Below are 57,671 nucleotides of genomic sequence, written 5' to 3' on the forward strand. Positions count from 1 at the left end.
CGAACCGCTAAGGGCGCGATACCATTGACGACTTCATTGATGGTGCCATCACCGCCTGCTGCTACGATCAAATCAAAGCCGGCTTGCCCTGCTCTGCTGGCTTCATCCCGCGCTGAGTATGGCGCTGCGGTGGTTGCAAAGGCGCTGGCTTCAAAGCCTGCTGATTCTAACACATCTAAAATATCCGCTAAATGCTTACGGATCAATTCTTTGCCAGATGTCGGGTTATAGATCACTCTTGCTCTTTTCATGGCTCGCCTCTTATCGTTTTGCTAATTCTTCTTGCAACAATTTATTGACGATACCTGGGTTGGCTTGTCCCTTCGTGGCTTTCATGATTTGTCCCACTAAGAAACCAACGGCACGGTCTTTCCCATTTTTGAAATCATCGACAGATTGCTGGTTTTGATCCAGAACATCATTGATCATTGGCAGCAATTGTGCTGGGTCAGATAGTTGGATCAATCCTTTGGCTTTGACTACCTCTTTCGCATCGCCACCATTGGTGATCAATTCTTTAAAGACTTTCTTCGCGATCTTCGAACTAATGGTGCCATCTTCGATCAAGCGAATCATCCCTGCTAAATTATCCGGAGTTAGTTTGGTATCTGGCAATTCGATTTTTTCGCTGTTTAGGTAAGCAGATACTTCACCCATCAACCAGTTAGACGCCTGTTTCGGATCAGCACCAGCATCGATCGCTGCTTCAAAGAAATCAGACATTTCTTTCGTGAGGGTCAAGACCATCGCATCATACTCTGGCAAACCTAATTCAGAAATATAACGAGCCCGGCGTTTTTGCGGCATTTCAGGCAAGCCTTGACGCACCCGTTCGATCCATTCATCGTCGATCACAAAGCGGGGAATATCTGGTTCTGGGAAATAGCGGTAATCTGATGAACCTTCTTTGACACGCATCAACAATGTTTTGCTGGTGGTTTCATCAAATCGACGGGTTTCCTGTTGGATTTCGCCACCAGAAAGCAGCACTTTCGCTTGACGTTTTTCTTCAAAGGCAAGACCTTTTTTGACAAAAGACATCGAGTTCAAGTTTTTCAATTCTGTTTTGGTACCGAAAGCTTCTTGTCCGTAAGGGCGCAAAGAAATATTGGCGTCGCAACGCATAGATCCTTCTTCCATCTTGACATCAGACACTTCTGTAAACAAAACGATTGAGCGCAATGCTTCTAAATAGGCATAGGCTTCTTCAGGGGAGCGCATATCTGCTTCTGATACGATCTCGATCAACGGCGTACCTTGACGGTTCAAATCGACATACGAATAGCCGCCTTTGCCATGCATATTTTTCCCAGCATCTTCTTCCAAATGGACCCGTTCGATACGGATTTTTTTCTTTTTGCCTTCGACTTCGATCTCGATCCAACCATCGTGCCCAATGGGTTGATCAAATTGAGAGATTTGATACGCTTTGGGATTATCAGGATAAAAATAGTTTTTGCGGTCAAAATGCGTTTCTTTTGAGATTTCACAATTCAACGCCAATGCCGCTTTCATCCCAAATTCAATGGCAGCTTTATTCATCACAGGCAAGACTCCTGGATAGCCCCAGTCAATGACATTGGTATTGCTATTTGGCTCCGCACCAAAATGAGCAGGCGCTGGAGAGAAAATTTTTGATTCTGTTTTTAATTCAACGTGGACTTCAAGCCCAATGACTGTTTCGAAGTTCATGCTTTGCCCCCTCCTAAAATCACTGGTTGTTTCTTATGGAAATCAGTGGCTTGTTCAAATGCATAGGCCGCTTTATACATCGTAGCTTCATCAAAGTGTTTGCCGATGATCTGCAAACCAACTGGCAACCCTTCAGAGAAACCAGCAGGTACTGACATGCCTGGCAAGCCTGCTAAGTTCACAGGGATCGTTAAAATATCATTCATATACATGGTGATTGGGTCATTGATGTTTTCACCAATGCCAAATGCCACAGTTGGAGATGCTGGACCAATGATCAAATCATATTGATTAAACACTTGATCGAAATCTTGTTTGATCAAAGTCCGTACTTGACCTGCTTTTTTAAAGTAGGCATCGTAGTATCCTGCACTTAATGAGAAGGTCCCTAACATGATCCGGCGTTTGACTTCTTCACCAAAGCCTTCGCTTCTTGAGTTGACATAGACATCTTCTAAATTCGTTATATGTTCAGAACGGAATCCATAACGAATCCCATCAAAGCGCTGTAAGTTGGAACTTGCTTCAGAAGAGGCAATGATATAGTAGACTGCCACGCCATATTTTGAATGAGGCAGACTCACTTCTTCGACTGTTGCGCCTAAAGCACGGAATGTGTCGGCAGCTTTCAAGACTGCGTCACGAACTCCTGGTTGGATGCCTTCTCCCATGTATTCTTTCGGTAAAGCTACTTTCATTCCTTTGATGTCCCCAGTTAATCCTGCAGCAAAGTCAGGAACAGATACACCTGCTGAAGTACTGTCTTTGGCGTCAAAGCCGCTGATCGCATTCAAGACAAGGGCATTGTCTTTGACGGTCCTAGTCATTGGGCCGATTTGATCCAATGAAGAAGCAAAGGCAATCAAGCCATAACGAGAGACGCGGCCATAGGTAGGCTTTAGTCCTACGATGCCGTTGAAAGCTGCTGGTTGGCGGATCGAACCACCCGTATCACTACCTAAAGAAACTGGGACTTGGCCAGCAGCAACCGCTGCAGCAGAGCCGCCTGAAGAGCCGCCAGGAACTTTGGTTTGATCCCATGCATTCTTCGTTTTCTTGAAATAAGAGGTTTCGGTACTTGCCCCCATGGCAAATTCATCCATGTTCAATTTGCCGACAGGAATCAAATCTGCTTGGTAGACTTTATCCATGACAGTTGCATCATAAATAGGATCAAAATTACCTAAAATTTTAGATGCGGCAGTCGTGCGCAAGTCTTTCGTGACGATGTTGTCTTTGATCCCAATCGGAATACCAGATAAGACATTGCTTTCAGTAATGCCTTTGCGATCGATTGCTTGTGCTAAGTCCTGTGCTTTTTCTTCGTTCAAAGCCAAGAAAGACTCGATCTGCGGTTCTGTTTCTTTGATCCGCGCAAAGGTTTCGGCTGTTAGATCTGTTGCTGTGATTTCCTTAGAAACCAATAAAGAATGTAATTCTTCTATACTCTTGTTAAATAGTTCAGTCATTAGGCACCGGCCTCCCCGTTGTCGATAATTGCAGGCACTTTGATGAAGCCATCTTCTGATTCTGGTACATTCTTCATCAATTCATCCCGATCCCATCCGCCAATCGTCACATCTTCTCTCATGACATTGATCGTATCCGCAACATTTGACGTAAATGGTACGCCTTGTGTATCGACTTCTTCAAGCGTTTCTACCATATCGATTATTTTTCCTAGCTGAGAGGTAAACTCGTGTAATTCATCTTCTGAGAATGAAAGTTTTGCTAGTTTGGCAACATGTTTGACTTGTTCTTCACTGATCGCCATAAAATCCTCCTCTTTCTTGCATACGTAACATACGTTTTGCGTTTTTCCAATGTATTGTATCACTTTTTTCATGATTCATGAAATAGAAATTGAAAATTATCATAGTTAATTGAAAACAAAACTAGCAATCGCTGTCGTCTCTGATTCTCTAGAAAGGAACGCTTGCTGCCCTGTGATCGAGCCAATCTGAACCTCGATCACACCCGGCACTTCACTGAAAACCGTTTCGACTTGTTTGCCGACATATTGTGTGAAGCTGGTAACTTCTGTCTTGCTGTAATAATTTGAATCGATGGTGATCACTAATTTTTGCACTTGATCATCTACGTAATAGACTTTCCCACTGACACCGGTCAAGTCAGGAAAGAAGGAAATGATCGCCTCTCTAAAGGTGATAAATTTGCTGTTCAATCCATCATCAGTCGCTGCATTTGACGTGCCGGAAGCAACAGGTAAGATCAGATGCGTTTCATTGACCGGCTCAAATTGATCGATCGTGGTCCCACCTTCAGTACTGACGGTCTGATAAATATAATTGCCGCCAGCGGTGTCATTTTTGGCACTTTGTTCAAATAACCCGATAACGATTGTTACCGTGGCTAGTCCATCGATTTGCCGTACATGGGTCAAGACTGTTTGAATCGTTTTTCGTGCGTTCGCCATCATCGTGTCTCTGGAAATCGTCATCGTTTCTTCACTGCCATAGTAGACACTATTGAAAGCAAACCCTAAACTGATGCCGGCCAATGTTTTGCCGTCTTCTTTCAGAAAATCATGCTCCAGTAATTGTTGAAAAATGATTGGTTCCTCTTGATTCGCGGGGTTCAATCCGAGACTGTCTTCGTCATCGGTGGCACGTTTCAACCAGTTTTTGATGGTATCTGCCGTTAGATATTGCCCTTCTTGAAAATAATGCTGATCAACGGAAAAGGTGTCATACGACAAACGGAGCAGTCCATTGTCAAAATTGGTTTGATTGAAACCATTATTCAGCTTTTCAGCGTTCAATTGACGCGCAGCACTTGTTTGGTATTTGCCATCTGTCATCACGGCTTGATAGACTTGATTGTTTAGCCTGCCGGTGGTGATATTGCCCCCGGTCGTCACATCGCCTTGGTCGATAGTGGTGATGCCTTTTTCTAGATTTCCGCAACCGCTGAGGCAAATCAAAACTGCCGCTATAAAAAGTGCATTACGTTTCATTCACCTGACTCCCTTCAATAGCAGTAACCATTTGTGCTTCTTCCCACACAGTCACCCCTAAATCCTGGGCTTTTGTCAATTTGCTGCCGGCCTCTTCACCAGCAACGACGATATCGGTTTTCTTTGAAACGCTGCCTGTCACTTTCCCCCCCAGCTGCTCAATCTTTTCTTTGGCTTCTTCGCGGGTAAAGTGTGAAAGCTTGCCTGTTAAGACAACGGTTTTGTCTTTGAAAGGTGACGTAACAGCAGAAAGATCTGCTTGCCGAATCCCATGATAGGCGAAATTCACGCCGCCTTTTTCAAACTCATCCAACAATTCATGGACTTCCTGATTGGCAAAATAAGCGACCACGCTCTCGGCAATCGTCGTGCCGATCGATTCTAGTGCGATGATTTCTGCTTCTTGCGCTTTTTGGAGGCTGCGGAGATCTCCGAAATGGGCAGCGAGGATTTTTGCTGCTTTGGCGCCGACATGGCGAATACCTAATCCAAATATCAGACGTTCCACCGAGTTGTTTTTGCTTGCTTGAATCGACTGCAATAAGTTGGCGGCCGATTTTTCTTTGATTTTATCTAAGGTCAGCAACTGTTCTTCGGTCAAGTAATATAAACCCGCCGCATCATTGATCAGCCCTTTATCAAACATTTGTGCCAATACCCTAGGGCCTAACCCATCGATGTTCATGGCATTACGGGAAACAAAGTGGCTCAGCCCTTCTTTGAGTTGGGCTGGACATTTTGGATTGATACACCGCAGGGCGACTTCTTCATCTAAGTGGATCAATTCACTGTCACAGATTGGACAATGGGTCGGTATCGGATAAGGTTGGCTGTCATCACTGCGTTTTTCTGTCAATACTTTTGACACTTCAGGAATAATATCTCCAGCTTTATAGATGATCACTGTATCCTTTAAACGGATATCTTTCATCTGGATAAAATCAACATTGTGCAGACTCGCTCGGCTGACTGTCGTTCCTGCGACTCGGACAGGGGTCATCACAGCAGTTGGTGTAACGACACCTGTCCGTCCAACTGTCCATTCAATGGTCTCAATCATGGTTTCCGCTTCTTCTGGAGGAAATTTGTAAGCAGCTGCCCAGCGAGGCGCTTTAACGGTAAACCCTAGTTGATCTTGGTCGGCAAATTGGTTGACTTTGATCACGACACCATCGATCTCATACGGCAATTGACTGCGTTTTTCATGAAACTCTTCAATATACGCCCACACTTCGTCAATTGAATGACATAAGCGGCGCTCGTGATTGGTCCGAAAGCCCAGTTGATCCAATTCATGGAGTGCACCAAACTGATCATGGGCTTCGATTGGGCCAAAATCAGCTAGTGTATATAAGAAAGTACTTAAATTCCGTTGGGCAGCGATACGGGTATCTAGCTGCCGTAAGCTGCCGGCTGCGGCATTTCTAGGATTGGCAAAGATTTCTAACCCGTCTTCTTCTCGTTGCGTGTTTAGCTTCAAAAAAGAAGCTTTGGGCATATAACACTCGCCGCGAACTTCCAATGACATTGATTCCTTCAAACGCAAAGGGATCGATTTGATCGTTTTGAGATTTTCGGTGATATTTTCGCCCACTGTACCATCCCCGCGGGTTGCACCACGCACAAAACGGCCATTTTCATATTTAAGGGAGATCGACAAACCATCGATTTTCAATTCACAGACATAGTCTACTGCTCTGCCTAGCGCTTTTTGGACACGGGCATCAAAGGCTATGATCTCTTCTTTGTCAAACACATCATTCAAACTATATAAGGGAATATCATGAGTCACTTTTTCAAAACCTGGCAGAATCACGCCTCCCACCCGCTGTGTAGGCGAGTCTTCTGTGACAAGTTGCGGACATTCTGTTTCTAAAGCCACAAGTTCAGCATATAACTGATCATAGATATAATCTTCCACTGCAGGCTGATCTTTGACATAGTACGCATACGCATATTGGTTTAATTCGGTGCGCAGTGCTTCAGCGCGTTCTTGTTGTTCTTTTGTCGGACTATCCATGAGCAAGACCTCCTATTTTTCAATTTTTTCGATGGGGGCAAAGGCGGCCAATAATCGTTTGACCCCTTGTTGCGGGAAGGCAACATCTAACTCGGTATCTTGCGCGCTGCCTGACGTCCGAACGACGGTACCGACACCCCATTTTTTATGATTGACTTTCTCTCCCACCTGCCATTGATTGCCGGCTGCGGTGGTGGTTTGTTTGGAATTGACTGTTGTTTGACGCGGCTGTGTATAGCCAGGCTTGAATACTTTCGGCTGAAATGGTGCAGCCTTTGGTTGCTGTCTTTCCCCTAAAGACTGTATTAAGTCTTTTTCGATTTCTTCAATGAATCTTGATGGACGATTGTACTGTGTCCTACCGTAGAGGGTACGAGAAAAAGCGTTGGTCATAAATAATTCCTGTTCCGCCCGGGTGATTCCTACATAGGCTAAACGACGTTCTTCCTCCAACTCACTCTCTTCCATCAAGGCGCGTGACAGTGGGAAGACATTTTCTTCTAGGCCAATCAAAAAGACCACAGGGAATTCTAGTCCTTTGGCAGCATGGAGGGTCATCAATGTGACTTGGCTGCTTTCTTCTTCATAACTGTCCACATCAGATAAGAGGGCTAAGTCATTCAAGAAGACCGTCAGTTTTTCATCAGGCGCATCCGCATCATCTTCATTCTGACTTTCAAAACGTTTATCGAATTCTTGTGTCACGGATAAAAACTCTTCTAAGTTTTCTAAACGCGCTTGGGCTTCTAGTGTATTTTGGTTCTCTAGTTCTTGACGATAGCCAGTTTTGTCTAAAATCTCTTTGGTCAATTCTGTGATTGACAGATAAGGGATCATTTGCGCAAACCCATCCATCATCAGCCCAAAACTGCCGATTTCTTTTCCGGCTTTTCCAGAGATGTTGGCAAGATCGACATTGATCGCCGCTTCTAGTAGCGACCATTCATGCATAGTCGCAAACGCTCGAAGTTTTTCCACAGATGTGGCACCGATACTGCGCTTGGGTACATTGATGATTCGTTCTAAGCTGATCGAATCACTAGGATTGGCAATCGCAGACAGATAGGCAAGAATATCCCGGATCTCTTTGCGGTCATAGAACTTTCTGCCACCGACCATGGTATAGGGCACGTTGGCTTTCAGCAACATTTCTTCAATGATCCGTGATTGCGCATTGGTGCGGTACAAAATGGCAAAGTCGCCGAACTTGCGGCTTTTTTCCGCAATTTGCTTTTGCATTTCACTGACGATAAAGCGGGCTTCGTCTCGTTCACTATCGCCGCGATAATAGGTGATTTTTTCGCCGGAAGTATTTTCTGTCCACAATTTCTTGTCTGGTCGATTGCGATTATTGCGAATCACTTGATTGGCTGCTGATAAAATCGTTTGTGTAGAACGATAATTTTGTTCCAATAAGATGGTCGTGGCATCGGGGTAATCTTTTTCGAAATCCAAGATATTTTGCATATTTGCCCCGCGCCAACCATAGATACTTTGGTCCGCATCGCCGACAACACACAAATTTTTGAAACGGGCGGCCAATAAATTCACTAGTGTATATTGGGCATGGTTGGTATCTTGATATTCGTCGACATGGATATAGTGGAATTTCCGTTGATAAAACTGCAAAGCATCTTCGTTTTCTTGGAGCAAGCGAATCGTGTTCATGATCAAGTCATCAAAGTCCATGCACTGATTGTTGCGGAGTTCTTTTTGATAGCGTACGTAGCAGCGACCAACGATCTGTTCGAACAAGCTGCCTTCAAGGGCATTATAGGCTTCTGGCGTCTGCAATTCATTCTTTGCGTGGGAGATCGCACCCAAAATAGCACGAGGATCATATTTTTTGGGATCAATATTCAGTTCTTTCAAAATACGTTTCATCAAAGTATTTTGTTCAGAGGAATCCACAATGGTGAAACTTTTGGCATAGCCGATTCGGTCGACATCCCTGCGCAAAATGCGGACACACATTGAGTGGAAGGTGGATACCCAGACATCTTCTCCTCCGCTGCCTAGTAAGTTGGTGACCCGTTCCTTCATTTCTTTGGCGGCTTTATTGGTAAACGTAATGGCCAAAATATTCCATGGATTTACATCTTTTTCTTCAATCAAATAAGCGATACGGTGTGTCAAAACACGGGTTTTGCCACTACCAGCCCCCGCCATCAATAGCAGCGGTCCCTCCGTATGCATAACGGCTTCTTTTTGCCGCGGATTCATTCGTGCCAATAATTCATTTTTGGATGACATGTTTTTAAACATCCTTTCTTTCTCAATCTCTTCAATTATAGCATTATCCATAGTATCGGAAAACCGAACGCGTCGAAAAAAACTATTGTTATCTAAGTCAGTTGGGTTTAACATGGAAAGGAAAGCGAGGAATAAGATGAAATACTTACATACACACGCAATCGACACGACACGATTGCTATTTATCGTCAAAGGGATCCTCGTTGGTGCAGTGGCTGGTGTGATCGTCAGTTTGTTCCGGCTATCGATCGAAACGGTGAGCGCTTTGGTGGTATCCGTCTATCACTATCTAGATGCGCACCCGCATTTGCTTCCTCTCTGGTTGGCGGTATCCCTTGCAACAGGGGTGCTGATTGCATTGCTCGTACGCTGGGAGCCGCAGATCAAAGGCAGCGGGATCCCACAAGTCGAAGGTCTACTTGCAGGTGAACTTTCCTACAATTGGTTTTCAGTCTTATGGAAAAAATTTATCGGGGGTATTTTGAGTGTTGGCTCCGGCCTTTTCTTAGGGCGGGAAGGACCGTCGATCCAATTGGGTGCAGCCGTTGGGCAAGGGATCAGCGCTTGGTTCAAAGGTCCTTCTTATGAAGAAAAAATATTGATTTCCAGTGGCGCAAGTGCTGGCTTGTCAGCAGCCTTCAATGCGCCGATTGCGGGATTATTGTTTGTTTTAGAAGAGATCCATCATTCCTTTTCACCTTTGGTTTGGTTGACTGCGTTAACTTCTGCCCTCACGGCAAATTTTGTTTCTTTGCACTTTTTTGGCTTGCAACCAGTCTTGTATCAAGGAACCGTGAGTGATTTACCCTTACCTTATTATGGTACATTGGTGGTCTTAGGGCTGATATTAGGGGGATTGGGCCGTTTATATCAGCTGAATCTTTTGTCATTACCCAAATTGTTTGGAAAACTGCCGCTCTCATCAAACTGGTACAGCCTCGTACCTTTTGTGCTGATCATACCAATTGGGCTATTTTTTCCCCTTTACTTAGGTGGCGGCAACCAGATCATCCTCCAGTTAAGCCGTCTCCATCAACCACTACTGCTGTTGATCGGTTTGTTTGTGCTGCGCTATTTATTTTCAATGGTTTCTTATGGTGCCGGATTGCCAGGTGGGATTTTCTTGCCTATTTTGACCCTTGGCGGAATTTTAGGTGCGATCTATGGTACGATCTTGCATACCTGGTTTGGGTTAGACACCATCTACATCAAAAATTTCGTGATCGTTGCCATGGCGGGCTACTTCACAGCCATAGGGAAGGCCCCACTTACTGCGATTATTCTGGTAACAGAAATGGTTGGCTCAATCAATCATCTGATGCCTTTGGGCTTGGTCAGCTTGACAGCTTACGTGGTTGTTGACTTGTTGGGTGGGCATCCCATTTACGAAACTTTATTGGAACGTCTTCAGCCCAAACAAATGGCCTCGATCAAAGGGAAGACCCACGTCATTGAATTGCCAGTAACGGTTGAAAGCATGTATCACGGCTGTGCCGTAAAAGACCTGAACTGGCCGGAACATACATTGCTGATTCGCATTCGGCGCGGCGCCTATACGTTGATCCCCAAAGGCGATACGATTCTTCAAGCAGGTGATCTGCTCATGGTTCTGACCGACTCCCTTGAATCCAATCAATGGATCAAAGCACAAGCATTGCTGCTCAATCAAAATCAAATCTAGCAAAAAAGGAAAAGATTCCCTGTCAGGGCATCTTCTCCTTTTTTTATTCTGATGGTCATTGGAAATACTTAGCAACCAGTTTTTGATTGACATAGATGGATACTTGGCCATCATTGACTGGGAATAAGCCTTTGCCTGTATCATCAAGAACAACCTCAGCTTGATTGTTGCCTAAAATGTCAACAAACGTTTCGCCCCCATGAATGGCGCTGATCGTCATTTCTTTTTCTGCCCCTTGTGCATTGGTCATGACCACCGCTAGACCAGAAAGTTCATGTTCATAATCTCCTGTCAAGACCCACCCAATCGCGCTGGGATCATCAAAGTAATCGACTTGATTGCCAAAAGCCAATTTTTCTCGTAGTTTCAGCATATGGATCAATGCATCACCGACCGGGCCGACATCTTGCTCAGGAATACCGAACAGATCGCCCCAGAAAACCACCGGTGTGCCCGCTTTGCGCAATAAAATCAAAGAATAGGCATGGACTTTGAACCAGCCATCTACCCATGATTCTAAACTTTGTCCGACTTGGGTATCGTGATTATCAACGAAAGTTACAGCATAGTCTTCTCTTGAATCAATCAATGTATTGGCAAAAATTTGACGCATATCATATTCACCATTAGAATGTGCGGCTTCATATAGATTGTAGTGCAGTGGTACATCAAACAAGTTGATCAGATTGCCAGAGGAGTCGAGATACTCTTCAAGTTTAGGCAAGTCCCCCGACCAATACTCTCCTACCACGAATAAAGGCTCACCTTTTTCTCCACGACGGTTCAGCAACCAATCGGCATAATAATTGAACTCAATATGCTTCACTGCATCCAAACGAAACCCATCAACATCCGTCAATGACAAATACCACTTGCCCCATTTGTCTAGCTGCTCCACTGTTTCAGGATTCTCCATATCAAGGTCGCATCCCATCAGATAGTCGTAGTTCCCCATCTCATCATCAACTTCTTGCTCCCACCCTTTATCCCCGATATTGAATAAAGCGTGATCTTTGGTTCGGTCATCATAATCGACACCTGAAAAGTTTTTCCACGTCCAAATGTAATCATTATAGGTACCTTTTCGACCAGGAAATGTAAACTTGGTCCAGGCTTCGATCTCTTCTTCACCACTGATTTGTTCATTTCGATTGTTCCAATCATACTTGACAGCTGGGACGACTTCCTTCTCATCTCCGCCGATCAAATGATTAAAGACAATATCCGCATAAACCTCCAGCCCATGTTCTTTTAGTGACTGAATAGCGGCTAAATATTCATCTTTGGTCCCATATTTAGTCGGTATTGACCCCTTCTGGTCAAATTCGCCTAAATCATAGTAATCATACACACCATATCCGACATCTTTAGAACCAGCAGTTCCTTTATATGCAGGAGGAAGCCAAATTGCTGTGAAACCATAATCTTTTAATTCTTGACTCATTTCTTTTAATTTACGCCAATGTTGGCTATCGGCCGGCAGATCCCATTCAAAACCTTGTAAAATAATTTTATTCGTCATTAATATCCCCCCTTCATTCAATTAAGCCAAATAAATAGCCAAACTGTCAAATATTAAACGATGATGAGAAACAAATTGACTGGAAATATGGCGTTATTTGACCGTTTTCTTATATTGACGCTTACATTTTGAATGGTTTTTACTGTTTATGATTGATTTTGATTGTTTGCTGTGTTACTATGACTTGTGAAGAGGTGATGAAAATGCTTACAGAAGAACGCCATCAAGCGATTTTGGCTCGTTTAGAGCTTGATGAGATCGTCAAAGTCAGCGACTTATTGCAACAGCTGGAAGCGTCAGAGTCGACGATCCGCAGAGATCTGCAAGATTTGGAGGACAAAGGATTTTTGGTTCGGATCCACGGTGGTGCCAAAAAAAGTCAGCAACTGGGTTTTGAACCGAATATGACAGAAAAAACCGCCAAGTTCCAGTCCGAAAAACAATTGATTGCCAAACAAGCAGCGAGTGTGATCAAAGATGGCGAAGTCATTTACTTAGACGCTGGCACTACGACGCTAGAAATGATTCCTTTCTTAAAAACGATCCATGCCTTGAAAGTGGTCACCAATTCTGTTAAGCATGCTTCACTGTTGATCGATCACAGTATCGACACCTTGATTTTAGGTGGTACGATCAAAATTGCTACAAATGCGGTTTTAGGAATCACAGCCAGTGAACAACTGCGGAAATTGCGCTTCAACCGATGCTTTATGGGGATGAATGGCGGTCATACTGAAGCTGGTTTTACGACACCTGATCCTGAAGAAGCAATGATCAAACAGATTGCTATTGAACAAAGTCAACAAGCCTATGTGCTGCTTGATCATTCTAAATTCCAACAAACGACATTTGCACAAGTGGCCACGATCGAAGCAGCTACGATCATCACCGATTATTGCCCGAAAAATTATTTGACGAAATTCCGAGCAAAAACAACATTAATGGAGGTATTCGCATGATTTACACGGTAACACTTAATCCGTCGATCGATTTTATTGTACATGTCGATCACTTAGCGATTGGTGCCCTAAACAAAATGACGCAAGATTTCAAATTACCTGGTGGCAAAGGCATCAACGTTTCTCGTATTTTAAAACGAATCGACGTAGATTCAACCGCACTTGGTTTTGTCGGTGGTTTTACTGGCACCTTCATCAGCGACTGGTTAATGAAAGAAGCAATCGATCAACAATTTACGTCTGTAACTGATGATACCCGCATCAATATCAAACTAAAATCTGGAGAAGAAACTGAGATCAATGGATTAGGTCCAGCCATTTCAGAAAGTGAAATGGCAGATCTAAAAGCCAAATTCAGCCAGCTAAAACCCGACGATATCGTGATTTTATCCGGCAGCAAACCTGCAGGACTTGCTGCTGACTTTTATGAAGATTTGATTGAACTCGTTCAAAATGCCGGCGCTGATTTTGTGATCGACACAACTGGGGCTGAGCTTTTTGCCGCTTTGCCTGCACACCCACTGTTGATTAAACCCAATAATCATGAATTGGCAGAGTTATATCAAACATCATTTTCAAGTATCGAGGATATTTTGCCTTATGGCCAAAAAATGCTGCAAGATGGCGCAAAAAATGTCATCGTTTCATTAGGCGGCGATGGTGCATTATTGTTTAGCGGTGAAAAAATCTATCGCACGAATGTACTAAAACGACCATTGAAAAATTCAGTAGGTGCTGGAGATTCAATGATCGCAGGATTTATTGGGCGCTATGCAGAAACGCGGGATGTCGTTGAAGCATTTAAATGGGGTGTCGCTTGCGGCAGTGCAACAGCTTTTTCAGATGACTTAGCCCAAGCGGATTTCATTCATGAATTGTTGCCAGAAGTTGAAGTCAAAGAGATATTTATCTAGGAGGATGGAAAAATGAAAATCAATGAATTGCTGCTTAAAGATGCCATGATCATGGATTTGCAAGCTGTTGACAAAAAAGGTGCCATTGACGAAATGGTGGCAAAATTATACGCGGTTGGTCGTATTTCTGATGAGAACGTTTATAAAGACGGCATTTTGGCTCGTGAAGCCCAAACTTCAACTGGTTTAGGTGACGGTATCGCCATGCCTCACGCCAAAAATAGTGCAGTCAAAGAAGCAACCGTTTTGTTTGCCAAAAGCCAACATGGTGTTGATTATGAAGCACTAGATGGTCAGCCCACATATTTATTCTTTATGATCGCAGCACCCGAAGGCGCCAACGATACCCATTTACAAGCATTGGCTGGTCTATCTCGTCTTTTGATCAATCCAGCATTTGTTGACAAATTAAAAACTGCAACAACACCTGAAGAAGTCCAACAACTTTTCGCTGCAGCAGAAGCACAGCAAGAAGCTGATGCCCTTGCTGAGGAACAAGCAGCCAGTGTTGCAGCAGAAACAACGAGCGAACGTCCATACTTAGTCGCTGTTACAGCGTGTCCAACTGGGATCGCCCATACGTATATGGCTGAAGATGCATTGAAGAAAAAAGCCAAAGAATTAGGTATTGATATCAAGGTTGAAACCAATGGATCAGAAGGAATCAAAAACCGATTGACTGAAGCAGATATTGCCCGAGCAGCTGGTGTCATTGTAGCGGCTGATAAAAAAGTCGAAATGGACCGTTTTGACGGTAAACACTTGGTCAATCGTCCAGTCAGTGATGGGATTCGCAAAACAGAACAATTGATCAATGAAGCATTAAGCGGCAAAGCGCCGGTTTTCCATGGAACGGGTCAAGCTTCAGCAAGTGATGAAGATGGTTCCGCTGATGGCTCTATCGGCCAACGGATCTACAAAGACTTGATGAACGGTGTCTCTCATATGCTGCCTTTCGTTATCGCTGGCGGGATCATGATCGCGATTTCCTTTATGATCGATCAATTTATCGGTGTGCCTCAAGATTCTTTAAGTCAGTTGGGTAGTTATAACCAATCAGCTGCTTGGTTCAATCAAATCGGTAGTGCGGCGTTTGGTTTCATGCTTCCTGTCTTAGCTGGGTTTATCGCTTCTAGTATCAGTGATCGTCCAGGTCTGATCGTTGGGTTTGCTGCAGGTGCGTTAGCAAGCAGTGGCGGCGCTGGTTTCTTAGGTGCGTTGATTGGTGGTTTCTTAGCAGGTTATGTGATCAAGTTCTTGCGTTCATTGTTCAAAGGATTGCCAAAATCATTAGATGGGATCAAAACGATTCTCTTCTACCCTGTCTTCGGTCTATTGATCACTGGTTTCTTGATGTTGCTGATCAATGTACCAATGAAAGCCATCAATGATGGATTGAACACTTTCTTAACAGGTTTAAGCGGCACAAACGCAGCTTTATTAGGTGCTTTGTTGGCTGCGATGATGGCTGCTGACTTAGGCGGACCGATCAACAAAGCAGCGTATGTATTTGGTACTGCAACATTGGCGACAACTGTCGCTGAGGGCGGCAGCGTAGTGATGGCTTCTGTCATGGCTGGCGGTATGGTGCCACCATTAGCGATCTTCGTAGCAACCTTGTTGTTCAAAAACAAATTTACCAAAGACCAAAAAGAAGCAGGTTTGACCAATATCGTCATGGGACTGTCTTTTGTCACAGAAGGTGCGATTCCTTTTGCCGCAGCTGATCCCCTTCGTGCGATCCCAAGTTTCATCATCGGATCGGCACTGACAGGTGCCTTGGTCGGCGCATTTAATATCCAATTAATGGCGCCACACGGCGGAATCTTTGTGGTATTGCTCTTGTCAAAACCTTTGCTATTTTTATTGTTTATATTGATTGGTGCGATCATTTCAGGTATTATCTTCGGCCTATTGAAGAAAGAACCTGAAGAGATTGCCTAACCATCAAAAAGCAGATCACGATGCCCGTGATCTGCTTTTTTCTTATTTTGCCATGAACTGCTGCTGCGCGAGTTTTTGGACACTCATAAAATACACTTGCAGTTTCTTGCCGTCTTTCTTCAATGTAACCCTGGTATATTTACTGTTGCGATGTACATAACCAAAACGGATATCCGGAATTGCTTCTTTTAAAGCGTCAATTGGCAGCGTATCAAGTGCCTCTGGCGGCAAATAAAATTGCAAGCATACAGCATAATCTTTAAACGCATCAGCGGAAAAAGATATATCTAGATGATTGCGAATATAAAACACGTAAGCCGCGATGCCATCATCCAAAGTCAGCTCTGGTTGAAGGACCACATAGTCCATCATACGCAAACGTTCGCGATCGATCCAAGGAAAATAAGCTTGCGCATTCAAGTAGCCTTTGACGCGCTTTTCTTGGTAATTTTGTTGGACTAAATCGAAACTACGGGTGACAAAATGGGTCGCTCTGCGTTTGGTCGTCGGCTGCAATTGATCATTTTGGTATTGGATCGTTTGGATGATCTGCGGCCCAAAGGCATACTCGATAAAAGGTTCCCGCAACACCCCCACACCATTGTCCCAAGCCAATTGATCGATGCCTGTTTGATCGCGAAACAATCTCTGATAAGTTAAGTTCACCTCGAGATCCCATTGATCAGGTTCACGATATAACTCCACCATGATCACATCATGTGCTAAAGTGGTGATTTTTTCGACTTGCTGGGTATCTTTGATGATGATGCTTGGCATGATTTGCTCATAGTAAGCAGAAAAATACATGCGCCAGCAGGATGTCAGTGTGTAGCCAGTATAAAACACATCGTAGCCTGCAAATTGATTACAGTCGATCACCACCGCTTGATTCATATTTTTCCGTTTAGGTAAAAGCGCGATCTCATTTTGGCTTTGAAACTGTTGACGTTTCTCGATATTCTCGACATTATGGGCTAGAAATTCGTCATAGGCGCGTAAATAAGCAAACAACCCATTGTTAGACATCGTGGTATCAAAATAGTCTTGGATGACCCCTCTAAAACTGTCAAAAACACGTTTCGTCAACAAGTGCCGTTGCAACACAGCATCCTCAATAATATGGATACTCGACTCATTTTCACCATCTGTGACGATCAGTTCGAAACTGGCTTGATGTTTTCCTTTCTGCAACAGCTCTTTGACGGTATCGAAGTCATAGGGTTGTTTCAGTTGCTGATCGATATAAAACTCGACCGGTTGATAACACAAACGTACCAGTACCAACCAATTGTCGATGTGCTGTTGTAAAGCCGCTTCATCCAAAGGCGCCGACTGGATAAGCCCGTACATCTTCTCTGTCTTGATCAATTTTTTTCACCTCGATCCATCCCTTTTATTTAATTATAGTAAAGCCTGTGGTGAATGAACACTATTTCGCTTAATTTAGATGAAATCCAGCATGATTCGTGATACACTAGAGTCCCTTGGAGGTGAACAATATGGGCTTAAAATTCCAACGAGAAGATTCTCTAGACAAAATGTTTGATGATTTTGCCTTTCTTCCCGACAATGACAAAGACAACAAAAAACAAGAACTTGATATTGAACGTTTTCTGAAAGATGATGATGAGAAGAAAACGAAAAATGTTCAGACAGAAACCAATAAAAAGACTAAATAAAAAAAGAAAAGCCATCAAATTTAAAATGGCTTTTCTTTTTTTATTTGATGGCTTCTTCGATTGCTTGCCACGCTTCTTCTTTTCCTTGCTTTGTAACAGCTGAAAATAGAATAAAGGTATCGTTGGCATCGAAAGATAGGGCTTTTTTGACCATACTTTCATGTTTGTTCCATTTGCTGCGGGGAATCTTGTCCGCTTTGGTGGCCACAACGATCACAGGGATCTCATAGTATTTCAAAAAGTCATACATCTGAATGTCCTCTTGTGAAGGTGCGTGACGCAAATCAACAAGGGAAACAACTGCCCGCAATTGCTGGCGTTCTGCTAGATATGTTTCGATCATCTTCCCCCACTTGGCACGCTCTGTTTTTGATACTTTTGCATATCCATAGCCAGGAACGTCGACAAAATGCAATGCTTGCTCGATCAAGTAAAAATTCAAGGTCTGGGTTTTTCCTGGCTTGGAGGATGTCCGGGCCAAATTTTTACGATCGATCAAGGTATTGATAAAAGAGGATTTACCGACATTTGAACGACCCGCTAAGGCGATTTCTGGTAAGTTGGTGTCTGGGTACTGCGCTGGTGCGACAGCACTAATGACGATTTCAGCTTGATGTACTTTCATCCACTCACTCCTTTCATGACTCTTTATTTTACTCAAAAAAAAGCCGGATAGCAATAAGACTATCCGACGACGTCTAAATTAGACTGCTTTTTTTGTTTCTTCATTATAAATGATCGTAGGTTCACCCTGCTCCTTGGCCGCATCTTCTGTAATGATCACTTTTTCGATCGATTCATCAGAAGGGACATTGAACATCACGTCCATCATAATATTCTCTATAATAGAGCGTAAACCACGGGCCCCTGTATTGCGTTCAATGGCTTGGTCAGCAATCGAACGCAATGCTTCAGGTTCGAATGCCAATTCAGTATCATCTAACGCCAACAGTTTTTGGTATTGTTTGACCAATGCATTCTTCGGTTCTGTCAAAATATGCACCAAATCATCTGTGGTTAGTTTTTCTAACGCTGCCATTACAGGTAAGCGTCCAATAAATTCAGGAATCAACCCAAACTTCAATAAGTCTTCGGGAATGATTTGCTGCATCACGCTTTCCCCTTCAGAGAAACGTTTGTTGTTGGTACCAAAGCCAATCGTTTTTTCGCCTAAGCGATTCTTGACGATTGTTTCAATGCCGTCAAATGCCCCACCAACGATAAACAAAATATTCGTCGTATCGATTTGGATCATTTCTTGATGCGGATGCTTACGGCCACCTTGAGGCGGTACACTCGCAGTTGTGCCTTCTAAAATTTTCAACAGCGCTTGTTGCACACCTTCACCAGAAACATCGCGGGTAATCGATACGTTCTCGCTCTTACGGGCGATTTTATCGATCTCATCAATATAAATGATGCCTTTTTCAGCCATCTCTACATTGTAGTCAGCCGCTTGCAATAGTTTCAACAAAATATTTTCAACGTCTTCACCGACATAACCTGCTTCGGTTAAACTTGTGGCATCTGCGATCGCGAAAGGTACATTTAATGATCTTGCCAATGTCTGCGCTAAGAACGTTTTCCCAGAACCAGTTGGTCCGATCAGACAGATATTGCTTTTTTGCAATTCAACATCTTCTGCTGACGTTTCAGCGTTGACCCGTTTGTAATGGTTATAAACAGCCACAGCCAGCGTCCGTTTGGCACGGTCTTGACCTATGACATATTCATTCAGGACATTCAACAATTCCTGTGGTTTAGGCACTTCAGTAAACTCACGGATTGCTTCTTCATAAAACTCTTCATCGATAATATCTTTACAAAGATCGATACATTCATTACAAATATAGACGCCAGGTCCAGCGACGATCTTTTTGACTTCTTCTTGTGTTTTGCCGCAAAAAGAACAACGAACAGCTTCATTCCCATTTGTGTTATCGTACATACTGTTCACCCCTTGAAAATTTTCCAACCTATATGAAAGGAGTGGAATTTTGATGACCAAATTTACAGTCTTCATCAATCATATCATATCTTTTTTGAAAGAAAAAGTTCTTTTTACTTTCTATACGTCTTTCTTATCATTTGTTAGTAAAATGTTTAAACTTCGACAAGACGACCAATAAAAAACGGCAAACACCTAAAGATGTTCGCCGCTTAAATTTTAGAAATTACGCTTCTTTGGCAGTTCCAGTCACAACTTCAACTGCTTTTTTCATTGTAATATCATGTTTCAACATATCTTCTGTTAAGACACGTTTGATTTGATCAACAGGCATGTTATATGCTTCAGACAATTCTTTGATTTCATTTTCAATGTCTTCATCTGTTGCTTCTAATCCTTCTGCTTTCGCAATGGCTTCAACGACAAGATTTGTTTTGACGCGTGTTTCTGCTTCGCCTTCAAATTGTGTATGCAAGTCAGCTTCAGTAGAACCAGTTAATTGATAGTACATTTCAGGTGAAATGCCTTGTTGTTGCATGTTGTTCAAGAATTCATCCATTGAACGGTGTACTTCATCATGGACCATTGAATGTGGCAATTCAAGAATTTCAGCATTTTCAACTGCTTGACGGATTGCTGCTTCGTCTTTTGCATCTTCTGCTGCTTTTTCTTTGGTTTCAGTTAATTCAGTACGGTATTTTTCTTTCAATTCAGCCAATGATTCAACGCTGTCATCGATATCTTTTGCAAATTCATCATCTAATTCTGGCAATTCTTTGGCTTTCACTTCATGAACGGTTACTTTGAAGACTGCTTCTTTACCAGCTAAATCTTCTGCTTGATAGTCTTCAGGGAAAGTGACAGTTACGTCTTTGCTTTCGCCAGCTTTTGTACCAACAAGTTGTTCTTCAAAGCCAGGAATGAATGAATTAGAACCTAATTCTAATGAATAGTTTTCGCCTTTGCCGCCTTCAAATGTTTCTTCGCCTAAGAAACCTTCGAAATCGATCACGACAGTGTCGCCATTCTCTGCTGCTTCGTCTTCTTTGATGACCAATTCAGCTTGCGCTTCTTGTTCACGTTTGATGCGTGCATCCACATCTTCATCCGTTACTTCACGGTCTTGTTTTTCAACTGTTAAATCTTTGTAGTCGCCTAATTTCACTTCTGGTTTCACTGTGACTTCAGCTTTGATCGTCCAATCTTCACCTTTTTCCATGCTGACAACATCGATTTTAGGTTGTGATACAGGATCGATCCCTGCTTCTTTGACAGCTGCTTCGTACGCTTCTGGCAAGACAGCGTTCAATGCATCTTCATACAACGCTTCTTCGCCGTACATCCGGTTGAAGACTTGACGTGATACTTTCCCTTTACGGAAACCTGGTACGTTCAAGTTGCCTTTCACTTTGTTGAATGCAGTTGTTAAGCCTTTTTGGATTTCAGCTTGTGCAATCGTAAATGTTAAAGCACCATCATTCGTGCCTGTTTTTTCCCAATTTGCAGTCATTTATTTCCCTCCGAATATAAATTATGTTTGACATATGAAATAGTTTCATGCATACCTTTAAATAGTACACTAACGTTGTTTAATTGTAAACATTTTACAATGAAAGTTGCAAATTTTTCTTTCTAGAATCGTGTTTCCTGCAAGATGGCCCGCAGTCGTTCTTTGCGAAGGCGGATGCTATTTTTTTGTTTTGCAGAAGGGTCATTGTTCGCTGCCCCACGGTAATCGGCAATATAACTATCGATCCAAGCATCTACTTGTCCTTCAAGGGGCAAAAATGGGTAGCTGATTGCTAAATGATCTGTGATCTCAGCGCGGACACTTTCAGCCAAGATTGGATCCTCTTGGGCGATCGTGTCATTGATCCGTGCCATGATGCGCTGATAAACCGGCATTTCTGGCAGTACGCGCAATAGATGAGGATTGAATTGTTGCCGATCGCCCATGTAATCAACGACCGTAAATGCTTCGTCAACATCTAAACGGACCAACTCTTCTATCAAGCGCGGCAACAGATAGACATTTCTCAATCGCGGCAGCAAATCCCTGACCAAATCGATCAACTGCTGACTAGTCATCCCTTGCACGAAACTTTGCCATTCTCGATAATTCACAGGTTGACGTAAATTATCGATGTGCAATAATTGCTCTTTTTTGGCTAAGTGATCTTCCATACCGAGAATCTGTTGCACTTCCTCTACCTTATCGATCTCAAAGCGCATCTGCTGCAATAGCGCTTCTGACACCTGCTGCCTTTGTCCTAAGGCCAGCCATCTGTGGGCCTTCAAGTATTGCCCATCCAATACATATAAATGTCCGATCTGTAAAAACCCATTCGGATCAAGCAGATAATCCGTCAAATAATCGTCGGCGGTTTCCAATGCTTTAGCAAAATCTTTCAACTGCTGTAAACAGTCCACCAACCATTGATTGACAGCGAAGGTATGATCCAACGCATATAGTTCACGGTATAGGCGATACGCTTGCAAAAATTCTTTCCCTTGATAGGCTTTTTCCGCTGCGATTCTCAGTCTTTTTTCTGGACTTGGGAAATCGATTGTTTCTCCCATAGTTAACACCTCAATTTTTTGATTGGTCTTTGACACATCCGGCCACAGTCAGCCCATTACACGTCTTGCTGCACTTGCACCTGTTTATTGAAGGCTTTGATCAGATTGATCGTCACGACACTGGTATCCGCGAAATAATCTGCTGCATGCTGTTTCCTTTTGCTGAAAATACTTGGTAGGTACCCTAAGTAAAACAACCAATAGAATTGCAAGACATACCGTCCACATAATTCCCTGATCAAGACCGTTTGCCAGTTTAACTGTGTGTCTTCAAATGAAATCACTCGAATACCGAAGATCATTTTGCCAATCGTTTGGCCATGATTGCATTTCGTCAGCAGCACAAAATACGCGAGATAGATTGCCAATGATACCAATTGATAAAGGCCAAAAGGATGCGCACCAATCGCCAGGCCTTGTAAACGATAGACACTGCCGATGGTCATCTCGGTCACAGAATGGATCAATATCAAATCGATAGTGAAGGCAAAGAGGCGGATCCAAAAACCAGCAAAAAAGTAATCAGGAAAGTCATGGATCACGGGTGGTTGCGCGGCTTGACGCTCAGGCGCCTCAACATGTTGCCAAGCGTGTTGATTGGCTTCGATTTCTTCTTTGGTATAGGCTTCTTTTTCAAAAGAGGATAACACTTGCTGATAAAAATCATCTGGATGCGCTGGTTGCTCCTTGTTTGGTGTTGGTTTAGGCTGCGGCGGCACTTGTTTTTCTTGATCCAACTTACTCACCTCCGTAGTAATATAACGGTTTTGGTGCATCACTTGTCCCTAAGCTTTCCACGACTTCTAAGATCCGATCCGTATTGGAGGCATGCAGCCCTTGAAACTCGGCCAGCTTTGAGCCAAGCCATGTGGCAGCAAAGCCAGTATTGTCGACATCATACGTAAAAATTTCTGCCTGTTCCAAGTTTAAATCGTGTTGCATCGCTGCTAGCGCATCTTCCGGAAACCCAATCTCATCGACCAAACCAACTTCTAAAGCTTGTTGGCCGTCGTAAATACGGCCATCCGCAATTTGACGGACAGCTTCTTCAGTCATCCCCCGACCTTCAGCAACGATCGCTACAAAACGACCATACGCGTTGTCGACAAAGGTTTGCAACACTTCTTTGTCTGCTTCAGTCACTTCTCTTGAAGCAGAACCGGCATCTTTGAGTGCGCCACTTTTATAGGTGCTGTCCTCGATACCGAGCTTTTCAAACAAGCCAGCGTAATTGATGCCAGACATGATGACGCCTATTGATCCAGTGACTGTTTCTTCGGTGGCAAAAATCTTGTCTGCACCTGCGGAAATATAATAACCACCGCTAGCAGCCATATTTTTCATCGAGACATACATAGGTATTCCTTGTTCCTTGATCTTCGCCAATTCCCGCGCAATCTCTGCACTTTCATAGACACCGCCTCCTGGCGTATTGACTTCAAATAAAATACCGCTGATCGTAGGATCTTGCTGGATCATCCGCAATTCTTCTAGAAAAAGTTGATGATCATACGTCTCTGAAGTGAATAAGCCCCCACTAGACGTATTGGCGATTGTGCCTTCCAACGTCAAGCGTACGATCCGCTGGTCTTCATCTCCTGATACCACAGGTGTTTCTGCGATTGTATTACTGCCATAAAACAATGCATTCAATCCTTGCAAGGATGACGTATCTTCGGTGGTATCTCTTGTTGTCAACAATGTAAAGACCCCCGAACAAATAAATAACCCCGCCGCAATCACTACGGCAATCCATCTTCTTTTATTCATTTTTCCCTCCTATTTGATTCTTATCGATCCATGATCAATAAAGATTTTGAATGACGATGACAGCTTCAGCAGCACCGCTGCTCTCGAATTTCGCACTTTTTTCCGCTAATACATAGCCGCCAAAAAATTCCTTTGTTAACTCATCTTGTACTTGAAAAGGTTGTGCAGACGCTACTGATACCGCACCAGGCGAAATTTCTTGTAAACTGTCCCAACCTGTATCCAAGAAAATCTTCGTATCGTCCGTGACCTGGTCATTGGCTGCTAAAGTCGCCACCAATTCTTTCAATTCAGAAAATTTCATACAACTTACTTGTTCTGCCATTTGGATTCCTCACTTTCTTTCCATTCAATTGTAGCGAAATTGCAAAAGAAAGGATAGCCATTCGCGTAAATTTCATCGGATTCTTTTGTTTCAAGATAAGCTACAGCCTAAATGTTCCTTAATCACTGTGTGTTTAATTTTAATACCATCTATACCAATATTCTTTATTTTTGATTTCTATTGACAGAACAACCTCTAAATAGTATTATATTGCTTGTATTTCTATAAAATAGTTTCAAGGAGGATAGATAGACCAATAAGGATAGCGCCTGATCTGGCAACAGATGACGAGGAAAGAGCTTATCGAAATTTTCGGCGGATGGCTCTAGGGACTGCACTCTACAAGCAAACACAAATCACATTGAAAAATGTCCACAAACCGTTTGCTGCGCAGATAGAAATACATAATCGACAGAAAAAAATTTTGAAAGTAGGATTGTCATTATGTGTGGAATTGTAGGAATTGTTGGAAAGTCAAATGCAGAGCAGATTATTTTGAACGGATTGGAACGATTGGAATATCGCGGATATGATTCGGCGGGGCTATACGTTGCAGATCGTACCTCTGATCACTTGATCAAGGCACAAGGAAGAATCAAAAACTTGGAAGCCAAAGTGACACCAGAGGTAACAGGAACGATCGGTATCGGACACACACGCTGGGCAACCCATGGTATCCCATCAGAACGCAATGCCCATCCCCATACTTCTGGAAACGAAGAATTGGTTTTGGTCCACAATGGTGTGATCGAAAACTTTGAAGAATTACACGAAACTTATGTGGCAGATCATCATTTTGCCGGCCAAACAGATACAGAAATCGTCGTCCACTTGATCGAAGTCTTGAAAGCGCAAAGTGGCAGCACGACCAAAGAAGCATTCAAACAAGCGTTGACTTTGATTCGCGGCTCATATGCCTTCGCTTTAGTTGACAAGAAAGACCCTGATACGATTTACGTTGCGAAAAATAAAAGTCCTCTGTTGATCGGCCTTGGCGATGGATTCAATGTGATCTGCAGCGATGCCTTAGCGATGCTCGATCAAACAACGCACTTTGTTGAGATTGAAGACGGTGAAATGGTCACGGTCAAAGCAGATGAAATCGTGATCGAAGATTTGAAAGGCAACTTGGTTTACCGTGAATCATATGAAGCACAATTAGATTTGACTGATATCGAAAAAGGGACTTACCCTTACTACATGCTGAAAGAGATCGATGACCAACCGACTGTGATGCGCCGTCTTGTGCAAGAATATCAAGGCACAAACGGAGATGTGACCATCGATAGCCAATTAAAAGCAGAAATGATCGCTAGTGATCGTATCTACATCATCGCTTGCGGTACCAGCAACCACGCTGGCTGGGCGGCAAAAGCCATTCTTGAAACGTTGACTGAGATCCCTGTTGAAGTTCATTTGTCTAGTGAATTCGGCTACAATACGCCATTGCTTTCAGCAAAACCTTTCTTTATCTTCTTGACCCAAAGCGGCGAAACTGCCGATAGTCGTCAAGTATTGGTCAAGATCAATGCATTAGGCTTGCCTAGTCTAACGATCACCAATGTAGCAGGCTCCACCTTATCTCGGGAAGCCAAACACACCTTATTGCTGCATGCTGGCCCTGAGATTGCGGTAGCTTCAACGAAAGCTTATACCGCACAAATCGCAGTGATGACCTTATTGGCTAAAGCGATTGGCGACGAAAAAAATGTCCCTGCAGCTATCGACTTTGATGTCTTTCATGAATTAAGTATTGTTGCATCTACGATGGAAACACTCGTGGATGAAAAAGCAGTGATCAGTCAGTTTGCTGAAGACTTCTTGGCAACAAGCCGCAATGCTTTTTATATTGGCCGAGGCAACGATTATTATGTATCGATGGAGGCAGCTTTAAAACTAAAAGAAATCTCATATATCCAAGCAGAAGGTTTCGCTGCTGGCGAATTAAAACACGGCACCATCGCTTTGATCGAAGAAGGCACCCCGGTGATTGGAATCATCTCAGAAGCTGTTACAGGTTCTCATACTCGAGGCAACTTGAAAGAAGTTGAATCCCGTGGCGCACACACGTTGGTCATTGCGAGCCAAGAACTGGCAAAACCTACAGATCAAATCATCATCCCGACTGTCCACCCATTAGTGACCAGTTTAGTGTCCGTGATTCCAACACAACTGCTAGCTTATTTCGCGACACTACAACGTGGCTTTGATGTGGATAAACCTCGTAACTTAGCAAAATCTGTTACAGTTGAATAAGTTTTTTAAAAGATGATATCCATAATATGATCAAAAGAAAACAAGCAACATTACCCGTCAAATGGGCAATTGTTGCTTGTTTTTTTGATGTGTTTTCTAAAAGTTTTTTTTGCATCACACTTTTTAGATAGCACCTCTATTCAGACTGATACGAACAGATGATACCAAAATGAATGAAACGGTTGCCCCGTTTCACAAAAAAACCAACGAATCATCGTTGGTTTTAGGTATTTTCTATTCTGCACCGATTTCTTCACGAACAACTGCGGCAATTTTGTCCACATAGTAATCGACTTTTTCAATCGTTGGCGCTTCTGCCATGACACGCAACAACGGCTCTGTTCCTGAAGGGCGAACCAAAATCCGGCCTTCTCCGTTCATTTCGGCTTCTGCTTCAGCCACGATCTTGGCGATAGCCGGTACATCCATCGCGCCATTTTTATCTGTGACGCGAATATTGACCAATTTCTGTGGATAGATCGTCACTTCGCCAGCAAGTTCAGATAGTTTTTTGCCAGTTTGCTTCATAATATTCAATAATTGGATCCCAGACAGCAAGCCGTCCCCAGTTGTATTGAAGTCTAAGAAGATCATATGACCTGACTGTTCTCCGCCAAAGTTATAATCGTTTTTACGCATTTCTTCCACAACATAACGGTCGCCAACTTGTGTGATCACGTCTTTCAAGCCAATTGCTTCAACAGCTTTATGGAAACCTAGGTTGCTCATCACAGTTGTCACGATCGTCCCTTGGTTCAGCCGTTTTTGTTCTGCTAAGTATTTGGCACAAATATACATGATTTTGTCCCCATCGACAATGTTTCCTAGCTCATCAACTGCGATCACACGGTCGCCGTCGCCGTCAAAAGCCAAACCAGCATCTGCGCCTTTTTCAACGACAAATGCCGCCAATTTTTCAGGATGAGTTGAACCAACACCGTCATTGATATTCAAGCCGTCGGGCGATGTCCCCATCGTATAAAAATCGGTTTCCAGATCGGCAAACAACCGATTGACACTCGTTGCCGTGGCGCCATTGGCTGCATCGACACAAACTGTGATCCCTTCTAGATCCCCTGGAATTGTTTGTCGTAAAAATTGCGAATATTTGAGTAATCCTTCAGGAAATTCATCGACCGTACCCAAGCCTTCTGCAGAGGGTCTTGGCAAGGTATCTTCTGGTGCATCAAGTAAGGCTTCGATCTCAGCTTCTTGTTCATCCACCAACTTGAACCCATCGTTTCCGAAAAATTTGATACCGTTATCTAAAGCTGGATTATGCGAAGCCGAAATCATTACGCCGGCGCTCGCTTTTTGAATTTTCGTTAAATAAGCCACCCCTGGCGTTGAGATCACGCCTAATTGAAATACTTCGATCCCTACAGATAAAAGACCTGCTATCAAAGCATTTTCCAACATTTGCCCTGAGATCCGGGTATCTCTACCTACTAAAACCCGTGGCTGGCGATCATCTGTTTCATGCTGACTTAATACATAGCCGCCGTAACGACCTAGTTTAAAAGCTAATTCAGGTGTCAATTCCTTATTGGCTTCTCCGCGCACACCATCTGTACCAAAATATTTTCCCATTTTAAAAACCTCTCTTATTCTTACTCATTTCAATTTGTTGAATCAGTTTCACTTTCAGTTGACCCCTCAACACTTTCTTGACTGCTCTCCTGATCAGCGCTTATTGCACTGTCAGTCGCTGTCGTTGCAGGGGCCGTATCACCTGTCGCATCAGAACCTGATTCACTGCTTTCGTCTACTGTTTGGGCAACCGGCGTGATCTGGATCGTCACCTCTGTCGGATTGACAGTCGTACCGTCAGGTGCCGGTATCTGCACTGTTTGCTCAGTGGTGGATGTAATGCCGCTGATATCAACAGGGACACCGATTTGCGCCGTCTGATCCAGTATTTCTTGCGGACCTGTCAGTGCAGCACTGATCGTGCTCATGCGATATATATAATGTGAAATGCCAGCTGGCAAAGTGCCCTGTTGCGTAACGAACAACTCGACATCCTTGGTTGGTACTTCCATCGTGATCGCGACATCGACCGTATCTGGATCAGCAACGATCGCCAATGGATTTTTATTGATATCCCATGCTTCGATCACGGCGGATACAGTGCCCGAGTCGTTCGGGATGTCATCAGGATCAATGACTGCCACGACTCGATCGATATCTGCGGCTGTTTGTTCCCCAGTGGTGATCGTCACTTCTTGAGGCGAAGCCACCATTGTGTCAATGGCATACCCGCTGCTGTCATCTTCAGTAGACACAACAGGTTCCACCGTAAAGGTTTTGGTGACTTTCTTTTCGATCGTGACGGTGACTGTCTTCGGTTCGATTTCAGCTGACACACTGGAGCTGATGTTCTGTACTTCTAATGGAACTTCATGGGTGCCAATAGCCAAATCAGACAAATCCGCAACCACCCGAAAACTCCGAGTTTCTTCATTTTTTTCTGCATTCAATTGAACCCGATTGCGGCTGCTCAAAGTCACATTGACTGTGGTTTCAAACCCTTGGATAAAATAATCGTCCGTATCATATACCGTCTGAATCGGCACTGCTTCGATTTCTTCTTGATAAGTATTAGCTGCGCCAGAAAGATCAACTTGCAAGGTGGATCCACTAGCGATAAAGAATAAAACCAAACTAAAGAACAGCGCTAGTATACCATAAAATATATTCTGACGGCGATCCTTCTTCATCATTTTCTTCCCCCTTTGTTGACCCCTTCAAGGAAAGATTGCAGCACATTACGCTTGCCGCTTTTGACTTCAGGTACCAATTCACGATTCAATATCGCTAAATATTCTTGGCGCGACAATTCAGTCATCATTCGATTGTTCAAGGTGATACTGACATCCCCCGTTTCTTCAGAAACGATCAATGTCAAGGCATCACTCACTTCTGAGATGCCCACGGCTGCACGGTGGCGGGTCCCAAATTCTTTAGGAATCAATGGGCTTTCAGAAAGAGGCAAGTACGCACTGGCTACGGCTATTTTGTCTTCTCTGATAATCACTGCACCATCATGCAATGGGGTATTGGGAATAAAGATGTTGATCAATAATTCTCCGGTCACATCCGCATCTAGTGCAATACCTGTTTCGATATATTCTTCCAAACCTGTCGTCCGTTCGATCGTGATCAAAGCACCAATCTTGCGTTTCGCCATGTATTGCACGGCTTTGTCTAAGGATTGCACCAAGACTTCATCTTGATGTTTTTCATTTTTAGATGTTTTGAATAACGAACTACGGCCCAAATGTTCAAGCCCTCGCCGAATCTCCGGTTGAAAAATGACGATGGCTGCAATCACACCATAAATGATGACTTGGTCCATCAACCAGGATAATGTTTTGAGTCCGATGATCCCAGCTAAAAACCGCAAAACAATAAACAATCCGACCCCTTTGAACAACTGGATCGCTTTGGTTCCTCGCACGAGCTGAATCAGCTTATAAACTAAATACCATACTACGATGACATCTAGAAGATTAACAAAAAACGAGAGTGAAAATATATCAAAAGAGAGCAGATTGCTCCAATAATCTAAATTAAAAAAATCAGTGAAATTTATCGACATAAACAGCCTTCCTTTATTCTTAAGACTTCAAACAATAGTATAACATAGGTCTTATTCAAAGATTCAAAAAAAAACAAAATTATGAAAAAGTTTCAAAAACCATGAAAACCTTTGTTTTCAGTCTACCATGTTTTTCTTAGTAAAGGAGATGAAAAGGCTTGTTAGCAGTAAATCATTTCAAAACGCCGCCTAAACGAAAACAATCAGAGAAATGAAAAGAACAGACTCTTTCGCATTTTTCTGATTGTTTGTTTCACTTATTTTATGGTTGTTTCCGACGGGCTGCTCTCGCTGCGCGTCTTGCTTCTTTGGCCGCTGCCTCTTCTGGTGTCAGCGTTCGCGCTTTGCGCTCTTTTTTGCCTTCGACGGTACGCGCTGATGCGGTCGATTCAAGGTCGGATTTGTGGATTGAGGCTTCAAGGTTCGCTGGTTCTAATTTTGCACGAATTTTATCTTCCACCCCAGCGATTCGGGCATACCGATAGAAGCGCGTGCGGGCATCATTGACGGTTTTGGCAAACAAACCTTCACTGGCTGTGGCATTCGCATTTCTTAAAGATGCAAAGCGGATTTGCGTGTCCATAAACGCAGGCATGAGATTAAAATCTGGTTTTTTGAAATCTAATGTCATTGGGGTTTTTCCAGCTTCTGCCAGCAAAGGATTATATCGATACAACGACCAGTAGCCTGAAGCCACAGCTTCTTTGGCTTCTTTCAATGATTGGCGCATACCGCCTGCTAAGCCATGGGTGATACATGGTGTATACGCGATGATCAAGGATGGTCCAGGGAAGCGTTCCGCTTCTTCAAAGGCTTTGATGGTTTGCATTTGATTGGCACCGGAAGCGATCTGTGCAACATATACATGGCCGTATGTCATGGCCATCATGCCCAGATCTTTTTTGGCTGCATATTTGCCGTTGGCCGCAAATTTAGCAATTGCTGAAGCCGGTGTGGCCTTCGACACTTGGCCGCCTGTATTGGAGTAGACTTCATTATCTAAAACCAAAATATTGACGTCGGCGCCAGATGCCAGAACATGATCGATCCCGCCAAAGCCAATATCATACGCCCAACCGTCGCCACCGATCATCCATTGACTTGGTTTCACGAACAAATCATTGTTTGCCAAAACATTAGCAATCGCGGGGTGCTTATCCGAATCAGCAGTCAAGGCTGCTGTTAATTTCGCGGCACGCTGTTGGGTCCCAGCACTGTCTTCACGGTGCGCCAACCAATCACTGATCAATTCCTGAGTTACTTCAGAAACAAATGCTTGAAGGGCTTCAAGTTGTTCTGCCAAAGCTTCTCGCCGGGTTTGATTCGCCAAAAACATGCCATAGCCATATTCTGCATTGTCTTCAAACAGTGAATTAGACCAGGCTGGTCCTTGTCCTTCTGCATTTGTTGTATAAGGCGACACCGGTGCGGCAGCTCCCCAAATAGAAGAACAGCCCGTGGCATTGGCGATCATCATTCGATCACCAAACATTTGCGTCAACAGTTTGACATAAGGTGTTTCTCCACATCCAGCGCAAGCACCCGAGAATTCTAACAGCGGCTTGGTGAATTGCGAGCCCATCACGGTACCAGGTTTGGCTGGATTTTCTTTTTGCCGTAAGGTCATCGCAAAGGCCCAATTCACAGCTTGTTCTTTTTGCTCTTCATAGGGTTTCATCGTTAATGCTTTCCCTTTGGCTGGACAAACTTCGACACAAAGTCCACAACCTGTGCAATCTTCGACTGAAACTTGGATGCGGTACTTCTGACCATCTGCGCCACGCATCTCTCTGACGATGAATCCTTCTGGCGCTTCAGACAGCTCGTCTTCATCCGCTAAGAAAGGACGAATCGCAGCATGTGGGCACACAAACGCACATTCATTACACATCGTACAGCGATCAGCCAACCATTCCGGTACTTCAACTGCCACGCCGCGTTTCTCAACCGCAGTGGTCCCCAGAGGCATTGTTCCTTCTGTCATCTGGTTATTCACGAGGGTGCCGACCGAAAGCGCATTGCCTTCTTGACGATTGACAGGTTCAACGATTTCCCGGACATACGTCGATTGGGCATGAGACGTTCTGACGGGTACCTCGATCGTTGCCCATTCTCTAGGGATCTCGATTTTATGCAGCAACTCAATTGTTCTATCGATGGCAAGTTGATTCTTTTCAACGATCGCCATTGATTTATGGCCGTAACTTTTAAGCGCTTCTTCTTTCAAGATCGGGATGATCTGATCGATGGGCATGATATCTGCCAAGTAAAAGAAGGCCGTTTCCATGGCTGTATTGATCCGACCGCCTAATCCGACTTCCATCGCCAATTGCATGGCATTGATCGTATAAAAGGCAATCTCGTTCTCAGCTAGATAACGTTTCATTTTCTTTGGCAGATTCTTCATGATCTGCGCTTCATTCCATGTCGTATTCAGCAAGAAGGTGCCGCCTTTTTTCAAGCCTTTCAACAGATCGTAAGTGTGTAAATAAGCTGGTGTATGACAGGCGATAAAATCTGCATGTTCGATCAGATAGGTGGAACGGATTGGGGTATCCCCAAAACGCAAATGAGAAACCGTCAAGCCCCCCGATTTTTTGGAGTCATAATGAAAGTATCCTTGGACATATTTATCTGTTTGGTCGCCAATGATCTTGATTGCGGATTTATTCGCGCCTACGGTTCCGTCTGAACCAAACCCCCAAAATTTTGCTTGGAAAGTGGCAGGATTGGTCAAGTCTAAAGCACCTTTAGACGCTAAAGATAATCCTGTGATATCATCAACGATACCGATAGTGAATCTTTTTTTCTGCACTGACTGAGGCTGCAGCAACTCATCATAGACAGCAACGATCTGATCGGGCGTGACATCCTTAGATCCTAACCCATAGCGTCCACCAATGATCGTTGGACGAATCGCTGCATCATACATCGCACTTTGCACGTCCAGCAATAGCGATTCACCATTGGCCCCCGGCTCTTTGCTGCGATCCAGTACGGCGATCGATTGAACGGTCTGCGGAAATTTTTCCAAAAAAACTGCCAAAGGAAATGGTCGGTACAGATGAATCGTCAGCAAGCCGACTTTTCTGCCTTGTCGGTTCAAATAATCTACTGTTTGCTGGATCGTTTGCGCAGATGAACCGATCGTAACGATAACTTCTGTGGCATCCTCTGCACCATAGTAGTTGACCAGATCGTATGACGTGCCGCGTAATTGGTTGATCTGCTGCATGTATCCCCGGACGATCTCTGGTAAATTGTCGTAGTACTGATTGATGGTTTCCCGTTGTTGAAAATGGATCTCAGGACTTTGGTTGGTACCGCTGATCGTTGGGTGATTGGGATTCATCGCCTTCTTGCGAAAAGCGGTCACCTTATCTTGATTGACCATTTGTGCCAGATCAGCAAAGTCAATCACTTCGATTTTTTGAATTTCATGACTTGTTCGAAAGCCATCGAAGAAGTTCAAGAATGGGACATTGGCTTCAATCGCAGCGAGATGGGCCACCGGTGCTAAGTCCATCACTTCTTGAACAGAGCTTTCTGCCAGCATCGCAAAGCCCGTCTGTCTGGCGGCCATCACATCGGTATGATCTCCAAAAATATTCAAGGCATTGGTAGTCACCGCGCGACTAGCTACATGGAAAACCCCTGGTAATAACTCACCGGCGATCTTGTACATATTGGGCAGCATCAGCAACAAGCCTTGTGACGCAGTGTAGGTGGTCGTTAAGGCACCCGTTTTCAGCGAACCATGCACGACGCCTGCAGCGCCAGCTTCTGATTGCATCTCAACAACTTTTACTGGTTGACCAAAAATGTTTTTCTTGCCTTGCGCCGACCATTGATCCACCAATTCAGCCATTGTTGAACTCGGGGTGATTGGGTAAATCGCAGCCAATTCAGTAAAAGCATAGGAAATATACGCAGCAGCAGTATTCCCATCCATTGTTTTTCTTTTCATTCTTATCTATCTTCCTTCAATCATTCAATTTGCACAATAAAACACAACTCATTATAGCTGATTCCCCTGTAATAATAAAGCTGACTGCAAAAATTTAAACAAATTCGTGAAATCACATACATTGATTTTTCAATGATTCACTGGATCTTTTGAGAAAAACGAACAGGATTCTTTTCATTCTGCTGTTGTTTCGTTACACTAGAGAAAAAGGAGGTTTCATCTATGGATACATCAATCATCAATACATCACAAACCAATGCTACAACTGGCATCCAAATCGGTGCCGCAGATGCGAAACCAATCATCGAGTTCATCAATGTACGCTGCCCCTATTGCCGCCAGTGGTTCGAAGAATCATTGTCGATCTTGACAGAAGCTGTTGCAGCCGGCAAAGTTCGCCGTGTCATCAAACTATTCGACAAAGAAAAAGAATCCTTACAGCGAGGCAATGTGATGCACCGCTATATCTCCACCAATGATCCAGCGGCAACGATCACTCAGTTGACCAGAATCTTTCAAACACAAGATGAATGGGGACATTTAAGCCTGACGGAAGTCTCAGCATATGCGGAAAATACGTTAGGTTTGACGTTGAGCAATCATCCTGATCATGCATCAGCGATCGTTGAAGAAGCCAATCAAGCAACGATTCAATTTGTCCCAACTGTGATCTTAGATGGACATATCTTTGATGAATCGATCAGTGCAGATGAATTGACTGATTTGATCAATCAATAACCACGATAAAAAGGCAGGGAGCAACTGTTGTTTTCTCCCCGCTTTTTTATTACAGCAATATATCCTACTATTGAATAAATTCACTGATAGTTGCTGCATATTTATTTTTTGCTTCTTGACGAATTTGCTCCTGGTGATTATAGGCAGATATTATTTCTTTACTATATTCTGTACTTGATTTTCTAAGAATCTCCGGATAATCTGTCTGCTCTCTTTCTAAATCAACTTTCCCATAATTTATCCCAGCAACTATATAATATGGATCTGTTTCAGATTTTCTTAAGAACAAAAGATAATCTTTCTCTTCATCAATTAGATTATAGCCGACGATATGATAAGTGACGTCTTGCTTTTTATCATAAGCCTCGTTCTCAAGCATCGTAAATGTTTCACCCTGTTTAAGTTGATCACCAGAGATACTTTTTTGCACTCGAAATGTCGATAAGGTATAAGCAATGTCGATTCTGTCTTCTTTCCCATATAAAATCGTGGGTTCATCTTGCGCTATTTTTTTTGCAACCACGATTTCGTCCGCAGTAGCTTCAACATCTTCTAGATGATCAAACTCATCCACTTTAGCATCAAGATACATATGTTTACCAAAAAGGTGTTCATCTCTTCCATTGTCATAAGAATCTTCTTGATTTACATTATGTCGGTCTCCTTTGCTTGATATACTTTCATACCAATTCCATCTACCAATACCTGCAACAATCAAAATAATCATCATAAAAATCAATGATAACTTCTTCACTATTTCTTCCTCCTTCTCTTTAATACTTTTTATTCATACCGGACTTATCATCCGAGAGTGGATATGCCTTATTATTGAACCCAAGTGCTCTCATCACTGCAATTGAATTATTTTTCTCTTGGGTATGACTCAAACCAATAGCATGACCAACTTCATGGACAACAGTTTCATTTCTTGTAGCTGTATTTGCATTTATAAAAGCTTTATAATATCGGATATCACTCTCAGAGTTAGTATTATAGTAACAAACTCCGTAAGTACCATTATCTGTATTAACTACCCCTTGATAAATATTTATCTTACCTGAAGAAGAAGATTTCACATAAACTCTTGTACCATCATAATTCCAAGCAGTGGCTTTGTTCAAGTTAGTAGTGTACCCATTAGCTGATGACAAATTGTTGTACTGACACGTGTAGCCAACATTCTGATTGTTCAAAACATAAGCATTCACATTTTTTGCTCCAAACTGAAGTCCAATTAATAAAAATAGACACAAAAAAGCAAACTTCTTCATAAAAAACATCTACTTTTCTTTTTTCTGAATAATTACATATTTATTTTAACGAAAAAAGAAAGCGTTATCAATATGTATTTTATTTGTTAAAATTAAAATAAAACTTGCAAAAATAAAAAAAGACTTTACTTCTATGAAATCAGAAGTAAAGTCAGCGATAATATTCTATTTATATTTTCTCATAGATTCTATCAAAGCATCTCTTTTGATAACGATTATTTTAACTCACTTGTTCCCGTAAACGATCCGCAAATTCATTGATTTTGCGAATGCGGTGATTGATCCCTGATTTTGAGATTGCGCCGGAAGGAATCATCTCCCCCAATTCTTTCAAGCTGACTTCTGGGTGTTCCAACCGTAAAGCCGCGATCTCTTGCAGTTTATCCGGCAGGGCTTGCAGACCTACTCGATTTTGGATAAATTCGATATTATCGATTTGTTTGGAAGCTGCGTCTATGGTTTTATTCATATTGGCCGTTTCGCAATTGACCAAGCGATTGACAGAATTCCGCATATCCCGCACGATCCGCACATCCTCAAATTTCAGCATAGAATTGGTTGCCCCGATCAAGGTCAAAAAATCAGCGATTTTCTCTGCCCCTTTCAAGTAGGCGATACTGCCATTTCTGCGCTCCAAGGCTCTGGCATTCAAGCCATAGGCATTCAGCATATCGCAAATATCCTGGTTGTGCTCTTCATAGATCGAGTAGATTTCCAAATGATATCGGCTGGTTTCCGGGTTGTTGATCGAACCAGAAGCCATGAAAGCACCCCGGAGATAAGACCGCATTTTTTGCGTATTCCCCATGATTTCATCCGACACATGACTATTAAACATCAGCCCATCCATGATATCTAAATCCAACAGAACCCGCTTAGTATCTTGTTTCAAACGAACGATGTACACGTTGTTTTTCTTCAATTTCATTTTTCGTCGCACCAGCAATTCACTGCGTACATCGTAATGATCTTTCAGCAATGAATAGATCCGACGAGCGATCGCGGCATTTTCGGTTTGCACATTGAGCACGAACTGCTGATTGTTGATGCTCAGCGATCCATTCATGCGAATCAAGGCAGCCAACTCAGCTTTGGCATGTTCGCGATGGACTTCTAATGTCGTCAATTCTTTTTTTACTTCAGCGGCAAAGGACATGTTGATCCCTTCCTTTCTCAATTACACACAAAAAAACTAGATCTTAGCGGCATAGACGATACGCAACAATTCCTCGATGACTTTTTCGCCATCATGGAATACCCCGCCGTTTTCTAATGCCAGAAAATCGGCAGAAACCACTCGGCACGCCTCATCCCTCAAGCCTTTGAAATCATGCTTGACTTGCACCAAATACTCATCATAGATCTCAGGGTCCATGTAACCTTCAGGTACTTTCTCTGTATTGACCAAAACTGTATCAATAAAAGGTTTGCCTAAATGTTGGTGCAGTATCCGGACATGATCGGCATCTGTAAAATACTCAGTTTCACCTTTTTGTGTCATGATGTTGCAGATATAGACGGTTTCAGCACTTGTTTCCAATAATGCTTTACCGATTTCGCTGATCATCAGATTCGGCAAAATGCTGGTGAACAAGCTTCCTGGGCCTAAGACGATCATATCGGCATCCATGATCGATGACACCACTTTGCGGGCAGCTTTAGGGAGGTCATTGTTCTCTTGATTGCGGACAAATACATGATCGATCGTTTTGCGGTCGAGAGCAATTTTAGACTCTCCTACGGCTTCCGTTCCATCTTTGAAGACCGCATGCAGCACTAAAGGCAAATCAGATGAAGGATAGACTTGTCCTTCGATGTGCATGATTTTTGATAAAATTTGAATTGCCTCATAGGTACTGCTGCGCATTTCTGCAATAGCCGCAATAATCAGGTTGCCTAAGGCGTGGTTGGCCAAAAACTTATCTTCTGCTTTAAAGCGATATTGAAAGATATCATTATACAGTTGCGGCATATCTGATAACGCAGCTAAGACGTTGCGTAAATCGCCTGGAGGTGAAATCGATGAGACCAGATTGCGGATCTCACCGCTGCTGCCGCCATCATCGGCCACGGTGACGATAGCCGTGATATCGACCCCTTGATTACGCAAACTTTTCAAAATCACTGGTAAGCCAGTGCCGCCGCCAACTACTACGATTTTAGGTTTTCTGATACGGTAAGTTTTCATCTTCATGATCGGTTCACCGTTTCTTTGCGTTTATCTTTGTCCCGGTGCGTGATATTGACTTTATATTCAGTTGCCAATGCCGCACCTATACGTTCAGATAACGCCACTGATCGATGTTGACCGCCGGTACAGCCAATGGCGATCGTCAGGCTGCTTTTCCCTTCACTGACGTAACCAGGCATGATTGTTTGCAGCAAGCTTGTAAAGCGTTGATAAAATTCTTCGGTTTCAGGAAAAGACATCACATAATCATAAACGGGCTGATCTTTCCCAGTCAGCGGACGCAACGCCGCAATATAATGCGGATTTGGCAAGAAACGGACATCCATGACAATATCAGCGTCAATCGGCAAACCGTATTTAAAACCGAATGAGAGCAGTTCCACACGAAAGCCTGTTTCATGGGAAGAGCGGAACTCTTGATTGATTTTTTCTCTTAATTGTCTGGGTGTCAGTGTCGTTGTATCGATCACGATACTGGCACGGGTTTTCAAATCTTCTAAAATCGCACGTTCTTTGCGAATACCTTCTGTGACTAAACCATCCATGGCTAAAGGATGCGCTCTGCGGGTTTCCTTGTAACGTGACACCAACTCACTATCGGAAGCATCTAAAAACAACATGCGGGTATCGATGAAATTGGTGTTCTCAATATCGATCAGCATGCTTTGGATTTCTTCAAAAAAGGAGCGAGAGCGTAGATCTACCACTAAAGCAATCTTCGTAACTTTGCCAGATTCCTTGATCAACTCCCAAAATTTAGGCACCAAGCTTGGCGGCATATTATCGATACAAAAGTACCCCATATCTTCAAAACTCTGGATTGCGACGGTCTTACCCGCCCCACTCATTCCAGTAATAATGACTAATTCTAAATGATCTACTTCAGTCATTTCGCAAAACTCCTTTCTCCAACTCTTTTATTATATCATGCCGGGTGTATCATGGGAATACTTGCGCACCAAAAAGACGTCAGCTGAAAAGGATCAGCCAACGCCTGCGTAACGTCTAATCTTGTTTTCTTAATGCCAACGCTCTTTCGATTGTCAGATCGACAATGATCGATTGCGCATCAACGACAGGATACGGATTGTTTTCCGTAAATTCCTCCATCAGTGAAAGCTCTGTACAGCCTAAAACCACGGCTTCGCAACCAATGTTTTCCGTCACTTCTTGCAAAATCTCGAAGTAAAGAGCTTGATCCAAATCGCCATTTTCTTTGATGCGCTCATAAATCAACGTATTGACTTTCTTTTGGATCGACAGCTTTGGCAGATAAACATCGATGCCTAACGCCCGCAACTCTTTCTCGTAGATCCCAGCTTTGATGCTGCCTTCTGTTCCCAGCAAAGCGACTTTGCCGGTTATTCCTCGGTCTTTGACCGCTTCTGCAGCAGCACGCGGCATATGCAGAATAGGGATCGGTGTGGCTGCTTGCAACGTCTCAAAGAAGTAATGTGCCGTATTGCAGGTCAAGACGATAAAATCAGGCTGCAGCAAATTTTGTTTTTCAATATCATCCAGCAAATAGGGTACTGGATTTTCTAATTGGTCGTTCAATATATATGCGGTTCGATCAGGAACAGTCGCATGATTGAACAGGACATAGTTTAAATAATCTTGGTCTTTGTGTGCTTTGGTTCTTTGGTTCAAGATCCTGACATAACTTTCGGTCGCCATCGTACCCATTCCACCTAAAATACTAAAGAAATTCTCCATCGACTATCCTTCTTTCGTAGAGAAAAATGTTTTGAACCGTTTGTTGTACAGGTAAAACATTCTCTTCAACAAGACCCAGCGTTTGAGAGACATATCTTTTTTATAAAAGACAGTCGTTCCCCAACGGTCTTGCGCCAGTAATTTCTTGGCCCGTTCTTTGCCCTCATTTTCTTTGGCATATTCTAAGAAGATATTTTTTGGCACACCCAGCCATAATTTGGCTTCAGGTGTATCAGCTTTTCCATAAATAGTATCCGTATATGGTTTGTCAAACACGAGATCTTCTGTCAAAAATTGTGCCAAATTTAAGCCGCTCAATGTGATAAAGAAGCTGCTGCGTCCTTGACGCAAGTTGATTTCAAATAATTTGTACTGGCCATCTCGTCGGTCATATTTTAGGTCAAAGTTGGCAAATCCGACATAATTGATCTCCTTTAAAAACTTACGGATCATTTGATAGATTTGTTGATTCTCATCAGGAATGATCACGACGTAGTTACCGACAGCACCTGGTGTTGGATCTTCTAATAGCGGATGTCCCAACGCCATTACGCGTACATGATGGTTTTCATCAACATAGGCATTTAGGACCCGCATGTTGCTGTCATCACCTGGAATAAAATCTTGGACAATCATTTCATCTTCATAGCCCGCTTGATAAATACGCGAGACGATTGTGTCAAACTCTTGTCGATTATCAATAATAAAAGCTTTTTTCCGGCCTTCAAAATCCACAGACAACCACGCGACACTATTGGCCGGTTTCAAGGCCACCGGAAAGTCGAAAGGCAACGCTTCTTTGAATTGACCATCAGTCAACAAGTCTTTCGTTAAGATAAACGTCTTAGGATAGGGCAAACCAAATTCTTCACAGACTTCATAGAAACTAACTTTGTTGATCAGTCGTTTCAATAATGCATAATCATTGGCAATAAATGTGTAATAAGGCTTTAGTGCTTCTTTGTGTTTTGCCAGAAGTTCCGCATAGCCATCTCCGCAAGGAATCAGCAAATAGCGTACTTCGGGATCATGATAGGTGGTTTTTGCTAGATCGACCAAAGTATCAAAAAAACCCGGATCATGGTCAAACCCATCGACTTGATTTACTTTCACGATTTTACTGAAGCGTGTTGGGGCCAATTCAGTCCCTGCATAGGCAACTGATTGAATGCCATACGCTTCATGGAAGGCGCGTGCCATCCCATATACGTTCATATCACTACCCAATAATATTGGTAGAAACTTGTCCTGACTCATTAAAACCACTCTCTCTTTTGGATACTCTAAATAATATTGTATAAGTCGTTCATTTTACAATAGACATATTTTACCACAAAGAAAAAAGCAATCAAAGCATATATCTTTGACTGCTTTCCTCTACTTTGAACGGATAGAACTTATAGGCAGTTTATTCGGTAAGAATATACGTATACCTATTGCTATTCTAACAAATAAATTTTCAAATTCAAGAGGCTTTGTTGAAATGTTTAAATAATTCATAATTGTTTAATAATTAATTAAACTTTAGGATTGTTAACGAAACAATCGAATAATCCTCGGATTTTACAACACTTTTTTCAGATAGTGTCCTGTATAACTTTCCGGTACCGAGGCTATATCTTCTGGTGTACCAGTTGCGAGAATCGTGCCACCGCCATCGCCGCCTTCAGGACCTAGATCGATCACATAATCTGCAGATTTGATCACATCTAGATTATGTTCGATCACCAATACCGTATTTCCAGCATCAACAAAACGTTCCAATACTTTTAGCAACCGGGCAATATCATCAGTATGCAGACCCGTGGTTGGTTCATCAAGAATATAGAAACTTTTGCCATTAGAATTTTTGTGCAATTCGCTGGCCAATTTCATTCGTTGCGCTTCTCCCCCTGATAATGTGGTAGCAGGTTGTCCCATGGTCACGTAGCCCAAACCAACATCAACGATCGTTTTCAGTTTGCGATGGATCTTCGGAATATGTTGAAAGAATGCAACGGCATCTTCGACGGTCATGTCCAAAATCTCCGCAATATTTTTTCCTTTGTAATGGACTTCAAGGGTTTCGGAATTGTAACGTTTGCCATGACATACTTCACAAGGAACATAGACATCTGGCAAGAAATGCATTTCGATTTTGATGATACCGTCACCTTTACATGCTTCACAGCGGCCACCTTTGACATTGAAACTAAAGCGGCCTTTTTTATACCCTCGAACTTTGGCTTCGTTGGTTTTTGCAAACAAATCTCGGATATCATCAAAGACACTTGTATAAGTCGCTGGATTGCTTCGTGGTGTCCGTCCAATTGGACTTTGGTCGATATCGATCAATTTTTCGATGTCTTCGAAACCGGTGATTGTTTTAAATTTGCCGGGTTTGTTTGAATTGCGGTTGATTTTTTGTGCCAAAGATTTTTTCAATATCTCATTGACCAACGTTGATTTCCCAGAGCCTGAGACGCCTGTGACAGCAACAAATTTTCCTAATGGGAAGTCTACTGAGATATTTTTGAGATTGTTCTCAACTGCGCCGGTGATTCGAATCTGTTTGCCATTGCCGGTTCGGCGTTCAGCAGGTGTCGGAATGTTTCGCTTACCAGATAAATATTGGCCGGTCAGTGATTTTTTGTTTTTGGCTACTTGCGCCGGTGTTCCAGCTGCTACGATCTCACCGCCTTCATGACCTGCACCTGGTCCGACATCGATCAAGTAATCTGCTGCCCGCATGGTGTCTTCGTCATGTTCCACCACGATCAGTGTATTGCCTAGATCTCTCATTTTACGCAACGAGTCCAATAAGCGATCATTATCTCGTTGGTGCAGCCCAATCGAAGGCTCATCTAAGATATACAAGACACCAGAAAGGTTGGAACCGATTTGGGTTGCTAGGCGAATCCGTTGTGCTTCTCCACCAGATAAGGTTCCAGAAGCCCGACTTAAGGTCAGGTAATCCAAACCAACATTTTTTAAAAAGCTCAATCGATCATCGACTTCTTTGACGATTGGTTTGGCAATTGTTTGTTCCGATTCTGTCAATGTCAAATCTTCCACGAAAGTCAAGGCGCTGTTGATGGCTAGCTCACTTAACTCGCCAATATGTTTGCCGTTGACTTTGACACATAATGCTTGTGGATTCAAGCGATAGCCTTTACAGGTTTTACAAGTCAATTCTGTCATATACAACCGCATTTGATCGCGGGTAAAATCGGAATTGGTTTCATGATAGCGCCGTTTGATATTCGGTAAAACCCCTTCGAAAGCCACCTCAACGTCGCGAACACCGCCAAAATCATTTTCGTAATGAAAATGGAAAATCTCGCCGTTTGAGCCATTCAAAATGATGTCTTTGTGCTCTTCTGGCAATTCTTCAAAAGGTGTATCCATATCGATATTGAATTCCAAACAAGCTTGTTCCAACATTTGCGGATAATATTGTGAACTGATTGGGTTCCACGGCTGCAATGCCCCTTCACGTAATGTTTTCGTGGTATCAGGGATCACCAAATCGGTATCGACTTCTAATTTGATGCCTAACCCATCACAATCCGGACAGGCACCAAAAGGCGCATTGAATGAGAACAATCGCGGCTCTAATTCGCCGACTGTGAAACCACAATAAGGACAAGAATAATGTTCACTGAATAACAACTCTTTTTCACCGATCACATCAACGATTGCATAACCGTCTGCCAATCGTAACGCTGCTTCAAATGAGTCAAACAATCGGGAACGAATCCCTTCTTTGACTACGATACGATCGATAATGATGGCTATATCATGTTTTTTGTTCTTTTCTAATTCTGGCGCTTCTGACACATCATACGTTTCTCCATCAACGCGCATCCGAACATAACCTTCTCTTTGAATTCGTTCAAAGACTTTCTTATGTTGGCCTTTCTTTTGGTTGATCAAGGGGGCCATCAGTTGAATTTTGGTTCTTTCCGGCAATGCCAATACTTCATCTACCATTTGCTCTACAGATTGACTCGTGATCTCAATATGGTCATTGGGGCAGATCGGATGGCCGATCCGTGCATAGAGTAAGCGCAGATAATCATTGATCTCTGTGACAGTTCCGACGGTCGACCGTGGGTTTTTACTTGTGGTTTTTTGATCAATGGAAATCGCCGGACTCAAACCATCAATACTGTCGACATCAGGTTTGTCCATTTGGCCTAAAAATTGACGGGCGTAGGCAGATAGACTCTCGACATACCTTCTTTGTCCTTCTGCATATAAGGTATCAAAGGCCAGGGAACTTTTCCCTGAGCCCGACAAACCTGTCACCACCACCAATTGATCTCGAGGGATCGTGACATCGATATTTTTTAAATTATGGGCACGCGCCCCGTGGATCACGATTTTATCATTTGCCATAATGTATCTCCTTCTAATCTGCTGCTTTTAATTCAAGGATCGTATCCCGTAAAGTAGCTGCAGTTTCAAAATCTAATGCTTTCGCTGCATCTTTCATTTCTTTTTCTAGTTTAAGTAATAATGTCGCTTTTTCTTCACGGGTCAAATCATCATAGGATGCTGTCGTGTATTCACCTGTTTCTTCAGCAACTTTGGTAATAGCGATCAAGTCGCGAATCTCTTTGATGATCGTTTTGGGTTCGATCCCATGCGCTTGATTATATGCTTCTTGAATGCTGCGGCGACGGGATGTTTCATCAATAGCCCGTTGCATAGAATCTGTCATCTTATCCGCATACATGATCACTTTTCCATCTGAGTTCCTCGCCGCTCGGCCAATCGTTTGGACTAATGAACGTTCACTGCGCAAGAATCCTTCTTTATCTGCATCTAAGATCGCTACCAACGACACTTCTGGCACATCGATTCCTTCACGCAACAAGTTGATCCCGATCAAGACATCGAATTCGCCTAATCGCAGGTCGCGGATGATCTCAGTACGTTCCAATGTTTTGATATCGCTATGCAAGTACTTGACTTTGATGCCTAATTCTTTGAAATAATCCGTCAAATCTTCGGCCATTTTTTTCGTCAAGGTTGTCACAAAGACCCGCTGATTCAATTCGACGCGTTCATTGATTTCTCCCACCAGATCATCGATCTGCCCCATGATCGGTCGAACCTCAACGACAGGATCTAATAGGCCGGTTGGTCGAATGATTTGTTGGACGACTGTATCGGTTTGATCGTATTCGTAGGGGCCAGGTGTTGCAGAGACATAGACGATTTGATTGACATGTTCCTCAAATTCTTCCAATTTTAACGGACGGTTATCCAACGCGGAGGGCAAACGGAATCCATAGTCGACTAGCATTTGCTTCCGTGCGCGGTCGCCATTATACATACCGCGGATCTGCGGCATGGTCACGTGGGATTCATCGATCACCAGCAAGAAGTCATCTGGGAAGAAATCCAGCAGTGTGTATGGCGGCTCGCCTTCTTTACGGCCGTCCATATGGCGAGAATAGTTTTCGATCCCCGATGTATAACCCATCTCCCGCATCATTTCGATATCATAATTGGTTCGTTGCTCCAATCGCTGTGCTTCTAATAATTTGTTCTCATCTCGCAAGACCTTCAATCGTGCATCCAACTCGCTTTGGATCGTTGCGATCGCATGCTCCATGTGATCTTCGTTAGTTACAAAGTGCGTGGCCGGGAAAATCGACACATGTTCTGTATCGCTGAGTATTTCTCCAGTCAACGCATCGACTTCTCGAATACGGTCGATTTCATCACCAAAAAATTCCACACGCAAAGCCCGCTCATCTCTTGAGGCTGGGAAAATTTCCACCACGTCCCCCCGGACCCGAAATCGTCCACGTTGAAAATCGATATCGTTTCGTTCGAACTGGATATCGATCATCTCTTTTAATAATTGATCCCGAGATTTCTCCATCCCGACACGCAAAGAAACAACCTGACGTGCGTATTCGACTGGTGAACCCAAACCAAAGATGCAGGAGACAGACGCCACAACGATCACGTCATTGCGTTCCAGCAAAGAACTTGTAGCGGAATGACGTAATTTATCGATTTCATCATTGACACTTGAATCTTTTTCAATATAGGTATCACTAGAAGGAACATACGCTTCTGGTTGATAGTAATCGTAGTAGCTGACAAAATATTCAACAGCATTATTGGGGAAAAAATCTTTGAATTCACCATACAATTGACCAGCCAAAGTTTTATTGTGGGCAATGATCAATGTCGGTTTATTGACCTCTTTGATCAAATTGGATACTGTGTAGGTTTTCCCTGTACCCGTAGCCCCCAATAAAATTTGGGCTTTTTTGCCGCCGACGACACCATCCACCAATTGATGGATCGCTTCTGGTTGGTCACCAGCTGGTTGATATTTTGAAACCAAATCAAACTCGTGGGAAGTTGTTCTTTCGATCATCTTCATTCCCCCTCACATATTCTAAAGGATGACAAAAAAAGAAAAAACGTCATCGCTTTTCCACAAATAATTATACCATACCGAACATACTTTCGCTATCATTTGCTTTGTTGTTTTCAGCAGGTTAACAGATACTTAAGATGTTATCATTTCTCACATTGAATGTCAGAATTACATCACTTTGTCACGATTTTTTTCTTAAAAGCTTGTGTGTTGCCTGAAAAATTCATATAATCTATAAATACGTTACAGCTAAAGGGGGAATTTTCTTGAACAGAAAACATAGAGCCTTCGCTTTAGTTGCGCTGATCATCAGTTTCTTTGCTTTTTCAGCAAAGTCAGCCAACGCGGAGGAAACAACGTATAAAATAGGAACGGATTTAACATTTGCGCCCTTCGAATTTCAAAATGAAAACAACGAATATGTTGGGATCGATATTGATTTACTGAATGCTATCGCAGAGGATCAGGGATTCGCTGTTGATTTGCGTCCTTTAGGGTTCGATTCATCCATTCAAGGCGTACAATCAAATCAATTGGATGGCATGATCGCTGGGATGAGTATTACCGATGAGCGTAAAGAAACCTTTGATTTCTCAGATCCATATTTCGACAGTGGGATCCAAATGGCAGTAGCTGCTGATAACGACAGCATCACAAGCTATGACGATTTGTCAGGAGAAACCGTCGGTGCGAAAGTCGGCACAGAGAGTGCGCGTTTCTTAGAAGAAAACAAAGACAAGTATGGCTATAGTATCAAGAATTATGATGATGCCAGCGGATTGTATGGTGCTGTCCGTAATGGCACAGTTGTGGCAATCTTTGATGATTACCCTGTTCTAGGGTATGCCATCAACAATGGAGAAGCCATGAAGTTGATTGGTGAACCAGAAGCTGGTGCTTCATACGGATTTGCGGTCAAAAAAGGCCAAAATGCTGAACTATTGGAAAAGTTCAATGCTGGACTTGCCCACCTGAAAGAATCAGGCGAATATGATCAACTCGTTGCAACATACATTAGTACAGCAGATAGTTCCGCGACTGATGATAGCGAATTGGTCAAAGTAGAACCAAAAAAAGAGGTCTACAAAATTGCTAGCGACTCCGCTTTCGCACCCTTTGAATTCCAAAATGAAGACAATGAATATGTCGGTATCGACGTCGATTTATTGACAAGAGCTGCCGAAATGCAAGGCTTCAATATTGAATTTAATTTCATCGGTTTCTCAGGTGCCTTGCAAGCGTTAGACGGCAACCAAGCCGATGGTATGATCGCTGGGATGAGTATCACAGATGAGCGAAAAGCCTCTTATGACTTTTCAGATTCTTACTTTGAAAGCGGGATTCAATTAGCTGTCAAAGAAGGCAATGAAGATATTTCTTCCTATGAAGATCTAGATGGCAAAACTGTCGGTGCAAAAGTCGGTACGGAAAGTGCTGATTTCTTGATCGCAAACGAAGATAAATACGGCTACGCCATTAAATATTACGATGCAGCTGATCAATTGTATGCAGCAGTAAGCGGCGGCCAGATCGATGCCATGATGGATGATTATCCAGTGATTGGCTACGCCATTGCGCAAGGTCAAAAATTGACCACGCCGATTGAAAAGGAAACCGGCGGACAATACGGTTTTGCAGTCAAAAAGGGCCAAAATCCTGAGTTGATCGAGATGTTTAATGAAGCGTTAAAAGAAATGAAACGAACGGGTGAGTATGATCAGATCGTCGGCAAATATATCCAAGATGGTTCTGCCACTGAGAAAAAAGTCGATGAATCAACGATCACTGGTTTGATCAGCAACAATTACGGGGTTTTACTAAAAGGTTTATGGCAAACATTGCTGCTCGCATTGATTTCATTTGCCTTAGCTTTAGTGATTGGAATCATATTAGGCCTCTTTAGCGTTTCGCCAATCAAAGCACTGCGGGTCTTTGCAGGAATTTATGTAGATATCATTCGTGGTATTCCTATGATGGTATTGGCCTTCTTTATCTTCTTTGGTCTTTCCGATGCTATCGGTATCACCATTCCGGACTTTGCAGCTGGGGTGATCACATTGACCTTGAATGCCAGTGCATATATTGCCGAGATCGTTCGTGGCGGAATCAACGCTGTACCAAATGGACAAATGGAAGCCTCCCGTAGTTTGGGCATGACCTATACGCGTACGATGCAAAAAATCGTGCTGCCGCAAGCCATCAAAATCATGATTCCGTCTTTCGTAAATCAATTCGTGATTTCCTTGAAAGACACCACGATCATTTCTGTTATTGGTGTGGTAGAACTATTGCAAACCGGTAAAATCATCGTTGCCCGTACGACACAAAGTACGTATGTCTACTTGATCATCGCAGTCATGTATCTTGTGGTTATCACTGCTTTAACGAAACTTGCCAAAGTTTTAGAAAAGAAGGTGAAGTAAGATGAAAGAAAAAATCTTAGTTGAAAATTTAGTCAAAAAATTTGGCAGCAATACAGTCTTGAATGATATCAATGTATCCATCGAAGAAGGCGAAGTGGTCTGTGTGATTGGTCCTTCTGGTTCCGGTAAATCAACCTTCTTACGTTGTTTGAATCGATTAGAGGAACCGACTAGCGGCGATATCATTATCGATGGCGCTCATTTGATGGACAAAAATACCAATATCAACGCTGTTCGCCAGCATATCGGAATGGTATTCCAGCATTTCAACCTCTTCCCTCATTTATCTGTGTTGGAAAATATTATTTTAGCGCCAATGGATCTTAAAAAATCGACACGCAAAGAAGCGGAAGCAGATGCTGTTCGTTTATTAGAAACTGTCGGCCTTGCGGATAAAAAGGATATGTATCCGGACAATCTTTCCGGCGGACAAAAACAACGGGTCGCCATTGCTCGGGCATTGGCCATGAATCCGGATGTGATGTTGTTCGATGAACCAACCTCCGCCCTTGATCCAGAAATGGTCGGCGATGTCTTAAATGTCATGAAAAAGTTAGCGAAACAAGGCATGACGATGGTTATCGTGACCCATGAAATGGGATTTGCCAAAGAAGTAGCCAATCGAGTGATGTTTATCGATGGCGGAAACTTCTTAGAAGATGGCACACCAGAGCAGATCTTCTCCAATCCAAAGAACGAACGAACCAAAGATTTCTTAGACAAAGTGTTGAATATTTGATCATAAAAATAGCGACCGCCAAAGTTAGATTTTTAGTCTAACTTTTGGCGGTCGCTTCACTTTTGGGCATGTTTTTTTGTTTGAATCGTCTGTTAAGCCTTCTGCATCTTATTTTTATAGTATATATACACTGCCACAGACTAAAAGCAATACGATAATTGGATAAACCAATTCTTTCAGCCAACTTTTGTCTCGCCAGGCCAAAAGAGCAATACCTATGATACAAATGATCAACAGGATAGGATTGAATAGATAATAAAAAAATCCATTTCCAGCAGCCGCATCACCTGGCCTATCGACAAGAGAAACAGTAAGATTTGTAATGGTCGAAAACAAAAATCGGATGCATGCAAAATAGAACAAATAGAGTAAGCTATATCCTTTTATGATGATTGACAGTATATGCCCATCATGATCCATTTTTTTCATATATATTATCCTCCTATCGTGATTACTTGTTGTATCACTACATCTTGGACTTGTCTTACTTGCACGCGCATGATCATGGATGTTTGTTTTTGCAGCCAGTCAGCCAGTTCTGTGCCAGTACCGGTGAGCAACACCGCATGTACCTTCACACCATTTTCTTCAACATAGCTTTGCAGATCTTGAAAATCGTGTAGTTGAATCGGATGAAGGCTATTATTAAGGAAACGCATATTTTCATCACTATCCCAGCCTAGATTACCATAAATATCGAAATGATCATTCAGGTAGGCGATCCCTTCTTCCACTGCTGTCAAAACTTGCTGATCATAATTGTTTGCTGACACTTGTTGAACCATCACATCAGAATAGCCAAAGTTGCTGCCCGACTGATAAGCAATCGTATAATGTTGGACAGTCAAATCCCCAACGATTTCTCTGACTGAACTTGGGGCTTGGTCATTTTTTAAGGTAGCGGCTAGCGTCACTTGCTTCAAATCACCTAATCCATTCAAATAATCGACTAAATCATCATAGGTGTTGACTTGCTGATTAGGGTCATACATATTTGCAGAAAACGCATAGGCATTCAAATCATTACTGGCCACCTGGGTTTGTGTACGCTGATCAAATAAAAAGCGATTACGTAAAGTATAGATTACCTGTTCTTGGTTGCTATTTTTGGCTATGAGTGGATAGAAATCGTCTTTGCCTAGGAAACGCAGAGACGCTTGCTGATTAAAAGAATCATAGTGCAAATTTTCTTGTCCCATCTCATACCACAAGTAACGATATTTTTCGAGCGCATCCTCCCGCAGATAATCTTGATACGCATATAAGTTGACCACAGATGGCAGACTTTGATAATCAACATCTTCCCGAGGAACCCACCGATAATATGCAGCTGGAACCATAAAAGAAAAAATCAATGCCACCAGACTAAAAAATAGAAAATGGTAAATCAATAACCAACCAAAGCGCTGTTTCGATCGAAGTACTGTTTTTTGCAACTGCTGATACTCGTTTACTTTCATTCCTTCACCTGCTTTTTGATTTTTTGTCGTGCTTGAAAAATACGTGATTTGATCGTACTTTCTTTGACGCCAATGATTGCCGCAATTTCTTGATACGAATATCCTCTAATGGACAAGATAAGCGGACGTCTCAATTTGTCTGACAACCGATTGATTGCTTCGATCAACGCCGTGTCACTAATTGCTTTTTGATTGAAAGGCAGATCATCGCTTGCCAGTGTTGCTAGATCTTCAACGCCAACACTGATCTTTTTCCGCCGATAATGGTCATACAAAGTGAATTTAGCGATGGTAAACAACCATGATTCAAAATGATCCGGCTGTCTTTTTGGCAAGGCCAATACTACTTTCAAAAAAACTTCTTGGGTCAAATCTTCTGCGATGTAACGATCTTTCACCCTTTGAATAAAATAGTATTGGATGCGATCGTAATAGTTTTGAATCAGCTCCTCCAACACTATCCCTCCCCCGTTACCTATATAGACGATCGAACAAGCAAAAAGTTGCAAAAAAGATGTTTATTTACAGTATACCAATGATTTAGATGATTTCATTCTGGGTACACAAAAAAACTGTATATTTGTTGAACAAATATACAGCAAGATCATACTATTCATTTTATTGTACGCTAGTTTTATAGAAGCGCAAGTCTACGCAAATACTGTCGACCATTGTGCTCTTTGATCCAAAAATTCTTGTGCCAACGCTTGTGCCCCGCTTAGGGTATGGTTGGCTGCCCATCCACACTGGATCTCGTTGCTAGCTGGAACTTCAGTCGCTGTGAGAACATCTTTCATCGTTGCTTCTAAAACATTCAATATGTCATCATAGTCCTCATGATTCAACACGGTTAAATAGAAACCTGTTTGACACCCCATTGGTGACCAGTCTACGATATAATCTGCGTGATTGCGGATCAATTCTGCCGTCAAATGTTCCAATGAATGCAAACTAGCCATGTCCATATGCGCTTTGTTCGGTTGCTTGAACCGGACATCATATTTGATGATCGTGTCATTTTTCCCTTGCTTCTTGTCTGCTACCCGCACATAGGGGGCTTTGACTAACGTATGATCTAAATTAAAACTTTCAACATTCATTTTCATTCTCTGATTGCTCCTTATTCTTTGATGGCTTCGATCAACCAAACGAAGGCATTGATTTGCTTGAACCGGATACGAAAACCATGATGGCGAAAATATCGGTCTATATCAGGAATCAGCGGATAATACTCTCGTTCCAGATCTTCAGACAATCGTATATACCCTTGCTGGTGGGCTTGCTGAATGGTCGCAGCTTTGTGATCCAAAGACAAAAACATGGTGTCACCAAAGATGACTTTGCCGCCAACTGGCAGCATGGCCGCATATTTGGCAATTGCCCGTTGCTTCTCCTCTTCATTCAAATGATGAAAGACATAGCTAGAAACGATCGAATCAAACGATTCAGAAAGGACAGGAAAAGTTTCCATATCTCCATCAATAAAGGTCACATGCTTGAGGGCGGCTTTTTCTTGTGCCACTTCTCGCATGTCTTCGGAAGGTTCGATTGCCACCACAGTCTTGCCTCTTTGCACCAGTGCTAAGGTCAGGTTGCCGGTTCCACTTCCAAATTCTAACACAGATTCGCTGGCTTTTTCAGCAATTTCTGCCAACAAGTCATGATAATTCAAAAATACCTCTTGATACTCTGGATCTGCGCCTGTGACTGTGTCATCATAGCTTCTGGCCCATTCTTTAAAGATTGGCATAAATTCCCGTCCCATCTTTATTCACCTGCTTTCTGCAGTGCAGTGTCTAAATCTGCCAATAAGTCATCCACATATTCGATTCCAACAGACAAGCGAATCAAGCCATCCTTGATGCCCGCTTGCTCTCTGAGTGCTTTCGGAATTGACGCATGGGTCATAATTGCGGGAACTTCGATCAAACTTTCCACCCCGCCTAGACTTTCAGCTAATGTAAATACGCGTAATGCTTCAACAAACGAGGCAACATGGGCTTCTTTTTTCAACTCAAATGAAATCATGCCACTGAAACCAGTCATTTGTTTGCGTGCGATATCGTGGTCTTTATGATCGGCTAATCCAGGATAATACACATGAGCAACTGCTGGATGTTCCACCAAAAACTGTGCGACTTGCAGTGCATTGCTTTGATGCGCTTCCATGCGCAATGCCAACGTTTTGATACTGCGTTGGATCAACCAACTATCATGCGGTCCCAAGACACCCCCAATGGCATTTTGGATAAAGCCAACTTGCTTGGCAATCGCTTCATCTTTGACGATGGCTAAGCCTGCGACAACATCACTATGACCGCCCAGATATTTCGTGGCACTATGGATGACGATATCGGCGCCTAATTGCAATGGTTTTTGGAAATACGGCGTGGCAAAAGTATTGTCGACGATTGTCAATAAGCCGTGCTCTTTTGCTATTTCTGCCACCCTTGCAATATCTGTGATCTTCAGCAATGGATTGGTTGGCGTTTCTAAAAAGACGGCTTTTGTTTCAGGCTCGATCGCTGCAGCGATCGTTTCTGGTTTATTGGTTTCTACTAGGGTATAACGCAATCCGCTTTTTTCAAAGACTTGATGCAGTAAGCGAAATGTCCCGCCATATACATCATCTCCCAATATGATATGGTCGCCAGAACGGAACATGGAAAAAATGGTATGGGTCGCTGCCAACCCAGAAGCAAAAGCAAAGCCTTGGTAGCCGCCTTCCAATTCTTTGATCAATTCCTCAAGGGCAAATCTCGTCGGATTACCTGATCGACTGTATTCATATTGTTTCGGTTGGCCGACACCATTTTGGCGATAAGTAGATGTTTGATAAATTGGTACACTGACTGCCCCGGTTTCTTGGTCTTCGCTAATGCCGCCATGAATCAATGTTGTATTAAAGTGCATGTTCATTTCCTCCTTCAACGTATAGGTCTGAACGACCTTCATAAATCTGTTTTGATAAATAACGGTCTCCGCTATCTGGGAATAAGGTCACGATCTGGCTTCCAGCAGGTAAGCGCCAGCTTTCTTTCACTGCCGATGCCATTGCCGCACCACTGGAACTGCCCACAAGCAGCCCATACGCTTTGGCTAGATGACGGGTGAAGCGAAAGCCCTCCTCATCACTGATCGTATCAACCGTATCAATGGACAACTGATCGAAAAATCGGGGCACAAATTCCACACCAATACCTTCGATCTCGTGGCCGTGCGCTGGGCCGCCATTCAAAATCGAGCCTTCTGGTTCAACTGCGATCAAACGAATGTTGGCCTTTTGCTTCAACAAATAGGCAGTCACACCTGCAAAGGTGCCGCCGCTGCCGACACCAGCAACAAAACTATCGATTTTCCCATGTAATGCTTGGAAAATCTCCGGTCCGAGTGTACTGCTATAGGCAGCAGGATTTTTTTCATTATGAAATTGCAATGGCAAATAGCTGTTCGGTATGTCTTTCGCTAAGGCTTTGGCTTTTTCGATCGCACCTTGAATGCCATCTTCAGTCGCTGTATGCACGATTTGCGCGCCTAAGCCGCGAATCAACTGCTGCTTCTCTACGCTAAATTTCTCTGGGATCACAAAAATCATTTTCAACCCATACTCAAGACCCGCTAGTGCCATACCGATACCCGTATTGCCAGCTGTCGGTTCAATGATTGTCGTATGACGATCAATTTCACCGTCAAGAAAGGCTTGATGGATCAGTTTTAATCCCAAACGATCTTTGATACTGCCTCCTGGATTGAGATACTCTAATTTGGCAAAAATCTGACTGCCAGGTTTGCCTCCTAGGGCAGCCGCATCAAATGCAAATAATGGTGTGTTGCCAATCAATTCTTTAATATTCTTAATGATCATACTGGCACTCCTTACGATTCGTGTATTGATAGTTTATGTCCGTCCACATAAATCGTCATCTATGTAAGCGGTTATGAAAGGCAAACAAAAAGAGGCACTGACTATTAAATCAGTACCCCTGGTATCGTCGTATTATCCGGATAATTAGACACTATCTATCAACATTCAATAGGTGTCCACGACAAAGGAACTATTAATAGGCATGACAAATCGGTATGCTGCTTTTTGCACCATACAACAACAACATGAAATGTGAACGTTGATGTTTGTCATGAGTAGTTCCCTCCTTTTTTTGCTTGTACTCAAAATAGCACGACTGAAAACACTTGTCAAATCATTTTTTTAAGAGATTTATATCAACTGACCTCTTTGATCAAAAATAACAAAAACGATTATCTTGGGTAGTAACTTGATACATAAGCATCCACTGCTTTCAATGCGGCAACCACATCTTCTGGTGTAACTGGAAATGGCATATTGTGGATCGTTTCTCCTTCGATACAGGCTTGTTCGCCAATTTGCAGCAAATCAGCATCGCTTGCTTCAGACAAAAACATGTCACTTAACGTTGTTGGTAAATCTAATGCTTGATACAATTCGATATACGCATCCAGTTCATCAGGATCTGCATTTTCTAAGATCAATTGTGTCAACGTCCCATAGGCTACTTTCTCCCCATGAGAAAGAGAATGGACTTCGCCTTCTACTGCGGTCAACCCATTATGAATGGCATGGGCTGCTGCTAATCCAGCACTTTCGAAACCTAAGCCGCTTAATAATGTGTTGGCTTCAACGATTTGCTCAAAGGCTTCAGTCACTACTTGCTGTTGATTGGCTTGATAGGCTTTCAATGCATTGTCAAATAGAATCTCTTCACATTTTTCAGCAATGGCCATTCCAGCAATCGGCTGCATTCCCCCAACCATATTCTCACTATGACTTCTAGCCACTGCTCGTGCTTCAACATACGTTGCTAAGGCATCAGCAATACCCGCTGCCAATAATTTCGCAGGTGCTTTCGCGATCACTGACGTATCAACTAAGACCAATTCAGGATTTTTGTTGTAAAAACGATACTTTTCGAAGCGGCCTTCATCTGAATAAATAACAGACAGTGACGAAGTTGGCGCATCAGTCGACGCAATCGTCGGCAACACAGCAATGGGTACATGCAATTCATCGGCAACAGCTTTTCCAGTATCGATCGTTTTGCCGCCGCCTAACGCAGCGATCACTTCGATTGATTCATCTTGGGCTTTTTCCACGATCCGTTCAATTTCTTTTGCAGAAGCTTCACCGCCAAAAATTTCTTTGACTGGTGACAAATCAGCGCTTTTCAAATCTTCAAATAAAGTTTCACCAGCGATTTCCCAGACGTTCTCATCTGTTAACAGCAGGACTTTTTGACCGAGATCCTTGATATGGTGTAAGCCATTTTTCAGCACACCTTTCCCTTGTACATAACGCGACGGACTAGCAAAAATTCGTTCCATATATGTTCCTCCTTCATTTAATCTACTTCCATTGTGACATAGGTAGCAAGCGATTTCAAAAAATATACTCAAAAAAAGTGCAATTCAAATCTCAATGATTTGAATTGCACGACGCCATTATTTCTTTTTCCCGCCAAAAGCATCTTTCATTTTATCAAAAAAACCTTCTGGTTGTTGCTCGGTTGTTTCATGTCCGCTGGCTTTGGCATAAGCCCGCAAGGCATCTTTTTGTTCATCATTCAAGTTCTTCGGTGTGATCAGTTTGACCTTGACTTGTTGATCACCATTGCCGCCCCCTCGCAAGCGAGGTGCGCCTTTCCCCCGTAAACGGAAATTCGTGCCCGTTTGGGTGCCGGCCGGAACTTTCAGCTTGACATTGCCATGAACAGTAGGTACGTTGACTTCATCGCCTAATGCGGCTTGGACAAAGTTCAGTGGCAGTTCATAATAAATCTCGGACCCATCACGGTCAAAAATATCACTTTCTTCGACACGGAAAATCACATATAGATCTCCGTAAGGACCACCATTCGTCCCTGCTTCACCTTGCCCGGATAAGCGCATTTGTTGACCGTCTTCGACACCTGCAGGAACATTGACTTTGACATTGTGATTTTTCTTTTCATGACCTGTTCCGTGACATGTTGTACATGGTTCTTTGATTTCTTTCCCAGTCCCATGACATACATCACAAGTTTGACGGCTCATCACACGACCTAATGGTGTTTGACGTTCAACATTAATCGTTCCGCCACCATGACACTTGTGACAGGTTACAGGTGATGTCCCTGGTTTTGCCCCGCTGCCATCACACGTATGACAGGTTTCTTCTCGATTGTATTGCACATTTTTTTCGATGCCAAAAATGGCTTCCTCGAAAGAAAGATCCACAGCATATTGCAAGTCAGCGCCTTGACGAGGTGCATTTGGGTTGGCTGCACGGCCACCGCCGCCGCCAAAGAATGATTCGAAAATGTCTTCAAATCCGCCAAAACCACCGCCGGAAAAACCGCCACTGTTAAAGCCGCCGAAGCCGCCGCCATATCCGCCGCCGTAATTCGGATCAGTACCTGCATGCCCGTATTGATCATAGGCTGCACGTTTTTGTGCATCGCTTAAAATTTCATAGGCCTCAGAGATCTCTTTAAATTTTGCTTCTGCATCATCTGCTTTGTTGATGTCTGGATGATATTGTTTAGAAAGCTTGCGATATGCTTTCTTGATTTCATCATCCGAAGCCCCTTTTTGTAGACCTAAGACCTCATAGTAATCTCTTTTGTCTGCCATCGGCTTCCCTCC

General features: G+C 43.0%; 47 protein-coding genes (1 of these 47 cut by a window edge). 9 read left to right on the forward strand and 38 right to left on the reverse strand.

Translation table 11 applies throughout. The features are described 5' to 3' along the window. The 7 genes from ACYVRS_RS04565 to pcrA form a co-directional block, all read right to left on the reverse strand. Positions 1 to 251: the start of a diacylglycerol kinase gene (locus ACYVRS_RS04565; RefSeq protein ID WP_313537925.1), read on the reverse strand. The gene continues 784 nt to the left of window position 1, outside the view; the window shows 251 of its 1,035 coding nt (coding positions 1-251); its start codon is at positions 249 to 251; the stop codon falls past the left edge of the window. Positions 252 to 261: 10 nt separating this feature from the next. Continuing rightward, entirely contained in the window at positions 262 to 1,692 is a 1,431-nt protein-coding gene (gene gatB, locus ACYVRS_RS04570) for an Asp-tRNA(Asn)/Glu-tRNA(Gln) amidotransferase subunit GatB (protein ID WP_312540836.1), read from the reverse strand. Then, positions 1,689 to 3,161, reverse strand: coding sequence for an Asp-tRNA(Asn)/Glu-tRNA(Gln) amidotransferase subunit GatA (gene gatA, locus ACYVRS_RS04575; protein WP_313537927.1), 1,473 nt, complete (start codon positions 3,159 to 3,161; stop codon positions 1,689 to 1,691). Before gatA ends, gatB begins: the two co-directional genes overlap by 4 nt. Further along, positions 3,161 to 3,466, reverse strand: a complete 306-nt coding sequence (gatC, locus tag ACYVRS_RS04580) for an Asp-tRNA(Asn)/Glu-tRNA(Gln) amidotransferase subunit GatC (RefSeq protein ID WP_054116258.1) — start codon at positions 3,464 to 3,466, stop codon at positions 3,161 to 3,163. The genes gatA and gatC overlap by 1 nt, the downstream gene beginning before the upstream one ends. Positions 3,467 to 3,571: 105 nt before the next feature. Beyond that, positions 3,572 to 4,669: a CamS family sex pheromone protein gene (locus tag ACYVRS_RS04585; RefSeq protein WP_313537929.1), complete on the reverse strand. Its 1,098-nt coding sequence runs from the start codon at positions 4,667 to 4,669 to the stop codon at positions 3,572 to 3,574. Then, complete coding sequence (ligA, locus tag ACYVRS_RS04590) at positions 4,659 to 6,689, reverse strand: NAD-dependent DNA ligase LigA (RefSeq protein ID WP_313537931.1); 2,031 nt, start codon at positions 6,687 to 6,689, stop codon at positions 4,659 to 4,661. Before ligA ends, ACYVRS_RS04585 begins: the two co-directional genes overlap by 11 nt. 12 nt (positions 6,690 to 6,701) lie before the next feature. Continuing rightward, entirely contained in the window at positions 6,702 to 8,942 is a 2,241-nt protein-coding gene (pcrA, locus tag ACYVRS_RS04595) for a DNA helicase PcrA (protein WP_313537933.1), read from the reverse strand. 112 nt (positions 8,943 to 9,054) lie between these two features. Between pcrA and ACYVRS_RS04600 the strand changes: the two genes are divergently transcribed. Beyond that, complete coding sequence (locus ACYVRS_RS04600; protein WP_461202699.1) at positions 9,055 to 10,623, forward strand: ClC family H(+)/Cl(-) exchange transporter; 1,569 nt, start codon at positions 9,055 to 9,057, stop codon at positions 10,621 to 10,623. 55 nt (positions 10,624 to 10,678) lie between these two features. On the opposite strand, the gene ACYVRS_RS04605 is transcribed toward ACYVRS_RS04600, so the two are convergent. Then, positions 10,679 to 12,145, reverse strand: coding sequence for an alpha-amylase (locus ACYVRS_RS04605; RefSeq protein ID WP_461202701.1), 1,467 nt, complete (start codon positions 12,143 to 12,145; stop codon positions 10,679 to 10,681). A 203-nt stretch (positions 12,146 to 12,348) separates the two neighbouring features. Between ACYVRS_RS04605 and ACYVRS_RS04610 the strand changes: the two genes are divergently transcribed. Genes ACYVRS_RS04610 through ACYVRS_RS04620 form a run of 3 tightly spaced genes read left to right on the forward strand, consistent with a single transcriptional unit; the run spans position 12,349 to position 15,962 of the window. Continuing rightward, on the forward strand, positions 12,349 to 13,104 hold the full coding sequence (locus tag ACYVRS_RS04610; protein WP_461197564.1) for a DeoR/GlpR family DNA-binding transcription regulator: 756 nt from the start codon (positions 12,349 to 12,351) through the stop codon (positions 13,102 to 13,104). Next, a complete protein-coding gene (gene pfkB, locus ACYVRS_RS04615) occupies positions 13,101 to 14,018 on the forward strand; it encodes a 1-phosphofructokinase (RefSeq protein ID WP_461202703.1) in 918 nt (305 codons plus the stop codon). The genes ACYVRS_RS04610 and pfkB overlap by 4 nt, the downstream gene beginning before the upstream one ends. Before the next feature lie 12 nt (positions 14,019 to 14,030). After that, positions 14,031 to 15,962 (forward strand): PTS fructose transporter subunit IIABC, encoded by a 1,932-nt coding sequence (locus tag ACYVRS_RS04620; protein WP_461197566.1) that lies wholly within the window; start codon positions 14,031 to 14,033, stop codon positions 15,960 to 15,962. Between the two features lie 42 nt (positions 15,963 to 16,004). Here ACYVRS_RS04620 and ACYVRS_RS04625 read toward each other — a convergent pair whose 3' ends face one another. Next, positions 16,005 to 17,330 (reverse strand): hypothetical protein, encoded by a 1,326-nt coding sequence (locus ACYVRS_RS04625; RefSeq protein ID WP_461197567.1) that lies wholly within the window; start codon positions 17,328 to 17,330, stop codon positions 16,005 to 16,007. Between the two features lie 131 nt (positions 17,331 to 17,461). Here ACYVRS_RS04625 and ACYVRS_RS04630 point away from each other — a divergent pair, with 131 nt between their 5' ends. Next, a complete protein-coding gene (locus ACYVRS_RS04630; protein WP_313537429.1) occupies positions 17,462 to 17,641 on the forward strand; it encodes an SPJ_0845 family protein in 180 nt (59 codons plus the stop codon). Positions 17,642 to 17,681: 40 nt separating this feature from the next. Here ACYVRS_RS04630 and yihA read toward each other — a convergent pair whose 3' ends face one another. The 7 genes from yihA to ACYVRS_RS04665 all read right to left on the reverse strand — a co-directional run bounded on the left by yihA (position 17,682) and on the right by ACYVRS_RS04665 (position 24,264). Next, complete coding sequence (gene yihA / locus ACYVRS_RS04635) at positions 17,682 to 18,266, reverse strand: ribosome biogenesis GTP-binding protein YihA/YsxC (RefSeq protein ID WP_054116270.1); 585 nt, start codon at positions 18,264 to 18,266, stop codon at positions 17,682 to 17,684. Between the two features lie 78 nt (positions 18,267 to 18,344). Next, entirely contained in the window at positions 18,345 to 19,589 is a 1,245-nt protein-coding gene (gene clpX, locus ACYVRS_RS04640; protein ID WP_312497385.1) for an ATP-dependent Clp protease ATP-binding subunit ClpX, read from the reverse strand. Between the two features lie 226 nt (positions 19,590 to 19,815). Continuing rightward, entirely contained in the window at positions 19,816 to 21,099 is a 1,284-nt protein-coding gene (gene tig, locus ACYVRS_RS04645) for a trigger factor (protein WP_461197568.1), read from the reverse strand. A gap of 122 nt (positions 21,100 to 21,221) precedes the next feature. Beyond that, entirely contained in the window at positions 21,222 to 22,169 is a 948-nt protein-coding gene (locus ACYVRS_RS04650; protein WP_461202705.1) for a hypothetical protein, read from the reverse strand. A gap of 56 nt (positions 22,170 to 22,225) precedes the next feature. Further along, positions 22,226 to 22,915, reverse strand: a complete 690-nt coding sequence (locus tag ACYVRS_RS04655; protein ID WP_461203123.1) for an RDD family protein — start codon at positions 22,913 to 22,915, stop codon at positions 22,226 to 22,228. Further along, positions 22,908 to 23,939, reverse strand: a complete 1,032-nt coding sequence (gene sppA / locus ACYVRS_RS04660; RefSeq protein WP_461202707.1) for a signal peptide peptidase SppA — start codon at positions 23,937 to 23,939, stop codon at positions 22,908 to 22,910. Before sppA ends, ACYVRS_RS04655 begins: the two co-directional genes overlap by 8 nt. A gap of 34 nt (positions 23,940 to 23,973) precedes the next feature. Beyond that, positions 23,974 to 24,264, reverse strand: coding sequence for a hypothetical protein (locus ACYVRS_RS04665; RefSeq protein WP_461202709.1), 291 nt, complete (start codon positions 24,262 to 24,264; stop codon positions 23,974 to 23,976). A gap of 444 nt (positions 24,265 to 24,708) precedes the next feature. Between ACYVRS_RS04665 and glmS the strand changes: the two genes are divergently transcribed. Next, the gene (gene glmS / locus ACYVRS_RS04670) at positions 24,709 to 26,520 is read left to right on the forward strand and encodes a glutamine--fructose-6-phosphate transaminase (isomerizing) (protein ID WP_054116276.1); all 1,812 of its coding nucleotides are present in this window, start codon (positions 24,709 to 24,711) and stop codon (positions 26,518 to 26,520) included. A gap of 234 nt (positions 26,521 to 26,754) precedes the next feature. Here the strand turns inward: glmS and glmM are convergent, their stop codons facing one another. The 4 genes from glmM to nifJ form a co-directional block, all read right to left on the reverse strand. Beyond that, positions 26,755 to 28,110, reverse strand: coding sequence for a phosphoglucosamine mutase (gene glmM, locus ACYVRS_RS04675; RefSeq protein ID WP_054116278.1), 1,356 nt, complete (start codon positions 28,108 to 28,110; stop codon positions 26,755 to 26,757). A 29-nt stretch (positions 28,111 to 28,139) separates the two neighbouring features. Next, positions 28,140 to 29,243, reverse strand: a complete 1,104-nt coding sequence (locus ACYVRS_RS04680; RefSeq protein WP_461202711.1) for a CdaR family protein — start codon at positions 29,241 to 29,243, stop codon at positions 28,140 to 28,142. Next, entirely contained in the window at positions 29,240 to 30,121 is an 882-nt protein-coding gene (gene cdaA, locus ACYVRS_RS04685; RefSeq protein ID WP_461202713.1) for a diadenylate cyclase CdaA, read from the reverse strand. Before cdaA ends, ACYVRS_RS04680 begins: the two co-directional genes overlap by 4 nt. A 262-nt stretch (positions 30,122 to 30,383) precedes the next feature. After that, positions 30,384 to 34,073, reverse strand: a complete 3,690-nt coding sequence (nifJ, locus tag ACYVRS_RS04690; protein WP_461203124.1) for a pyruvate:ferredoxin (flavodoxin) oxidoreductase — start codon at positions 34,071 to 34,073, stop codon at positions 30,384 to 30,386. A 237-nt stretch (positions 34,074 to 34,310) separates the two neighbouring features. On the opposite strand from nifJ, the gene ACYVRS_RS04695 reads away from it, so the two are divergent. Continuing rightward, on the forward strand, positions 34,311 to 34,826 hold the full coding sequence (locus ACYVRS_RS04695; RefSeq protein ID WP_461202715.1) for a DsbA family protein: 516 nt from the start codon (positions 34,311 to 34,313) through the stop codon (positions 34,824 to 34,826). A 67-nt stretch (positions 34,827 to 34,893) separates the two neighbouring features. Here ACYVRS_RS04695 and ACYVRS_RS04700 read toward each other — a convergent pair whose 3' ends face one another. The 9 genes from ACYVRS_RS04700 to uvrB form a co-directional block, all read right to left on the reverse strand. Continuing rightward, positions 34,894 to 35,580, reverse strand: a complete 687-nt coding sequence (locus ACYVRS_RS04700; RefSeq protein WP_461202717.1) for a hypothetical protein — start codon at positions 35,578 to 35,580, stop codon at positions 34,894 to 34,896. 19 nt (positions 35,581 to 35,599) lie between these two features. Further along, positions 35,600 to 36,097 (reverse strand): matrixin family metalloprotease, encoded by a 498-nt coding sequence (locus ACYVRS_RS04705; RefSeq protein ID WP_461202719.1) that lies wholly within the window; start codon positions 36,095 to 36,097, stop codon positions 35,600 to 35,602. 220 nt (positions 36,098 to 36,317) lie between these two features. Then, positions 36,318 to 37,253: a DNA-binding protein WhiA gene (whiA, locus tag ACYVRS_RS04710; protein ID WP_312540807.1), complete on the reverse strand. Its 936-nt coding sequence runs from the start codon at positions 37,251 to 37,253 to the stop codon at positions 36,318 to 36,320. A gap of 36 nt (positions 37,254 to 37,289) precedes the next feature. Further along, positions 37,290 to 38,291 (reverse strand): gluconeogenesis factor YvcK family protein, encoded by a 1,002-nt coding sequence (locus ACYVRS_RS04715; RefSeq protein WP_313537446.1) that lies wholly within the window; start codon positions 38,289 to 38,291, stop codon positions 37,290 to 37,292. Further along, positions 38,288 to 39,178: an RNase adapter RapZ gene (rapZ, locus tag ACYVRS_RS04720; RefSeq protein ID WP_312499470.1), complete on the reverse strand. Its 891-nt coding sequence runs from the start codon at positions 39,176 to 39,178 to the stop codon at positions 38,288 to 38,290. The genes ACYVRS_RS04715 and rapZ overlap by 4 nt, the downstream gene beginning before the upstream one ends. Before the next feature lie 115 nt (positions 39,179 to 39,293). Continuing rightward, positions 39,294 to 40,004, reverse strand: coding sequence for an amino acid racemase (locus ACYVRS_RS04725; RefSeq protein WP_313537450.1), 711 nt, complete (start codon positions 40,002 to 40,004; stop codon positions 39,294 to 39,296). Between the two features lie 3 nt (positions 40,005 to 40,007). Next, positions 40,008 to 41,261 carry a carboxylate--amine ligase gene (locus tag ACYVRS_RS04730; RefSeq protein ID WP_461202722.1) on the reverse strand — a complete coding sequence of 418 codons (1,254 nt, stop codon included), beginning with the start codon at positions 41,259 to 41,261 and terminating at the stop codon, positions 40,008 to 40,010. Positions 41,262 to 41,567: 306 nt separating this feature from the next. Continuing rightward, positions 41,568 to 44,384, reverse strand: a complete 2,817-nt coding sequence (gene uvrA, locus ACYVRS_RS04735) for an excinuclease ABC subunit UvrA (protein ID WP_461202724.1) — start codon at positions 44,382 to 44,384, stop codon at positions 41,568 to 41,570. A gap of 13 nt (positions 44,385 to 44,397) precedes the next feature. Continuing rightward, complete coding sequence (gene uvrB, locus ACYVRS_RS04740; protein ID WP_313537455.1) at positions 44,398 to 46,389, reverse strand: excinuclease ABC subunit UvrB; 1,992 nt, start codon at positions 46,387 to 46,389, stop codon at positions 44,398 to 44,400. 269 nt (positions 46,390 to 46,658) lie between these two features. Here uvrB and ACYVRS_RS04745 point away from each other — a divergent pair, with 269 nt between their 5' ends. Further along, positions 46,659 to 48,815: an amino acid ABC transporter substrate-binding protein/permease gene (locus ACYVRS_RS04745; protein ID WP_461202726.1), complete on the forward strand. Its 2,157-nt coding sequence runs from the start codon at positions 46,659 to 46,661 to the stop codon at positions 48,813 to 48,815. A gap of 1 nt (position 48,816) precedes the next feature. Next, positions 48,817 to 49,554: an amino acid ABC transporter ATP-binding protein gene (locus tag ACYVRS_RS04750; RefSeq protein ID WP_054116291.1), complete on the forward strand. Its 738-nt coding sequence runs from the start codon at positions 48,817 to 48,819 to the stop codon at positions 49,552 to 49,554. Between the two features lie 114 nt (positions 49,555 to 49,668). Here the strand turns inward: ACYVRS_RS04750 and ACYVRS_RS04755 are convergent, their stop codons facing one another. From ACYVRS_RS04755 to dnaJ, 9 genes are all read right to left on the reverse strand, one after another. Further along, positions 49,669 to 49,983, reverse strand: a complete 315-nt coding sequence (locus tag ACYVRS_RS04755) for a hypothetical protein (RefSeq protein ID WP_313537459.1) — start codon at positions 49,981 to 49,983, stop codon at positions 49,669 to 49,671. A 5-nt stretch (positions 49,984 to 49,988) separates the two neighbouring features. Further along, positions 49,989 to 51,014, reverse strand: a complete 1,026-nt coding sequence (locus tag ACYVRS_RS04760; protein WP_461197580.1) for a hypothetical protein — start codon at positions 51,012 to 51,014, stop codon at positions 49,989 to 49,991. Next, positions 51,011 to 51,472, reverse strand: a complete 462-nt coding sequence (locus ACYVRS_RS04765) for an RNA polymerase sigma factor (protein ID WP_461197581.1) — start codon at positions 51,470 to 51,472, stop codon at positions 51,011 to 51,013. Before ACYVRS_RS04765 ends, ACYVRS_RS04760 begins: the two co-directional genes overlap by 4 nt. Before the next feature lie 192 nt (positions 51,473 to 51,664). Beyond that, positions 51,665 to 52,120 carry an S-ribosylhomocysteine lyase gene (locus ACYVRS_RS04770; protein WP_313537465.1) on the reverse strand — a complete coding sequence of 152 codons (456 nt, stop codon included), beginning with the start codon at positions 52,118 to 52,120 and terminating at the stop codon, positions 51,665 to 51,667. Positions 52,121 to 52,134: 14 nt separating this feature from the next. Then, positions 52,135 to 52,779: a class I SAM-dependent methyltransferase gene (locus ACYVRS_RS04775; RefSeq protein WP_461197582.1), complete on the reverse strand. Its 645-nt coding sequence runs from the start codon at positions 52,777 to 52,779 to the stop codon at positions 52,135 to 52,137. A 2-nt stretch (positions 52,780 to 52,781) separates the two neighbouring features. Further along, a complete protein-coding gene (locus tag ACYVRS_RS04780) occupies positions 52,782 to 53,927 on the reverse strand; it encodes a cystathionine gamma-synthase (protein ID WP_461197583.1) in 1,146 nt (381 codons plus the stop codon). Then, the gene (locus ACYVRS_RS04785) at positions 53,917 to 54,879 is read right to left on the reverse strand and encodes a PLP-dependent cysteine synthase family protein (protein WP_461197584.1); all 963 of its coding nucleotides are present in this window, start codon (positions 54,877 to 54,879) and stop codon (positions 53,917 to 53,919) included. The genes ACYVRS_RS04780 and ACYVRS_RS04785 overlap by 11 nt, the downstream gene beginning before the upstream one ends. A gap of 392 nt (positions 54,880 to 55,271) precedes the next feature. Next, complete coding sequence (locus ACYVRS_RS04790) at positions 55,272 to 56,372, reverse strand: glycerol dehydrogenase (protein WP_312499661.1); 1,101 nt, start codon at positions 56,370 to 56,372, stop codon at positions 55,272 to 55,274. A gap of 117 nt (positions 56,373 to 56,489) precedes the next feature. After that, a complete protein-coding gene (gene dnaJ / locus ACYVRS_RS04795; RefSeq protein ID WP_313537473.1) occupies positions 56,490 to 57,659 on the reverse strand; it encodes a molecular chaperone DnaJ in 1,170 nt (389 codons plus the stop codon). Between the last annotated feature and the right edge of the window lie 12 nt (positions 57,660 to 57,671).

This window comes from Enterococcus salsurae (assembly GCF_054784955.1).

What these genes read in the sequence shown, in the direction of transcription:
- nifJ (WP_461203124.1), bottom strand. Translation starts at nt 34,073, where the DNA reads ATGGATGGGAATACTGCTGCTGCGTATATTTCCTATGCTTTTACTGAA.
- ACYVRS_RS04695 (WP_461202715.1), top strand. Translation starts at nt 34,311, where the DNA reads ATGGATACATCAATCATCAATACATCACAAACCAATGCTACAACTGGC.
- ACYVRS_RS04785 (WP_461197584.1), bottom strand. Translation starts at nt 54,879, where the DNA reads ATGATCATTAAGAATATTAAAGAATTGATTGGCAACACACCATTATTT.
- glmM (WP_054116278.1), bottom strand. Translation starts at nt 28,110, where the DNA reads ATGGGAAAATATTTTGGTACAGATGGTGTGCGCGGAGAAGCCAATAAG.
- ACYVRS_RS04585 (WP_313537929.1), bottom strand. Translation starts at nt 4,669, where the DNA reads ATGAAACGTAATGCACTTTTTATAGCGGCAGTTTTGATTTGCCTCAGC.
- ACYVRS_RS04755 (WP_313537459.1), bottom strand. Translation starts at nt 49,983, where the DNA reads ATGAAAAAAATGGATCATGATGGGCATATACTGTCAATCATCATAAAA.
- ACYVRS_RS04620 (WP_461197566.1), top strand. Translation starts at nt 14,031, where the DNA reads ATGAAAATCAATGAATTGCTGCTTAAAGATGCCATGATCATGGATTTG.
- ACYVRS_RS04715 (WP_313537446.1), bottom strand. Translation starts at nt 38,291, where the DNA reads ATGAAGATGAAAACTTACCGTATCAGAAAACCTAAAATCGTAGTAGTT.
- ACYVRS_RS04665 (WP_461202709.1), bottom strand. Translation starts at nt 24,264, where the DNA reads ATGGCAGAACAAGTAAGTTGTATGAAATTTTCTGAATTGAAAGAATTG.
- ACYVRS_RS04770 (WP_313537465.1), bottom strand. Translation starts at nt 52,120, where the DNA reads ATGAAAATGAATGTTGAAAGTTTTAATTTAGATCATACGTTAGTCAAA.
- ACYVRS_RS04605 (WP_461202701.1), bottom strand. Translation starts at nt 12,145, where the DNA reads ATGACGAATAAAATTATTTTACAAGGTTTTGAATGGGATCTGCCGGCC.
- clpX (WP_312497385.1), bottom strand. Translation starts at nt 19,589, where the DNA reads ATGTACGATAACACAAATGGGAATGAAGCTGTTCGTTGTTCTTTTTGC.
- ACYVRS_RS04730 (WP_461202722.1), bottom strand. Translation starts at nt 41,261, where the DNA reads ATGAGTCAGGACAAGTTTCTACCAATATTATTGGGTAGTGATATGAAC.
- ACYVRS_RS04705 (WP_461202719.1), bottom strand. Translation starts at nt 36,097, where the DNA reads ATGAAGAAGTTTGCTTTTTTGTGTCTATTTTTATTAATTGGACTTCAG.
- ligA (WP_313537931.1), bottom strand. Translation starts at nt 6,689, where the DNA reads ATGGATAGTCCGACAAAAGAACAACAAGAACGCGCTGAAGCACTGCGC.
- cdaA (WP_461202713.1), bottom strand. Translation starts at nt 30,121, where the DNA reads ATGTCGATAAATTTCACTGATTTTTTTAATTTAGATTATTGGAGCAAT.
- ACYVRS_RS04750 (WP_054116291.1), top strand. Translation starts at nt 48,817, where the DNA reads ATGAAAGAAAAAATCTTAGTTGAAAATTTAGTCAAAAAATTTGGCAGC.
- ACYVRS_RS04610 (WP_461197564.1), top strand. Translation starts at nt 12,349, where the DNA reads ATGCTTACAGAAGAACGCCATCAAGCGATTTTGGCTCGTTTAGAGCTT.
- pfkB (WP_461202703.1), top strand. Translation starts at nt 13,101, where the DNA reads ATGATTTACACGGTAACACTTAATCCGTCGATCGATTTTATTGTACAT.
- glmS (WP_054116276.1), top strand. Translation starts at nt 24,709, where the DNA reads ATGTGTGGAATTGTAGGAATTGTTGGAAAGTCAAATGCAGAGCAGATT.
- ACYVRS_RS04760 (WP_461197580.1), bottom strand. Translation starts at nt 51,014, where the DNA reads ATGAAAGTAAACGAGTATCAGCAGTTGCAAAAAACAGTACTTCGATCG.
- rapZ (WP_312499470.1), bottom strand. Translation starts at nt 39,178, where the DNA reads ATGACTGAAGTAGATCATTTAGAATTAGTCATTATTACTGGAATGAGT.
- dnaJ (WP_313537473.1), bottom strand. Translation starts at nt 57,659, where the DNA reads ATGGCAGACAAAAGAGATTACTATGAGGTCTTAGGTCTACAAAAAGGG.
- pcrA (WP_313537933.1), bottom strand. Translation starts at nt 8,942, where the DNA reads ATGTCATCCAAAAATGAATTATTGGCACGAATGAATCCGCGGCAAAAA.
- tig (WP_461197568.1), bottom strand. Translation starts at nt 21,099, where the DNA reads ATGACTGCAAATTGGGAAAAAACAGGCACGAATGATGGTGCTTTAACA.
- uvrA (WP_461202724.1), bottom strand. Translation starts at nt 44,384, where the DNA reads ATGGCAAATGATAAAATCGTGATCCACGGGGCGCGTGCCCATAATTTA.
- gatA (WP_313537927.1), bottom strand. Translation starts at nt 3,161, where the DNA reads ATGACTGAACTATTTAACAAGAGTATAGAAGAATTACATTCTTTATTG.
- yihA (WP_054116270.1), bottom strand. Translation starts at nt 18,266, where the DNA reads ATGAAAGTACATCAAGCTGAAATCGTCATTAGTGCTGTCGCACCAGCG.
- sppA (WP_461202707.1), bottom strand. Translation starts at nt 23,939, where the DNA reads ATGAATAAAAGAAGATGGATTGCCGTAGTGATTGCGGCGGGGTTATTT.
- ACYVRS_RS04680 (WP_461202711.1), bottom strand. Translation starts at nt 29,243, where the DNA reads ATGATGAAGAAGGATCGCCGTCAGAATATATTTTATGGTATACTAGCG.
- gatB (WP_312540836.1), bottom strand. Translation starts at nt 1,692, where the DNA reads ATGAACTTCGAAACAGTCATTGGGCTTGAAGTCCACGTTGAATTAAAA.
- uvrB (WP_313537455.1), bottom strand. Translation starts at nt 46,389, where the DNA reads ATGATCGAAAGAACAACTTCCCACGAGTTTGATTTGGTTTCAAAATAT.
- gatC (WP_054116258.1), bottom strand. Translation starts at nt 3,466, where the DNA reads ATGGCGATCAGTGAAGAACAAGTCAAACATGTTGCCAAACTAGCAAAA.
- ACYVRS_RS04600 (WP_461202699.1), top strand. Translation starts at nt 9,055, where the DNA reads ATGGAAAGGAAAGCGAGGAATAAGATGAAATACTTACATACACACGCA.
- ACYVRS_RS04725 (WP_313537450.1), bottom strand. Translation starts at nt 40,004, where the DNA reads ATGGAGAATTTCTTTAGTATTTTAGGTGGAATGGGTACGATGGCGACC.
- ACYVRS_RS04780 (WP_461197583.1), bottom strand. Translation starts at nt 53,927, where the DNA reads ATGCACTTTAATACAACATTGATTCATGGCGGCATTAGCGAAGACCAA.
- ACYVRS_RS04775 (WP_461197582.1), bottom strand. Translation starts at nt 52,779, where the DNA reads ATGGGACGGGAATTTATGCCAATCTTTAAAGAATGGGCCAGAAGCTAT.
- ACYVRS_RS04630 (WP_313537429.1), top strand. Translation starts at nt 17,462, where the DNA reads ATGGGCTTAAAATTCCAACGAGAAGATTCTCTAGACAAAATGTTTGAT.
- whiA (WP_312540807.1), bottom strand. Translation starts at nt 37,253, where the DNA reads ATGTCCTTTGCCGCTGAAGTAAAAAAAGAATTGACGACATTAGAAGTC.
- ACYVRS_RS04790 (WP_312499661.1), bottom strand. Translation starts at nt 56,372, where the DNA reads ATGGAACGAATTTTTGCTAGTCCGTCGCGTTATGTACAAGGGAAAGGT.
- ACYVRS_RS04650 (WP_461202705.1), bottom strand. Translation starts at nt 22,169, where the DNA reads ATGGGAGAAACAATCGATTTCCCAAGTCCAGAAAAAAGACTGAGAATC.